57 protein-coding genes and 2 pseudogenes (1 of these 59 running past the window's edge) are annotated in these 55,910 nt (G+C 71.8%); 10 read left to right on the plus strand and 49 right to left on the minus strand.

The features are described 5' to 3' along the window. Window positions 1-307 precede the first annotated feature (307 nt). The 7 genes from ACZ6ZI_RS36690 to ACZ6ZI_RS36720 all read right to left on the minus strand — a co-directional run bounded on the left by ACZ6ZI_RS36690 (window position 308) and on the right by ACZ6ZI_RS36720 (window position 6,100). Window positions 308-1,558: a phosphotransferase gene (locus ACZ6ZI_RS36690; RefSeq protein ID WP_469528630.1), complete on the minus strand. Its 1,251-nt coding sequence runs from the start codon at window positions 1,556-1,558 to the stop codon at window positions 308-310. Then, on the minus strand, window positions 1,555-1,944 hold the full coding sequence (locus ACZ6ZI_RS36695) for a hypothetical protein (RefSeq protein ID WP_469528633.1): 390 nt from the start codon (window positions 1,942-1,944) through the stop codon (window positions 1,555-1,557). Before ACZ6ZI_RS36695 ends, ACZ6ZI_RS36690 begins: the two co-directional genes overlap by 4 nt. After that, complete coding sequence (locus ACZ6ZI_RS36700; RefSeq protein WP_469528634.1) at window positions 1,937-2,404, minus strand: class I SAM-dependent methyltransferase; 468 nt, start codon at window positions 2,402-2,404, stop codon at window positions 1,937-1,939. Before ACZ6ZI_RS36700 ends, ACZ6ZI_RS36695 begins: the two co-directional genes overlap by 8 nt. After that, window positions 2,401-3,720 (minus strand): methyltransferase domain-containing protein, encoded by a 1,320-nt coding sequence (locus ACZ6ZI_RS36705; RefSeq protein WP_469528636.1) that lies wholly within the window; start codon window positions 3,718-3,720, stop codon window positions 2,401-2,403. Before ACZ6ZI_RS36705 ends, ACZ6ZI_RS36700 begins: the two co-directional genes overlap by 4 nt. A 575-nt stretch (window positions 3,721-4,295) precedes the next feature. After that, the gene (locus ACZ6ZI_RS36710) at window positions 4,296-4,469 is read right to left on the minus strand and encodes a hypothetical protein (protein ID WP_469528637.1); all 174 of its coding nucleotides are present in this window, start codon (window positions 4,467-4,469) and stop codon (window positions 4,296-4,298) included. Between the two features lie 358 nt (window positions 4,470-4,827). Next, a complete protein-coding gene (locus tag ACZ6ZI_RS36715) occupies window positions 4,828-5,622 on the minus strand; it encodes a hypothetical protein (RefSeq protein ID WP_469528638.1) in 795 nt (264 codons plus the stop codon). 223 nt (window positions 5,623-5,845) lie between these two features. Beyond that, window positions 5,846-6,100, minus strand: a complete 255-nt coding sequence (locus ACZ6ZI_RS36720; protein WP_469528639.1) for a hypothetical protein — start codon at window positions 6,098-6,100, stop codon at window positions 5,846-5,848. 206 nt (window positions 6,101-6,306) lie between these two features. Here ACZ6ZI_RS36720 and ACZ6ZI_RS36725 point away from each other — a divergent pair, with 206 nt between their 5' ends. Then, entirely contained in the window at window positions 6,307-6,684 is a 378-nt protein-coding gene (locus ACZ6ZI_RS36725; RefSeq protein WP_469528641.1) for a hypothetical protein, read from the plus strand. Between the two features lie 384 nt (window positions 6,685-7,068). Then, window positions 7,069-7,533: a hypothetical protein gene (locus tag ACZ6ZI_RS36730; protein WP_469528644.1), complete on the plus strand. Its 465-nt coding sequence runs from the start codon at window positions 7,069-7,071 to the stop codon at window positions 7,531-7,533. Between the two features lie 332 nt (window positions 7,534-7,865). Here ACZ6ZI_RS36730 and ACZ6ZI_RS36735 read toward each other — a convergent pair whose 3' ends face one another. The 17 genes from ACZ6ZI_RS36735 to ACZ6ZI_RS36815 all read right to left on the minus strand — a co-directional run bounded on the left by ACZ6ZI_RS36735 (window position 7,866) and on the right by ACZ6ZI_RS36815 (window position 25,299). Continuing rightward, on the minus strand, window positions 7,866-8,162 hold the full coding sequence (locus tag ACZ6ZI_RS36735) for a recombinase family protein (protein ID WP_469528646.1): 297 nt from the start codon (window positions 8,160-8,162) through the stop codon (window positions 7,866-7,868). A gap of 137 nt (window positions 8,163-8,299) precedes the next feature. Then, window positions 8,300-9,073 (minus strand): PIG-L deacetylase family protein, encoded by a 774-nt coding sequence (locus ACZ6ZI_RS36740; RefSeq protein WP_469528649.1) that lies wholly within the window; start codon window positions 9,071-9,073, stop codon window positions 8,300-8,302. Further along, window positions 9,018-9,707, minus strand: coding sequence for a P-loop nucleotide/nucleoside kinase family protein (locus tag ACZ6ZI_RS36745; protein ID WP_469528650.1), 690 nt, complete (start codon window positions 9,705-9,707; stop codon window positions 9,018-9,020). Before ACZ6ZI_RS36745 ends, ACZ6ZI_RS36740 begins: the two co-directional genes overlap by 56 nt. Window positions 9,708-9,804: 97 nt before the next feature. Then, on the minus strand, window positions 9,805-10,764 hold the full coding sequence (gene hemC / locus ACZ6ZI_RS36750; protein WP_469528652.1) for a hydroxymethylbilane synthase: 960 nt from the start codon (window positions 10,762-10,764) through the stop codon (window positions 9,805-9,807). Window positions 10,765-10,783: 19 nt separating this feature from the next. Continuing rightward, complete coding sequence (locus ACZ6ZI_RS36755; protein WP_469528654.1) at window positions 10,784-11,332, minus strand: P-loop nucleotide/nucleoside kinase family protein; 549 nt, start codon at window positions 11,330-11,332, stop codon at window positions 10,784-10,786. Then, a complete protein-coding gene (gene fxlM, locus ACZ6ZI_RS36760) occupies window positions 11,329-13,698 on the minus strand; it encodes a methyltransferase, FxLD system (protein ID WP_469528657.1) in 2,370 nt (789 codons plus the stop codon). The genes ACZ6ZI_RS36755 and fxlM overlap by 4 nt, the downstream gene beginning before the upstream one ends. A gap of 133 nt (window positions 13,699-13,831) precedes the next feature. Further along, window positions 13,832-14,116, minus strand: coding sequence for a GNAT family N-acetyltransferase (locus ACZ6ZI_RS36765; RefSeq protein ID WP_469528658.1), 285 nt, complete (start codon window positions 14,114-14,116; stop codon window positions 13,832-13,834). Beyond that, window positions 14,113-15,453 (minus strand): MFS transporter, encoded by a 1,341-nt coding sequence (locus ACZ6ZI_RS36770; RefSeq protein ID WP_469528660.1) that lies wholly within the window; start codon window positions 15,451-15,453, stop codon window positions 14,113-14,115. Before ACZ6ZI_RS36770 ends, ACZ6ZI_RS36765 begins: the two co-directional genes overlap by 4 nt. 37 nt (window positions 15,454-15,490) lie before the next feature. After that, the gene (locus tag ACZ6ZI_RS36775; protein WP_469528661.1) at window positions 15,491-16,342 is read right to left on the minus strand and encodes a 5'-3' exonuclease; all 852 of its coding nucleotides are present in this window, start codon (window positions 16,340-16,342) and stop codon (window positions 15,491-15,493) included. Window positions 16,343-16,443: 101 nt separating this feature from the next. Next, window positions 16,444-18,435, minus strand: coding sequence for an ABC transporter ATP-binding protein (locus ACZ6ZI_RS36780; protein WP_469528663.1), 1,992 nt, complete (start codon window positions 18,433-18,435; stop codon window positions 16,444-16,446). Next, window positions 18,432-19,046: an NUDIX domain-containing protein gene (locus ACZ6ZI_RS36785; RefSeq protein ID WP_469528667.1), complete on the minus strand. Its 615-nt coding sequence runs from the start codon at window positions 19,044-19,046 to the stop codon at window positions 18,432-18,434. Before ACZ6ZI_RS36785 ends, ACZ6ZI_RS36780 begins: the two co-directional genes overlap by 4 nt. A gap of 174 nt (window positions 19,047-19,220) precedes the next feature. Beyond that, entirely contained in the window at window positions 19,221-20,207 is a 987-nt protein-coding gene (locus ACZ6ZI_RS36790) for a S66 peptidase family protein (RefSeq protein WP_469528668.1), read from the minus strand. 270 nt (window positions 20,208-20,477) lie between these two features. Continuing rightward, window positions 20,478-21,293, minus strand: coding sequence for a 7-carboxy-7-deazaguanine synthase QueE (locus tag ACZ6ZI_RS36795; protein WP_469528671.1), 816 nt, complete (start codon window positions 21,291-21,293; stop codon window positions 20,478-20,480). Between the two features lie 149 nt (window positions 21,294-21,442). Then, window positions 21,443-22,078 carry a PIG-L deacetylase family protein gene (locus ACZ6ZI_RS36800; RefSeq protein WP_469528673.1) on the minus strand — a complete coding sequence of 212 codons (636 nt, stop codon included), beginning with the start codon at window positions 22,076-22,078 and terminating at the stop codon, window positions 21,443-21,445. Next, on the minus strand, window positions 22,062-22,703 hold the full coding sequence (locus tag ACZ6ZI_RS36805) for an HAD family hydrolase (RefSeq protein WP_469528675.1): 642 nt from the start codon (window positions 22,701-22,703) through the stop codon (window positions 22,062-22,064). The genes ACZ6ZI_RS36800 and ACZ6ZI_RS36805 overlap by 17 nt, the downstream gene beginning before the upstream one ends. Continuing rightward, window positions 22,700-24,319 carry a PEP/pyruvate-binding domain-containing protein gene (locus ACZ6ZI_RS36810; RefSeq protein ID WP_469528678.1) on the minus strand — a complete coding sequence of 540 codons (1,620 nt, stop codon included), beginning with the start codon at window positions 24,317-24,319 and terminating at the stop codon, window positions 22,700-22,702. The genes ACZ6ZI_RS36805 and ACZ6ZI_RS36810 overlap by 4 nt, the downstream gene beginning before the upstream one ends. Then, a complete protein-coding gene (locus tag ACZ6ZI_RS36815; protein WP_469528680.1) occupies window positions 24,316-25,299 on the minus strand; it encodes a hypothetical protein in 984 nt (327 codons plus the stop codon). Before ACZ6ZI_RS36815 ends, ACZ6ZI_RS36810 begins: the two co-directional genes overlap by 4 nt. Window positions 25,300-25,445: 146 nt before the next feature. Here ACZ6ZI_RS36815 and ACZ6ZI_RS36820 point away from each other — a divergent pair, with 146 nt between their 5' ends. After that, complete coding sequence (locus ACZ6ZI_RS36820; RefSeq protein WP_469528682.1) at window positions 25,446-25,937, plus strand: NUDIX domain-containing protein; 492 nt, start codon at window positions 25,446-25,448, stop codon at window positions 25,935-25,937. A 10-nt stretch (window positions 25,938-25,947) separates the two neighbouring features. Here ACZ6ZI_RS36820 and ACZ6ZI_RS36825 read toward each other — a convergent pair whose 3' ends face one another. From ACZ6ZI_RS36825 to ACZ6ZI_RS36860, 8 genes are all read right to left on the minus strand, one after another. Then, complete coding sequence (locus tag ACZ6ZI_RS36825) at window positions 25,948-26,616, minus strand: 3'-5' exonuclease (protein WP_469528684.1); 669 nt, start codon at window positions 26,614-26,616, stop codon at window positions 25,948-25,950. Next, window positions 26,604-27,695, minus strand: coding sequence for a DegT/DnrJ/EryC1/StrS family aminotransferase (locus ACZ6ZI_RS36830; RefSeq protein WP_469528686.1), 1,092 nt, complete (start codon window positions 27,693-27,695; stop codon window positions 26,604-26,606). The genes ACZ6ZI_RS36825 and ACZ6ZI_RS36830 overlap by 13 nt, the downstream gene beginning before the upstream one ends. After that, window positions 27,688-28,740 (minus strand): radical SAM protein, encoded by a 1,053-nt coding sequence (locus tag ACZ6ZI_RS36835; protein ID WP_469528688.1) that lies wholly within the window; start codon window positions 28,738-28,740, stop codon window positions 27,688-27,690. The genes ACZ6ZI_RS36830 and ACZ6ZI_RS36835 overlap by 8 nt, the downstream gene beginning before the upstream one ends. After that, window positions 28,737-29,396, minus strand: a complete 660-nt coding sequence (locus tag ACZ6ZI_RS36840) for a nucleoside/nucleotide kinase family protein (RefSeq protein WP_469528692.1) — start codon at window positions 29,394-29,396, stop codon at window positions 28,737-28,739. The genes ACZ6ZI_RS36835 and ACZ6ZI_RS36840 overlap by 4 nt, the downstream gene beginning before the upstream one ends. A 5-nt stretch (window positions 29,397-29,401) precedes the next feature. Continuing rightward, window positions 29,402-30,028 carry a GTP cyclohydrolase I gene (gene folE, locus ACZ6ZI_RS36845; RefSeq protein ID WP_469528695.1) on the minus strand — a complete coding sequence of 209 codons (627 nt, stop codon included), beginning with the start codon at window positions 30,026-30,028 and terminating at the stop codon, window positions 29,402-29,404. Between the two features lie 81 nt (window positions 30,029-30,109). Beyond that, window positions 30,110-31,222, minus strand: coding sequence for a glycosyltransferase family 4 protein (locus ACZ6ZI_RS36850; protein WP_469528697.1), 1,113 nt, complete (start codon window positions 31,220-31,222; stop codon window positions 30,110-30,112). Continuing rightward, a complete protein-coding gene (locus tag ACZ6ZI_RS36855; RefSeq protein ID WP_469528700.1) occupies window positions 31,219-31,779 on the minus strand; it encodes a phosphoribosyltransferase in 561 nt (186 codons plus the stop codon). The genes ACZ6ZI_RS36850 and ACZ6ZI_RS36855 overlap by 4 nt, the downstream gene beginning before the upstream one ends. Next, a complete protein-coding gene (locus ACZ6ZI_RS36860; RefSeq protein ID WP_469528702.1) occupies window positions 31,776-32,534 on the minus strand; it encodes a 6-carboxytetrahydropterin synthase in 759 nt (252 codons plus the stop codon). Before ACZ6ZI_RS36860 ends, ACZ6ZI_RS36855 begins: the two co-directional genes overlap by 4 nt. 177 nt (window positions 32,535-32,711) lie before the next feature. On the opposite strand from ACZ6ZI_RS36860, the gene ACZ6ZI_RS36865 reads away from it, so the two are divergent. Continuing rightward, window positions 32,712-34,019, plus strand: a complete 1,308-nt coding sequence (locus ACZ6ZI_RS36865; protein WP_469528704.1) for a helix-turn-helix domain-containing protein — start codon at window positions 32,712-32,714, stop codon at window positions 34,017-34,019. On the opposite strand, the gene ACZ6ZI_RS36870 is transcribed toward ACZ6ZI_RS36865, so the two are convergent. From ACZ6ZI_RS36870 to ACZ6ZI_RS36880, 3 genes are all read right to left on the minus strand, one after another. Next, a complete protein-coding gene (locus ACZ6ZI_RS36870) occupies window positions 33,999-34,637 on the minus strand; it encodes an HAD family hydrolase (RefSeq protein ID WP_469528706.1) in 639 nt (212 codons plus the stop codon). The genes ACZ6ZI_RS36865 and ACZ6ZI_RS36870 overlap by 21 nt on opposite strands. 40 nt (window positions 34,638-34,677) lie before the next feature. Then, a complete protein-coding gene (locus ACZ6ZI_RS36875; RefSeq protein ID WP_469528708.1) occupies window positions 34,678-35,631 on the minus strand; it encodes a methyltransferase domain-containing protein in 954 nt (317 codons plus the stop codon). Between the two features lie 213 nt (window positions 35,632-35,844). Continuing rightward, entirely contained in the window at window positions 35,845-36,189 is a 345-nt protein-coding gene (locus ACZ6ZI_RS36880) for a type I-C CRISPR-associated protein Cas8c/Csd1 (protein WP_469528711.1), read from the minus strand. A gap of 346 nt (window positions 36,190-36,535) precedes the next feature. Here ACZ6ZI_RS36880 and galE point away from each other — a divergent pair, with 346 nt between their 5' ends. Then, window positions 36,536-37,531 carry a UDP-glucose 4-epimerase GalE gene (galE, locus tag ACZ6ZI_RS36885; protein ID WP_469528713.1) on the plus strand — a complete coding sequence of 332 codons (996 nt, stop codon included), beginning with the start codon at window positions 36,536-36,538 and terminating at the stop codon, window positions 37,529-37,531. Between the two features lie 789 nt (window positions 37,532-38,320). On the opposite strand, the pseudogene ACZ6ZI_RS36890 reads toward galE, so the two are convergent. The 4 genes and pseudogenes from ACZ6ZI_RS36890 to ACZ6ZI_RS36905 all read right to left on the minus strand — a co-directional run. Further along, window positions 38,321-38,461: pseudogene (locus tag ACZ6ZI_RS36890) on the minus strand (IS110 family transposase); the annotation flags it as partial. Window positions 38,462-38,906: 445 nt separating this feature from the next. Further along, window positions 38,907-39,335: a hypothetical protein gene (locus tag ACZ6ZI_RS36895; protein WP_469528715.1), complete on the minus strand. Its 429-nt coding sequence runs from the start codon at window positions 39,333-39,335 to the stop codon at window positions 38,907-38,909. 448 nt (window positions 39,336-39,783) lie between these two features. Next, a pseudogene (locus tag ACZ6ZI_RS36900) lies at window positions 39,784-40,121 on the minus strand (transposase); the annotation flags it as partial. A gap of 1,593 nt (window positions 40,122-41,714) precedes the next feature. Then, complete coding sequence (locus tag ACZ6ZI_RS36905) at window positions 41,715-42,014, minus strand: hypothetical protein (protein ID WP_469528718.1); 300 nt, start codon at window positions 42,012-42,014, stop codon at window positions 41,715-41,717. A 1,084-nt stretch (window positions 42,015-43,098) separates the two neighbouring features. Here ACZ6ZI_RS36905 and ACZ6ZI_RS36910 point away from each other — a divergent pair. The 4 genes from ACZ6ZI_RS36910 to ACZ6ZI_RS36925 all read left to right on the plus strand — a co-directional run bounded on the left by ACZ6ZI_RS36910 (window position 43,099) and on the right by ACZ6ZI_RS36925 (window position 46,361). Continuing rightward, window positions 43,099-43,410 carry a hypothetical protein gene (locus tag ACZ6ZI_RS36910; protein ID WP_469528719.1) on the plus strand — a complete coding sequence of 104 codons (312 nt, stop codon included), beginning with the start codon at window positions 43,099-43,101 and terminating at the stop codon, window positions 43,408-43,410. Window positions 43,411-43,779: 369 nt separating this feature from the next. Then, window positions 43,780-45,023, plus strand: a protein-coding gene (locus tag ACZ6ZI_RS36915) for an IS3 family transposase (RefSeq protein WP_469528721.1) whose coding sequence is annotated in 2 segments (ribosomal slippage) — window positions 43,780-44,107 and window positions 44,107-45,023 — 1,245 coding nt in all. Because the reading frame shifts where the segments join, the coding sequence is not laid out codon by codon here. A gap of 233 nt (window positions 45,024-45,256) precedes the next feature. Continuing rightward, window positions 45,257-45,778 carry a CchlQ gene (locus ACZ6ZI_RS36920; protein WP_469528722.1) on the plus strand — a complete coding sequence of 174 codons (522 nt, stop codon included), beginning with the start codon at window positions 45,257-45,259 and terminating at the stop codon, window positions 45,776-45,778. 103 nt (window positions 45,779-45,881) lie between these two features. Then, complete coding sequence (locus ACZ6ZI_RS36925; protein ID WP_469528723.1) at window positions 45,882-46,361, plus strand: hypothetical protein; 480 nt, start codon at window positions 45,882-45,884, stop codon at window positions 46,359-46,361. Window positions 46,362-46,427: 66 nt separating this feature from the next. Here the strand turns inward: ACZ6ZI_RS36925 and ACZ6ZI_RS36930 are convergent, their stop codons facing one another. Next, a complete protein-coding gene (locus ACZ6ZI_RS36930) occupies window positions 46,428-46,643 on the minus strand; it encodes a DUF6207 family protein (protein ID WP_469528726.1) in 216 nt (71 codons plus the stop codon). A gap of 511 nt (window positions 46,644-47,154) precedes the next feature. On the opposite strand from ACZ6ZI_RS36930, the gene ACZ6ZI_RS36935 reads away from it, so the two are divergent. After that, window positions 47,155-47,580, plus strand: a complete 426-nt coding sequence (locus ACZ6ZI_RS36935) for a hypothetical protein (RefSeq protein WP_469528728.1) — start codon at window positions 47,155-47,157, stop codon at window positions 47,578-47,580. Between the two features lie 285 nt (window positions 47,581-47,865). On the opposite strand, the gene ACZ6ZI_RS36940 is transcribed toward ACZ6ZI_RS36935, so the two are convergent. From ACZ6ZI_RS36940 to sigK, 9 genes are all read right to left on the minus strand, one after another. Next, window positions 47,866-48,603, minus strand: coding sequence for an alpha/beta fold hydrolase (locus tag ACZ6ZI_RS36940; protein ID WP_469528729.1), 738 nt, complete (start codon window positions 48,601-48,603; stop codon window positions 47,866-47,868). Next, window positions 48,600-49,418 carry a DUF1295 domain-containing protein gene (locus ACZ6ZI_RS36945; RefSeq protein ID WP_469528731.1) on the minus strand — a complete coding sequence of 273 codons (819 nt, stop codon included), beginning with the start codon at window positions 49,416-49,418 and terminating at the stop codon, window positions 48,600-48,602. Before ACZ6ZI_RS36945 ends, ACZ6ZI_RS36940 begins: the two co-directional genes overlap by 4 nt. After that, the gene (locus ACZ6ZI_RS36950; protein ID WP_469528733.1) at window positions 49,415-50,701 is read right to left on the minus strand and encodes a class I SAM-dependent methyltransferase; all 1,287 of its coding nucleotides are present in this window, start codon (window positions 50,699-50,701) and stop codon (window positions 49,415-49,417) included. The genes ACZ6ZI_RS36945 and ACZ6ZI_RS36950 overlap by 4 nt, the downstream gene beginning before the upstream one ends. Next, window positions 50,698-51,927, minus strand: coding sequence for a class I SAM-dependent methyltransferase (locus ACZ6ZI_RS36955; RefSeq protein WP_469528734.1), 1,230 nt, complete (start codon window positions 51,925-51,927; stop codon window positions 50,698-50,700). The genes ACZ6ZI_RS36950 and ACZ6ZI_RS36955 overlap by 4 nt, the downstream gene beginning before the upstream one ends. Window positions 51,928-52,052: 125 nt before the next feature. Further along, window positions 52,053-52,769: a DUF1365 domain-containing protein gene (locus ACZ6ZI_RS36960; RefSeq protein ID WP_469528818.1), complete on the minus strand. Its 717-nt coding sequence runs from the start codon at window positions 52,767-52,769 to the stop codon at window positions 52,053-52,055. Between the two features lie 71 nt (window positions 52,770-52,840). Next, complete coding sequence (locus tag ACZ6ZI_RS36965) at window positions 52,841-54,100, minus strand: NAD(P)/FAD-dependent oxidoreductase (RefSeq protein ID WP_469528736.1); 1,260 nt, start codon at window positions 54,098-54,100, stop codon at window positions 52,841-52,843. Between the two features lie 129 nt (window positions 54,101-54,229). Continuing rightward, on the minus strand, window positions 54,230-54,712 hold the full coding sequence (locus tag ACZ6ZI_RS36970) for a peroxiredoxin (protein ID WP_469528737.1): 483 nt from the start codon (window positions 54,710-54,712) through the stop codon (window positions 54,230-54,232). Window positions 54,713-54,776: 64 nt separating this feature from the next. Next, on the minus strand, window positions 54,777-55,532 hold the full coding sequence (locus ACZ6ZI_RS36975; protein ID WP_469528740.1) for an anti-sigma factor: 756 nt from the start codon (window positions 55,530-55,532) through the stop codon (window positions 54,777-54,779). Then, window positions 55,529-55,910, minus strand: the 3' portion of a protein-coding gene (gene sigK, locus ACZ6ZI_RS36980; protein WP_469528742.1) for an ECF RNA polymerase sigma factor SigK. Its footprint extends 212 nt past the window's final position; the window shows 382 of its 594 coding nt (coding positions 213-594); its start codon lies beyond the right edge, outside the window; it ends in the stop codon at window positions 55,529-55,531. Before sigK ends, ACZ6ZI_RS36975 begins: the two co-directional genes overlap by 4 nt.

Raw genomic sequence — 55,910 nt, forward strand, 5'->3', positions numbered from 1 at the left:
CAGCCCACATCCAGGGCACGGCCCCCGCCGTCGGGCACCGGGGCGTGCTCGGCAAGGAGTTGCTGTTCGCGCTCACCGAGCCGGCGCCACCCCTTTCCCTCGCCGTAGTGCGTCTCCCACTCCTCGCGGGCTGTGTACGTCAACGTGCTGCTCCTCATGGTGGGCGGGATGCGGGTCAGGGGTGCTGTTCGGCGCGGAGCCGGGTCAGGGTGCGCAGGCCGCGCTCCACCAGCTCGGGATCACCGTGGGCGGTGCCGTAGGAGATGCCGGAGACGGCATCGAGGACGGACAGGACCGTGAGCTGGGCCTATTTCTTGGGGGTGAAGGGGCGGCCGTAGCCGTCCATCAGGGCCTGGAGGAGGTCGGGCCTGCCGTGCCAGGCGTCGGAGAGCCGTACGAAATCCCGCACGGCCGGGCCGTCCTCCGACCGCTCGAAGTCGATGACGTAGAGCGTGTCGGCACTCTCGTCCCAGCGCAGGTTGCGGAGCTGGAAGTCACCGTGTGTGGGCACCGTCTGCAAGGAGGCCAGGCCGGCGACCCTGTCGGCGGTGGCGCGGATGAACTTCTCGTCGCCGGGCGCGAGGTGGGGCAGGGCCCCGGGCAGGTGCCGCTCCAGCTTCCCCACCGGCAGGGCGTCCGCGGCGGGCCGGGGTGGGGCTCTGTGATGGATGGCCGCCGCGAGCTGCCCGATGCGGTGGAAGATGAGGCGCTGCTGCTCGGGCGGGTGTACGGCGCCGTGCAGGGTTCGGCCGCCCACCGTGGTGAGTACGACGGCCCGCAGCGCGGGGTCGGCGGCCACCAGCCGGGGCGCGGCCGCCCCCAGGGCGGGGACCCAGCTGCGGAGGGCGTCGACTTCACGATGGTGGAAGCGGGCCCCGTTCTGGTGGATCTTGACGTACCACTCTCCGCCCTCGGCGCCGTCCGCCCGCCATACCCGGCTCTCCTCCCGCGCCCAGGACACGTCCGTCCACGCGGTGATCCGCCCGACCGCCTGCTCGGCGAACGCGCGCACCGTCGCCGGGGCCGCGCCGCGCGCGGCGGGTTCGGGGATCAGGACCAGCCGGTCGGCGGACGGGCTGTAGGCGATCGGATCGTCGGGCTCCTGGAAGTGCACGGCCATCCGCACGCCGGCCCGGTAGGCATCCAGCCCGGCCCGGCAGTACGCCACCATCGGCTCCGGCAGCGCGTCGAACGAGAACCAGCCCATGGCGTCGCACACCAGGGGCTCCCTGACCTCCGGTGTGCCCTCCCATCGGTCCACCTCGAAGAACACTCCGATCCGGGCGCCGCCGGCGGGGGCTCGGTGGTGCACGGCGACGGCCGCCCGGACATCGGCCGGGTCGATGACGACACCGGATTCCTCCCGGGCCTCGCGCACCAGGGCAGTGACCAAGTCCTCCCACGGGCCGTCCAGGTGCCCGGAGACGAGATGCCAGCAGCCGGCCGCGTACACGTCACCGGCCCGACGGGACAGCAGCACCTCCGGCCCCGCCGCGCCCTCGCGCACGGCGATCAGGTGGACGTCGAGCGGCTCGGTGTGCCGCTGGGTGCCGCTCACACAGCGCCGCCGGGGCGGCGCGCGAGCAGCACGGTGAACACCGCGTCCTCCTCCAGGACACTGCCAGCGGCGTGGTCCTGGAGCAGTCGGAGAGCCGCGTCCTCGAAGTCGTGATGGCGGCCGGCGAAGAGGGCAGGGCGGGCGAAGCTGGTGGTGCGCAGGTAACCCAGGACGTCCTCGGGCGCCCAGGCGCGGGAGAGGGGGAAGCGGTGCTCGGTCACCTCGCTGAACGCCGAGTCGGCCAGGTCGTCCTCGTAGGAGCGGCCCGGCCCGGGGTAGGTGCCGCCGGTGCCCGCGCGCCGGTCTTCACCGAGGTATTTCTGGATCAGCTCCCGAAGGGCGGCCGTCCAGGCGGCCTCATGGGTCCAGAGGCTGCCGTCACCCATGATGACCACGGCGGCGTGCGGCGCGGCCACCCGGTCGGCCATGGAGAGGACTTCCGGGCGGGACGGGGTGGAAGGACCGGCAGCAGGTAATCAGGGTGGGCGCCCGGTCGGGCGCGGCGGGGACGAAGGTGTGGGCGGCGCCGGTGAAGACGTCGACCGTGCACGCTCCGCGGACCGGTTCGAGTGCGGCGCGGGCCGCCTCCAGCATCGCCCCGTTCAGGTCGACGAGGTCGATGTGCACCAGTCGGTGCTGGACGGGGAGCAGCGCGCGGGGCACCTGGCCGGTGCCGGTTCCCAGGTCCAGGAGGACGGGGGCGGGCACACCGTGCTGGGTGGCGGCCAGGAGGTGGACCGCGGCGTCCGGAAGGCCGGGACGGTAGCGGGCGTAGTCGGCGGCCTCGGGCCCGAACAGGGCCTCGTCCGAAACCGCCGCAGAGGCAGGTTGGTCGGGGCGGGTCATCGTGCGTCTCCCTTCTCGCAAGGGGAAAGCTGCCAGGTCAGGGCGCCGCTCGGGCTGGTGGCCCGCTGGCTGCCGTCGGCGTCGAAGTGGAGCCGGAAGATGTCCGGTGCACCGGCCGCCCGCCACCGGCCAGCGACCTCCTGAACCTCTGCCCAGATGTCCCGGGGCCCTGAGGTCGTCACGTCCCAGCGGCGGTGGCCAACAGCCCGTACGCGCATCCATGACCGGCACTCGGGCGCGCCGATCGTCAGGCTCTCGGCACCGAAGTCGCGCACCAGCCCCGGGTAGAAGTGGTCCAAGGCCAGCCACAGGCCACGCGCTGTGTCGGGCGGCGGCGCGATCCGGCTGCGCTGTGTCCACCCGTCGGCCCGGGTGATTGCTGCGCGGAACGCGGCGGACAGGAACAGCCGCCCGAAGCCGGCACCGGCACGGTGACCGAACTCGACCGCGCGCAGCTCCGCCTCCACCGTCCCGTCCTGTCGCCTTTCGATCACGGCCAAGCCCGGCCACGACGGAGACGACGTCCCGAGCGTCATCAAGGCGAGCCCGCCCGGGGCCAGCTGCTCCACCAGGGCCTGCGGCACGTGCCGGACGGCGAAGGAGACGAAGATCCGGTCGTAGGGGCCGGAGGCAGCCCACCCGTTGGTGCCGTCCGCGGTCACCGTGGTCGGCCGGTAGCCGAGAGCGGACAGCCGTTCTCGGGCAGCCGCGGTGACGTGCGGATCGATGTCGAGGGTGACGACGCCGGCGTCGCCACACACGAAGCACTCCACTGCCACGGTCACCCCGGCGCCGGTCCCCACATCCAGCACGCGCTGGCCGGGCCGCAGGTCCAGTTGCTGCAGCAGGCCGGCGGTCAGGCTCATCGTGCTCGACATCGCGGTCATCACGCCCCCGCGGCGCGGCTCGGGTACGCGGCCGAGGATCGGCTCGCCGTCGTGCTGGATCGCGACGCTGTCCCCGCTGTGCAGCCGCTCCATCAACTCGGCCCGGTCGGCCGGACAGGAGAAGTCCAGCAGATCCCAGCACGGCGGCATCTCCTCCGGGCCGCTGCGCCGCACGTACGCCTGGGGCATCAGGATCTGGCGCGGCAGCGCGAGCAGGGCCTCACGGACCGGTCCGGGGCCGAGGTCCCCGCTCCGCTCGAGCTGGGCCACCATCGCCGCCCGGGCCGTCGCAGCCTGGGAGGTGTCGGCGGCGGACTGTGCCGGAAGGAGGCGCGGGGCGGGCGTAGTGGGGTCGGGCAGCACGGTGCAGTCCACGGGATGGGGTGATGCGGCAGCGGAAGTCGCCGTCGAGTTCGGCACCTTGTTCACGGTGAATCGCCTCCTGGGGTGCGGTCGTGCCGCGCGTCGTCCGTGCTCGCGGGAGTGGGCCTGGACGGAGGGCTGCGGGCGGCGACGGCGGAGCGGCTGCGGGTGGGTCCGGCATCTGCCGGAGGGTGCGGATCGGGGAGTCGGTCTGGTCGCTGCCTGATTCGACTTGCGTCAACGTGTTCCCCCTCGTGGACGTGGTGGTGGCGTCGTCGTGCTCAACGACGCCGCACGATTTCGAGCACCTGTTCCTTTCGGACGTGCTATGCGCCCTGTGATTCAGCGGATTTCCGAGGTTGCGCAGTGCATCGACCCTTGCCGCGCAAGGGCAGGCGACTCGGGGGCAGTTGGCCGAAACGCCGACGTTCGGCGCCGCGTCGGTTGGCTGACGGAGGCAGTGAGGGCGAGCCTGAACGACCGGGCCCGGAGCCGGGCCGGACCGATCCCGTACCGGTTTAGGAGGTGGCGGGTGGGGAAGTCGTCGATGTCCGCGCTCCCGGCGCGGGGGTGGAGGCCGGCGGGGCAGGTGAGGGCCGGACCGCCCGGCCCGTGGGTTGGCCCGGCCGGGCACAGGCGTGTCAGCGAGTGAGGACCTTGAACGGGCTCGGGGTGAAGCGGCGTCCGTTGACCTGGAGGGTGAGGGTGTAGTCGCCGGTTCGGATGGGCGTGGTCGCGGTGGTGCGCAGGGTGTGGGCCTTGGCCAGGTTCAGCGTCTGGCCGGCGCTGGCCTTGACGTCCTTGAGGAAGTACACCTTCTGCCGCTGAGTACCGGTCAGAGTGGGGGAGGAACGCCTCGGAGGTGGTGTCGACGGACAGCAAGATCATCACCGGCGCATCGTACGCACGTCCGAAACTCGCGCGACAGGCAGCCGGAGCCGAACGTCGCTCAAGGCTGGCGGCGCGGGGCCTCGTCCAGATGTTTCCGCGACCTGATGGTGAACCGGCGTGGCGGCATGCGCCGGAGTGGATCCGCCAGGCCGAGCAGGATACTCCCGCACCGGTCCACTCGTTCGCGGGGATCCTCCGCCAGGACCTCGACGCCGTCACCGCCGGCCTCACCCTCGAATGGAACTCCGGATTCTCACCCGGGGATGAGTCCAGGGCCCTCGGTCAGCCCGTCCCGGGGCGTTCCTTCGGATCACGGGCGAGGTGATCGAAGTACTCGTCGATCAGGCCGATCAGGCCGGCCACGGCGTGCTGCTCGGTCTCGGGCGACCAGGGTTCCTCGGGTCGGCCGTCGGGAAAGATCACCTTCTCGGCCAAGACCCAATACACCAGGTTCGAGCCGTATTCCAACCTGGCTGCGAGCCACTGCCTGAATCCGTCCAGCAGGGCATTGTCGGAGGCGGTGGCATAGCCGTTGAGGAACCCGACCACCGCTCCGAAGGTGACATAGCCGACGAACATCTGCGGGCGCCTCTTGAAGTTGGCCCAGATGTCCTGGTGCGACCGCACCGCCTTGCCCCGGCCGCGTCCCCAGGCAGCGGGCACGTGCGACAGGTCGGTGCCAGCCCCCCAAGTGGAGTACGAGACTGCCTCCGGCCCCACGCCGAGAGCCGCAAGAAGACCGCCCACGCGCGCGGCCGGATCGACAGGCCCACCCTTCCGTGTCCACAAGTGGGTTCCCGGAGCGTCCCCTTCGTGGTGCGTGACGACGAAATCTGTCCCCTCCAGCACGAAGAACGCCGCCCGCACACCGCCGTGCCCGTCCCACGACGTCTCCAGGGTCAGCCTCAGCCGCCGCGCCACCGCCTCCAGGTCCACTGAGAGCAGGGCCAGCGAGCTCAGCGGCCAGGTCACGCTCTGGAACATGGATGCCTGCCGCACCGGATTGCGTCCAGCCTGAAGCTCCGTGGCGGGCTCCCAGTCATCCTCTGCATCCGGTATCTCGATCATCTTGGTCACGACGCACAGTCAACCAGCACACATCTCGATCAGCCGGACGCCGACGGATCCGCAGGTCCTCGTCCATGACGTGCATCTGGTGGTGGTCCCCGAAGAGTTCAAGGTCTGTTGCCACCGGGTAATCATCGCTCCTGCCCAATGAGGGCAGCACGTGTCGCCCTTGCCGGCAGCTGCCTTCCGACGTTGAAACGACAGGCGAGGTGCGTGTACTCGAGACGTCCGCTCAGGGCAGGCTGACGAGGGGCCAGAGGTTCGGGGTGTCACGTCGGATCGCCGCCCGTATGTGGACCATGGCGAGGATCGCGCTCATGTCCGTCTTGCCCACGGTGTAGCGGGCATGGTCCTTGCAGAACCAGAGGGCGCTCTCCGGGCGCCCTTCACGGTCTCGTGGTGGCGCGATCGGCCGGAACCACACCAGCGTGAACGACTCGTAGTCGTGGCTGGACGCGAGGCAGACCTTGCAGTATGGAGGCATCACGACGGGTAGTTCCATTCCACTGAACGGATCATGATCCAAGATCCTACGCCTCGGCCACCGACCGCCTGCTCGCACTACCGGATCCCCGCTGCTACGTGCTCCATCGACCAGCGCCGCGTCCTGCGGAGGGTTTGCGTGAGCCGGCGGACGGCACCCGTGCGGACCCCGCGCCATCGCTCACCGGTACGCCGCCAGCCACTCGTACGATGAATCCACTCAACACCGAAGAACGGAACCACATGTTCGCCTTCGACGTATCGATCTACATTCCGAACCCGGAACAGGCACAGGACCCCGAGAACAGCAGGATCTTTCACCACGAGAAGACGCTCGCCGCCTGGACCACCCAGACCACGGGCGTCAGCATAGGTTGGTTGTTTGAGCTGAAGCGGCAGGGCAAAGCCAACCAGATCCTCAGCTCCGGCTACCCCGCCCGCTTCACCGCCCACGCCAGGGACGTCCTGCCGCTCCTCGCGGACGGAAGCCTCTTCGACAAGGGGTCGACCCCTTCCCTCAAGTCCGAGCTGATCGCAGCCTGCCCCGACGACGAGCTCCTCTTCATCGACGCCTGGGACCAGTCCTGAACAAGGCGCCGGCTGACCATCGCCGGACGCGCCCGGCCTCTCGACGACCTCACTCTGAACTCCTGACGGCCTGGCTGGACCACCGGCGTCGCCGGTGGCCGAGCACCGCGAACCTCCACCTGCTGATCAACAACCAGACCGCCAACACGACCGGCCGGGCCAGCAACCACTGGATCAGTGCTCCGATGCGAGGGCAGGACGCCACCTTGGAGCGGCTTCGCGTCGACCGGCAGCTCGAAGAGGCCCTGACCCACGGTCCCGACCCACTGCATCTCGCGGAGGTCTTCGGCCTCTACGAGAAGACCGCGATGCGCTACGCGGACTCGGCCCGACGCCTCCTGGAAACCAGTGCCGAGTCGTTGAGCACTGTGACAGCATCAGTCGATGATCAATGCTGAGGACCTGGTCGGCAGACGCCTGCTGAAGGTGACGACGTCCTGGCACCACTACGAGGAGACCGAGCCCTCTCTCCTGCACATGTGGCTGCATATGGACGGCCTCGGCCCCGTCCGGTTCCACACGCCAGGCGATGAATTGTCCATGGAGATCGACCAGCCTCATGGCCCCTACGACATGGACGAATACGGCCATACCACGGTCGAGGACGACCTGCCCGACTTCCCCATGACCCGGTTCGTCGGCCAGCACATCCTCTCCACCCGAGAGATCCGCTACCGGCACGACAACCTCGACTTTTCCGTCGGCATCGCCCTGCAGTTCGCGAACGGGAGCATCCGTGTCCTCAACCTCGCGGACGAACTCGTCCTGGCCCATGACCAGCACCTGGGTCCGGTCGAGGCCCATCTCCATGAGCAGATGACGCCCGCAGATCCGGATGCCTCAGCATGAGTTCGAGGCGAACCCACGGATCGATCCTCACAGAGCACACCATTCGACCCCGGGTTCCCGCTGAAGCCCCTTCAGTTTCCCTGAACCCGCTGGGCTCCCCGGGTGCGAGTAGTCGGCGTACAGGAAATCCCGGTGAGAACGATCAAGGTCACGAGCTGAGCGCTGCGGTGTCCGGGCGGGGCCGGGGAACGTCGCTGGCCTGGAGGGCGGCGAAGTCGGTGTGGGCCTGTTCGACGGCCTCCGGGTACGCCTCCCGCTTGGCGTGGTCGGCGAGCGCCGGTAGATGCTGACGACGGAGGGGCTCTGTCCCTTGCGCTTGCCGGTGGGGATGATCAGGTCGGGTTGGATCTGCTCGACGGACTCGCCGCCTGTGCGGCGCCGGAGCACGGTGTGGAGCATGTCGTCGGTGATGGCCGGGGCCGGCCGCCGTACTTGCCCTTGCGGGCCGCGGTATCGAGCCCTTCCAGCGTCGACTCCCGGACGTTCTCCCGCTCGGTCTCCGCCATCGCGTCGAAGAACGCGAACAGCAGCTTCCCCGGCCCGGTCGGGTCGTGGATGCCGGGCAGCGGTCCGGCGAGCATCTCCAGGATGAGGCCGTGGGTGGTGATGTGGTCAGCGAGGCCCCGCACTGCCGGGTCATCTTCACCGCGTACGAGATGAAGCCGCTCGGCCGCGATGCCGCCGAGCTCACCGCGCCACATGAGCTGGCCTCGAGCAGTCACGGTGGCGTGACGGAGTCCGGCGCGCTGTGGGCGGGCCCCGGGGTTTAGACGGTCAGGGCTTCGAGCCTGTCGGGGCGCGGCAGGTACCCGGCATCGAGCCGCGTGAAGTACTCCGTAGCCATGACCGCGTCCCGCTCCGGCGCTGGAAGCCGGGCCAGGAGACCTGGGAGGGACCTGGCCCGTTCCGTCTCGCTGCGGTGAGCCATGATCGCTGCGGTCTTCCGGTGAAGCCAGGGGCGGACGTCGACGGCCACGTGCGCCTTGTCGTCCGGCACCGTCCGGAGGCGTTTTCCGACCGGGGCCAGCAGCGCGTCCAAGGCCCCGCTCTCGGAGCGGGGGTAGGTGGCGCCGTAGACGGCGCCGGGCTTCCAGGGGCGGCCCGCTGTCGGGTGGACCCCTTCGATGCCGGCGGCCAGTGCGGCTTCGATCACGGCCTCGTGGGTCCGTACATGGTCGGGGTGCCCGGACCCGAACGCGTCGTGGGTCACGATCACCTGCGGCTGCATCGCACGGATGTGGGCGACAAGGTGCTCCACCACTTCATCCAGCGGGACGTCGCAGAGGCGGGCCTGGCCGGGAGCGGACTCGGGCACGCGCAGGTCGGCGTATCCGAGCATGCGGGGCTTGCCCGCGCCGAGCAGGTGAAGGGCGTCCGCGAGTTCGGCGGCTCGTCCGGTGTCCGGGGCCCAGGTGGCGGTGATGACTGCGGTGCGTGCCCCCGCGGCGGCGTGCTGGGCGAGGACTCCGCCGACCGCGAGCGCTTCATCGTCTGGGTGTGCGAATACGGCCAGCAAGGACGGCAGGGAGGAGCGTGCCACGGGGTGAACCCTTCGTTCGGGAGTCATGAGCGGAGGGGCTGCGCCCGGCCGGGCTGCGAGCCGGGTGACCTGAGCAGCATGGTGATCGCGGGGCCTGGACGTACGCGGTGATCTCGGCGAGGGTGGGTCGGTATCCGTCGGACGTGTCCACGCGCAGGACGGGTGCGTCGAGGGTGATTTCGGCGAAGGCCTGCGGGTCGTAGGCGCCGGTGGCGATGTCGGTGAGCAGTTGTTCGTTGGCGTGCGCCGAACGGTGCGGGTCCAGGGCGGCGCGTTCCCTGATCCGGTCCGTGAGGGTGTGGGTGGGGGCGTGGCAGCGGATGACCCGCAGGTCGGCGATGTCGGCCAAGGGCCGCAGGCCGGGTCGCCAGAGCGGGTCCTGGTAGGCGGCCTCGGCGACGATGGTGACCTGGGCGCGGAGCAGTACGCCGAGGGTGGCGAAGAACGTGTCCATGGCGGGGATGTTGAGGTCTTCGGTGCCCTTCGGCGCCGGTCCGAGGGTGACCGCCATGCCCTGCTTGATTTCGTCGCGCAGGATGGCGGGGCACCCCAGTTCGGCCGCAAGCGCCCGGGCGAGGGTGGACTTCCCGGACCCGGGAGGGCCGCTGACGATGATGAGACGTGGTTTCCGCACGGGGTGAGCTCCGCAGGTCGGTGACGCTCCTGGCCGGTTGCCGAGGGACGCCGAGCTGAAGGGCGGGGCGGGGGCCGCGGCCCGAGGGGCTGCCCGCCTACTTGGGGGTGACAGCGAGGAGCCGGGCAGCATCGGCGTTCAGGAGAGCGCGAGCGGTCTTCCGGCCGGTCTCGGCGGCGTCTTCAGCGGGGCCTGAGGCTTCGGCGCGCACGCTCGGGCCGCCGGACGGGTCGAGGACGGCGGCCCGTACGGTCACGCGGCCGGTGTCGTCGAGGGTGGCGTGGGCGGAAGCCGCGGTGAGGCAGCCCCCGGCCAGTTCGGCGAGGACGGCCCGCTCCGCGTCGAGGAGGATCCGGGTGGCGGGGTGGGTGAGCGGCGCGAGGAGTCCGCCGGTGACGGTGTCGTCGGCGCGGTGCTCGACGACGATGATCCCGGCGCCGGCGGCGGGCAGCCACACGGTGGGGTCGAGGATCTCGCCGGCCCGGTCGGCGAAGCCGAGGCGCCGTAGACCTGCGAGCGCCGCGATCATCACGTCGGCGCCGAGGCGGCCGTGGTCGAGGCGGTCCAGGCGGCTGTCGGCGTTGCCGCGGATGGGAACGGGGACGAGATGGGGGTAGAAGGAGGCGAGGAGGGCGGCCCGGCGGGGAGCGCTGGTGCCGACCCGGGTGCCGGGGGGCAGCTCGGCGAGGGTGACGGGCCGGTGGCCGACGGGCAGGACGAGGACGTCGCGAACGTCCTCGCGAGGGAGGACTGCGGCGACGGCCATCCCGGGGGCCCGGTCGTGGGGGCCGGGCAGGTCCTTGGCGCAGGCGATGGTGGCGTCGACGCGGCCGTCGAGGAGCTGGGTGTCCGCGCGCCGCGTGAAAGCCCCCTTGCCTCCGATCTCGGACAGGGGACCGCAGTGCGCGTCGCCCTCCGAGGTGATCTTGGAGATGTCGAGGGTGAGCTGCGGATACATGGCGCGGAACGCCTGGGCGAAGCGGCCGGTCTGCTCCATGGCCATGGGGCTGGGCCGGGTCCCGAGCCGGACGACGGCCTGGGGAGTGAGCGTGGTCATGGGATGGGTCTCCGGGTTCTCAGGTGCGGGCGAGGTGGGCGAGAGCGGCTTCGAGGGCCTGGCCGGGGGTGAGGTTGCCGGTGTCGATCACGTGCGCGGTGTGCAGCCAGGCGGCGAAGGCCTGCTCGTAGTCGGTGATGCGGCGCCGCCGGTGTGCGCGGACGGCCTCGCTGAGCGTCTCGTCGTGCGGGTACTCCCGGGAGGCCTCGATGCGGGCCCGCAGGGGTGCGGGATCCGCGTGGAGCACCAGGTGGTGGACGGGGGTGCCGAGAGCGGCGAGGGGCTCCAGCATTTCCTTCGCGTAGGCCTGGTCGAGGACGGTCATGGGCACGATGACCGGGCCGTCGGCCAGCTGGTGGACCTCGGTGACGAGCTGGACGGTCAGGCGGCGCCAGGCCAGGTAGTCCTGGTAGTCCCGCGCCGCGTGGGGGTGGCCGCGCATGCTGGAGCGCAGGAGGCCGCCGACGTCCTCCGGGTCCGCGACCACCGACCCGGGCAGCGCTTCGTGAAGTCCCGCGGCCAGGGTCGATTTGCCGGCCCCGAACGGCCCGTTGATCCAGGTGATCACTGCGCTGTGTCTCCGTTCCCTCCCGTGTGCTGTGCAACGCGCGGGCCGGTGTGCCGGTCACGTCCCGACCAGGTGACCGCGATGCGCCCCAGCGCCTTGTTGACGACGTCGCCGGCGGGCAGGCCGGGGCTGGGGATGTCCGCGGGCCAGATCGTCAGCAGGGAGTGGGCGCGGTCGCGCAGTTCCCGGTCCCAGGTACGGACGGCGTCGGCGAGGACGTCGGCGGCGGTCTTGCCGTCGGGCCCGAATCCCTGGATCCGGAACTCCCAGGTGGGCGTGGAGTCGTGCTCGTCGGAGGTGAGGCGCTCGATCACCACGACGGCCATCGAACCGCCGGACACCATGGCCATGGCGTCCGTGTGCTTCGGCAGCCGGAGGCGGCCGGGCTGCTCACGGTCGCCCGTCAGGCGGCAGAATCCGGGCACGGCGGTGGCCAGCCACAGCTGGAGGTGCTCGAAGGACTCGTTGGTGACGACGGTCACCCCTGTCCGTACTTCGGCTCCCGCCGTCGTCAGGGCCCGGTCGAGGCCGTCGAGGGGAGCGGGAGTGGTGTCCTCCCAGCGGATCCCGTAACCGCTGGCGCCGATCGGGTCCGGTGTCTCGTCCCATCGGCCGCCGCCCTGCATCGGGACGAATCCGCAGACGCTGACCCAGGTCGAGGCCAGGTGGCCCGGCTCCTTGCGCAGGCTGAGGGCCCGGGTGAACCCGCCGATCCGCAGGGGCACCACCAGGTGCCGCCCGTCGGCCAACTGCCGGTGCCAGGCCGACGGGATGTCGTTCGCGCCGACGGTGACAAGGATCGCGTCGAAGCCACCCGCCGGCACGAGGGCCTCCGGGGCTCCGCGGGTTCCGTCGCCGAGGACGGCCCGGACCCGGTCCGCGTATCCGGTCTCTTGCAGGAACCGGACCGTGCGGGCATGCACGTAGGGGTCGATCTCCACGCAGACCACCGACCCGGCCGGGCCCACCAGCTCGGCGGTCAGGCACGCGTTGTAGCCGCCGCCCCCGATCTCCAGGACCCGGTCGCCCTCCCGTAGACCGGCTTCGCGGAGCATGACGGCCTGCATCTCGGGCTGGGACACCGAGCTCATCGACCGCCCGGTGTCCTCGTCGAAGACGGTCGCCACGGCCTCGTTGGCGTAGGCCCGCTGGAGGGGCTGCTCGGGCAGGAAGGCCTGCCGAGGCACCGTGGCGAACGCCCGCCGGAGGCCGGGGCTGTCGGTCCACCCTGCCTCCGTGAGGTCTCGGACCAGCTTCTCGCGGAGGCGGACCGCCGCGGCCGGCTCGCCGAAGGTCAGCGCGACCGATCCGGCCGGCCGGGGGGTGTGGTGGGCGGCGGGCACGTCGGGCAACAGGCCAGGCCAGACGAAGTTCACGGCCTGGGCGCTGGCCGTGAACAGCGGCTGCGGCAGGTGCCGCAGGTCGGACAGGGTGTGCCACTCCCAGCGGGACAGGTCGGCCTCCCGCACCTCCGGTTCTCCGGTGAAAGCGGTAATCCGGGCGATCTCGGTGACCCGCGTGAACCCGCCGCTCGTGGCGTCGCACAGGGTGCCCAGGAGCAGCACGTCCTCCGTGCGGGCGACCAGACCGGACTCCTCCGCCAGCTCCCGCACGGCCGTCGCCTCGAACGGTTCGCCCGGCTCGACCTTCCCGGCGGGCAGCTCCCACATGGAGCGCGCATTGTTCCAGCCGAGGAGGACCCGCCCACAAGAGTTGGTGACGACGACGGCGACGCCCGCCATGGCGGCCGGTGTCGGCTTCCGCTTCTCCGCGTAGGCGACGGCCGCCGACTTCGGGCCGCGCAGCAGCACGAACGTGGACCCTGCGACCTCGATGCGTTCGGCGTGGTCCCAGAAGTCGCACAGCCGCCCGATCTCGGCATCGTCCAGGCAGATGTCACGGAGCTCGGGCGGGTGCCGGTCGGCGTGCGGGGTGATCACGCACAGGACGCCGTCCTCCTCCAACAGGGCCGCGAGTTCGGCGACCGTACGGGTGCGGTCGGGCAGATGGGCCAGAACCCGGCGCATCGTGATGACCCGGTACCCGCCGTCTGCGGTGAGGGCGCAAAGGTCCGCGTCGGTGACGTCGAGCTGGTGGTAGGCGATCTCGTCCGGGCCGGCGGCTTCGGCCCGGTCGAGGGCGGAGCGGGCCCAGTCCACCGCGTCGACCCGGTAGCCGGCACCGGCGAGGGCGCGGGCGACCTCGCCGGTCCCGCACGCCACGTCCAGTGCCCGGGCGCCCCGGGCGTCCTCCGGCACGGCCAGCCGCTCGGTCAGCAGGGCCGACTCGGCGTCGGTCAGCGGGCGGAAGTCCCTGCCGGCCTCGTAGTGGTTGTGCCAGTCCTGCGCGGTGTGGGTGCTGCTCATGCGGTGCGTTCTCCCTCTGCGGCGGGTGACTCGGGCAGGTCGGTGGGGTGTGGGGAGGCGGGCCCGTGGGGGGTGGTGCCGGCCGGTCGGGCCCCGGTGCTGCTCGCGGCGGCCTCCGGCGGCCGCTGCCCGTTCACGGGCCGTGCCCTTCGGGCGGGGAGGGGAAGCGGGTCATGCGCATCAGCGCCGGGTCGGCGGCGAATCCGAGCTGCTCGTACAGCGGGGCGGATCCGTCGCTGGCGTACAGCTCGTAGAGGGTGACGCCGTCCTCTCCCAGGTGTTCGAGGAGCGCGGCCAGTGAGGCCCTGGCGTAGCCGCGGCGGCGATGGGCGGGGGCGGTGGCGACCGCGTGGATGCGTACGGCCAGGCCCTTGGGGTACTTCGGGGCGGGCAGGACGGCGTGGACCAGGCCGTTCATGGGCGTGGCGTTGGTTGATCGGCGTCGGCGGGCGGCTGCCGCCGGCCGACGGGAGCAGACTCGTTGTCGGCACGTTCGGCGGCGGCGTCGGGCATGCGGCGCAGGGACCGCACGGGTGAGCAGGCCAGGACGAGGAGCGGGAGGGCGAGGAGAACAGCGCCGACGGCCAGCGCGGGCCGTACGCCGGTCCAGGTCCCCAGGATCCCGGCCAGCAGCGCGCCCGCGGGGCGTGCGGCGGAGGTCAGGCAGGTGGACACGGCCTGCATCCGGGCCTGTATGGCGGACGCGGTGATGATCTGCCGGATCGAGCGCTGTGTCGTGCCCGCCGCACCTGCGCAGGCGAGCTGGACGACCAGGGCCGCGGCGATCGCCACCTGCCAGGCGAGGCCGGGGGATGCGAGGAGCAGGGGAATCTGGGTGCAGGGGGTCAGGGCGAGGGCGCCGAGCATCATCGGGCCAGGCCCGTTGCGCCTGCTGAGCGCGGGGGCGGCCAGCGCCCCGGCCGCAGCGCCCAGGGCGCCGACACCAAGGACCGTCCCGAAGGCGGTCGGGGACATCGCCAGGTCCCGCAGCAGGCAGAGCGCCCACAAGGTGTTCAAGAGCGCCAAGGCGAAGGAGGTCGTCGAGTTGACCGCGGTGAGCACAGCAAGCCGGTGGTCGCGAGCCACGTGCCGAAGCCCTTCGCCGATCTCGCGCCGCAGCGGCGGCGAAGCCTCGCAGGTGCGGTGGGGCTCGTGGACCTTGATTCGGGCGGTGCACCAGATGCTGACGAGGTAGGACAGGACGTCGCCCAGGAGAGCGCGGGCCGGGCCGAGCAGCGCGGTCAGGGCCGCACCCAGGTTGCTCCCGCCGGTGGCCGCGACGGCGAACAGGGCCCCCACCCGGGAGTTGCTGCGCTGGATCAGGGATCGGTCGACCAGGCTCGGCAGCAGGCTGATGGCTGCGGCGTCGTGGAGGACGCCGGCGGCGCCGTGGACGGCGGCGACGATCATCAGGTGCGTCAGGGTCAAGGTGTGCAGGGCGGCGGCCGCCGGCAGAGTCGCCAGCGCGCAGGCGCTGGCCAGGTCCCCGATGATCATGAGTGGGCGCTTCGGGTACCGGTCGGCGAGGGCGCCTGCGTGCAGGGCGAGCAGTGCCGGCGGGAGCTGGCCGATGAGCGCCAGCAGGGCGACTTGCCCGGTGGTCGCGTCCAGGACGAGCACGGCCAGCACGGGGAGGGCCATCGAGGAGATCGAGCTGCCGGCGACGCTGGCGGTCTGCCCGGTCAGGTACCGGCGGACGTCGTGGTGCTGCCACAGCGAGACGGCCGCCGCGGACTCGGCGGGAGCCGCCGTCATCGCGACCCCCCCGGCACGCGCGCGTTGAGGGGAAGGCTCACCACAGGCCGGCCGCCTTCATCAGGTCGGCCGGGGCCGGAAGGTTGCTGGTGGCCCTGCCGGTGAGCGGGGCGCGGCAGGTGAGGGAGGTATTCAGGAGGTGCAGGGACCGCCAGCGCAGGGCATCGTCCCAGCATGCGCGCGTGCGGACCAGAGGCTTGGCCAGTCGGCCCGGCGCGGTGAGGGGGAGATCCTCGAGCCGGCGGCCTCCCGCCAGGAGCCGGGCCGCAAGGACCGCTCCGACCCCGGGCACGCCGGGCAGGTTGTCCGCCTGGTCCCCGGTCAGAGCCCTGAAGTCCGGCCACTGGGCCGGTGTCACGCCATAGCGCTCCACGACGGTGTCCGCGGTCACGAACTGCCGCCCCGCAGGCGCCTGCGGGTTGAGGATCCGCACGCCAGGCTCGGTGAGGAGGCTGTAGAGGTCCCGATCCCCGGAGAGCACCACCACGGGCCGCCCTTCTGCGGCGGCCCGTCCTGCGAGAGAGGCCAGGACGTCGTCGCCTTCGACGCCGGGTACCTCCACCCACGGTACTGGGGCCAGGTCCAGCATTCGCTTGAGCGGGGCCAGCGCCTGGATGGGGCTGTGATCGGCGGCCGCCCGGTTCGCCTTGTACCCGGCGTCGGTCCCGGCCCGCGCGGCCGTGCCGTCCTCGGCGTCGAAGACCACGATCACCTCGTGGCCGGCGCACAGCTCACGGTGGTGCTTGCGCAGCAGGGCGACGAACCCGAAGGCGCCGGTGACGTCTGTGCCGTCGAGCGCTTCGAACCGCTTGGGGAACCCGAAGTGCGCGCGATACAGCTGATGGTGGCCGTCGACAAGGAGCAGCGGCGCCTGCGCGGTCGTGGACATCGTGGTGCCTCCAGGGATCCTAAGGGCCTGCCGCCGCCGTGCCCGTGCTCCCCGACCGGGGCAGCCCGCCAGGCCATCGGTCACCGCGTGGCTCGTGGTCGTCATGCGGGCTCCTGTGCCGCGTCGGCCGGACGCGGGCGGGGGACGGCCTCGTTGAACGCGGCTGCCTGTAGCTGGTAGGCGTCCCGGAACTCGCCGGTGCCGCTGCTTCCCATCAGCTCGTCGAAGGTGCCCGACTCGGCGACCTGGCCGTCCTTCATGACGTGGATGACGTCAGCGTGACGTACGGAGTGCAGCCGGTGGGTGATCAGCACCACGGTCTGCCCGGCCTCGGCCAGGGCGCGGATCTGGTCGAAGACCTTCTGTTCGGCGACCGCGTCGAGGGCGCTCGTCGGCTCGTCGACTACCAGGATCTTGGCGCGTTTGTACCAGGCGCGGCTGATTCCGATCATCTGCCACTCCCCACCGGAGGCTTCCTGGCCGCCTTTGAACTGGCGGCCGAGGAGCGTTCCGTTCCCGCGCGGGAGGCGGGAGATGAACCGGTCGGCACCCGAGAAGGCGGCGGCTTCGTTGACGGCGTCATCGAGGATGGGAGTGGTGGGCCTGCCGATGCCGATGTTGACGCGTACGGTGAACGGCCACCGGAAGAAGGACTGGGACATCAGGGCGATGCGGGCGAAGATCTGCTGCCGGTCGGCCTTCGCCGCGTCCACGCCGTCCCACCAGACCGTGCCGCCGCCCGCGTCGGGCAGATACAGGCCCGCGAGGAGCTTGACCAGCGTGGACTTGCCGGAGCCGTTCGCCCCGACCAGGGCGATGACCTTGCCCATGGGGAAGGACAGCGACACCTCCCGCAGCGTGGGCTCCGGCGTCGCGCTGTCGCTGCCCGGGTAGGTGAACGAGACCTTCTCGAAGCGGACTTCCCGTACCTCGGCCGGCAGGTCCTCGCCGCCCTCCGGGACCGCCCGTGCCCGGGCCTCCACGCACAGGCGCTCGAAGTCGGCGACGAACAGTGACTCCTGGTGCAGGTCGGCCATCTGTACGACGAGGCCGTCCAGGCTCGAGGATCCGGTCCGGATAGCCAGGACCGCGGTCCCGGCGACCGCGAGGTCCATCCGACCGCTCCACAGGAACAGTCCCAGGGCCCCATAGGTCAGGAGCGTCGCGATGCCGGAGGCCCCGTCGGCGATCAGCCCGATCCGGGCGGCGTTGCGGGCCAGCCGGGTCTGCTCGCGCTCGCTGGTCTCGGCCATCTCCCGGAAGTGGGTCAATAGAAAGCCGCCGACCTCGTGGACGCGGACCTCGGCGGCTGCCTCGCGCTGGGTGAGGAGCTGACCCAGGAGGAGTCCGGCGCGGGCGTGCTGGACGAAGGTGTGGAAGGAAACGTAGCGCTGCTTGGAGATCGTCAGCGACCGCCAGGCGGACGGCACCGTCATCAAGGCCAGGAGCGGCAGGAGCCCGATGTCCAGGACGGTCAGGACTCCGCCCGCGGCGATGAGGGAGATCAGCGAGTTGAGGGTGTTGGTGCAGTAGCGGATCATGCGGCGGGCGGAGTCGGCGCCGTAGCGGGCGGCGTCCAGGAGACGGTGGAACTCGTCGTCCTCGACCGCGGAGAGCTCGACCTTGTGGACGAGGCCGAGGTACTGCTCGGTGGCAACGCGCTGGACCTTCGGTTCCAGCTCACCTGTGGCGGCCGTGGACGCGGACCGCAGGAGCGAGCCCAGCAGCGCGATCACCGCGACCACGGCGAGTGCCGGCAGGGCTCGGGCCAGGCGCTCGTTGGTCACCCCGCCCGAGAGGAGGTGGCCCAGCACGCTGTTGACGGCGACCAGGCCGACCGCCTGGGTGATGCCGCGCCCGAGTTCGGCTCCGAGCATGATCCGCAGCGCGCGGGCGTCCGCGAGGCGGGCGAGCCGCAGCCCGGTAGCGATCATGCCGGGTAACGCCTTGGCCATGGTCCGTAGCCCGAGCTTCAGCCAGAGCCCCTCATGGCGATCCCACCCGACGTCGTAGGCCAGTTCACCGCCGAACAGCAGCCTCTCCGACTCGGACACGGGCGGCTTGCCGGCATACCCGCGGGTCTTCCTGATCACTTCGTCCCCCTCGTGTTCGGCTGTGCTGCGGTGCTGCTGACGCCGTGGGGCGGCGCCGTGCCTGTGTCGACGGACGCCGGATCTTGGGTGGCCCCCTCTCCGGGTGGCACGTCCTCGGTGCCGATGGGCATGGCGACGGCGGCGTAAAGGCTCCCGCTGACGTACTGGTTGAGGACGGCGTGGGTCAGCGCCCGGCAGTCGGCCGGAGGTCCGCCCGGGTCCGCCCATACCACCTCGCTGTACTGCCGGGGTGCGATGTTGCGGGGCTCGCCGGACCAGCGCTGGGTGGCGAAGACGACGCACAGCCGGCCTGCGCCCTGCTCGCTGCGGTAGTGCAGGAGGCCGCTGAGCTCGATGTCGCGCGCCTCCACCCGGATGCCCAGCGTCTGGGAGGCTCCGCGGCAGGCCGCTTCATCGATCCACTCCGCCGGCTCCAGCCGGCCACTGACGAGGGCCAGCTGGCCTTTGTCGGGTTGGTGGGCCCTGCGGACCAGGGCGACCTTGCCGTCCTGGCGCAGTGCGAGCAGCGCGACCTTCGTCAGAGGCCGGTATCCCGGCCCGGCCTGTTCGATTCGGGCGGCCGCCGCGGGGGCGTGGTGTGGCGTCGGCACTGGGCCTCCCTGGATTCGGTGTGGAGTCGAGCGATGGTCGAACAACCTCATCCGCCCGGGTGCCGTAACGGATTCGACAGGGCGAAGTTTTCGAAGAAATGTCCGAAGATGGCTGCGGGGCGTCTCCTGCGGGGGTGAGCGCGGTTGAACTCACACGTTGGGGTGGAGTCGAGCTCACGGCACCCGATCAGGGTCTTGCGCAACGGATGTTCGATCGGGTGAGTGCCGGGTGGCGGTCCACGGGGAGGTGATGGCGAGCGGATGCTCGGCACCCGAATCCATGCGGATGCACGCGCCGACGGGGAGGGTGACCTTGAGAGAGGTGTGTCCGTACGGGAGGCCGTGGGCCAGGGGCCATTCGTAGCCCTGGCACAGCTCGTCGACCATGTCGGTGACGGTGATCCCCGCGCTCGGCTCGCACGCCATGTTCTCTCCGACGATCAGGCCGGCGATGCGGTCGAGGACTCCGCAGTCACGCAGGTGGGTAAGGGCCTGGTCGAGGAGGTCTGTGGGCTTGAACGCGTCTTCGATGGCCAGGATCGCGCCGTCCCACCGCGGCTCCCACGGGGTCCCGAGCAGGCACCGAAGCGAGGACAGGCAGCCCGCGATCAGTGGGCCTTCGGCGACGCCGCCACGGGTCCAGGCCACGGGTGCCTCGAACAGGGCGGCGGTGGTGTCGCCGGCGAGCATCGCAGTGAAGTGAGCGAGCGTCTGGGCCGGCACGTCCGGGTCGGCGAAGTCCCACATCACCGAGGGCCCGTGGAGAGTGACAAGCCCGGTGCGCGAGGTGATCGCGTTCAGGATGAGGCTGGGGTCGCTCACACCGACGATCAGCTTCGGGTGGGCGGCGATCAGGGGGAGATCGAGATGGGGCAGCAGTCGGTTGGAGTTCCGTCCGCCGCCCGCGCAGACCACGGCGGTGATCGACGGGTCGGCGATCATCTCGTGGAAGTCGTCGAGGATCTCCTCGCTGGTCCCGGCGCGGTATCCCGACCGGCCGGCGGCATGGGGGCCGACCGCAACGTCGAAGCCCATGCTGGTGAGCGTTCGCACTCCGCGGGCGAACACGTCGGGGAGGCAAGCGGGTTCGGGGGCCGAGAGGGTGACGATGCCGATCTTGTGGCCCTTGGAGACGGGTGCCGCGAGTCTGGGTGTCCTCATGAGTGGTGCTCCGTTCGCTGGTTGCTTGGAAGCGGCGGGTCGGTGGGGGCGACTGTCAGAAATCGCTTGCGGTCTTCGCGTCCCGGATCCGCCCGGGGTCCGAGCATCGAGGTCCGGCGCGTTCTCGCAGAGGGTTACAGGGCTGCGGTGGTGCGGAGCCGATACTGCGGCTCCGGTGCGGACGGACCCAGCCGACCGCGTGGACCACTTGGCCCTCCTTCGACGGCTGTTGCGTTCGACAGGCAGAGCGAGACCCGGCGGGCACTACACCTACCGGTCGGGGTCGTCGCCCCACAAGAAGACGTGCGTTCGGAACGACACTCCGTAGCCGCGCTTCAGTGCCGCGTCGACCACTTTCTGGGCGGTCGCGGTGTTCGACCGGGCGTCCGAGCCTTCCGGCATCACCATGACCCGCTGCGAGGGCAAAGCCACGGCCTCGACGATCTGGTCGACCTCGGCCAGGTCCGTTGTGGAGTCCTGGGTGACGACGAACTTGAACCAGGCCCTGCCCGTGTTCCGTAGCGCGGTGAGCGCCTTCGGCTTGTGCCGCTTCCCCAGCGGGTTGCCGCTGTTGGCCAGTTTGGGCGACACGTTGTACTGCGTGACGTGTGTGTCGAACTCTGCGAGGGGCGCGATGGTGCCGGCCGTTTCGATGTGGATCTCGTTGCCCCAGCTGCGCAGCTGCTCCAGTAGGGGCACGAGTGCCCGCTGCTGCATCATCGGCTCGCCACCGGAGATCACGATGATGGTCGGCCGCCTCTCGACGTCCCAGAGTGCCTGCAGACGGCTGAGGACCTCGGCGGGCCCCATCTCCTTCTCGCCGTACGCGGGCTCGCTGCGTTCGTACTGCTGTCCGCTGCGGGTCTTGGCCGCCTTGGCGGCCGTCACTGCCCAGGTGTAGGCGGTGTCGCACCAGGTGCACTCCAGGTTGCAGTCCCAGAGCCGCACGAACAGGCAGTGCCTCCCGGCGGCACTGCCCTCCCCCTGGACGGTGGGTCCGAATACCTGGCTGATCCTCATCTTCGGGCGCGTCTCGTTCTGGCGGGTGAGGGTGGGGAGCTGGCTCGCGGCGGGCCATGTGGACACGGAAGTGGATTCCTTCTGGGAGTGGGCGGGGGCAGGGCGGTTGCCGGCGCGCCCGGGGCCTGGACGGTGCCCGTGGCGCCTGTGTGTGCGGATGTTCCCCGCTCCGCGGGCCGGGCGGTTGACCGGCGGATCGGGGGCGCGTGCGACGGTCACAGGTGGGCGGTTCCGGGCAGGCGGCCGAGGACGGGCAGGGCGGTGAACGCCTCGGCGTGCAGGGCGCCGCTGCGCCTGCCCCAGATCCGGGCGAGGTCTTCGGCCATCGGGCCGAAGTGGTCGTCGACCGGCTGGGATGTGTGGCGGCGCAGGGCCTGCATCTTGGTGTCAAAGGTGTCGGTGACGTCGACCATCACCGTGGGGGCGAGCGGTCCGGCGAGGGTGAGGGAGTTGTAGGTGTCGCAGCTGTAGAGGCGCCGGGGGCGGCCGGTCGCGATCTTCGCCTCGGGCAGGGCTTCGAGGACGGCTTCGGCGATGTGCCGGTGGTCGGCGTGGGCGTCGAGGACGGGGTGGGTGATGACCACGTGCGGCTTCAGCTCGATGAGCAGGGCCTGGATCGCGGCGGGGGTGAGCTCGGCGAGCTGGTGGAGAGTGGCTCCCAGCACGGCCGCTCCGGCCTTGGCCTCGGCGTCGCGGACAGGGTCGTGGAGGGGGACGGCGATGTGGACGGGGGCGTGCTGGGCGTGGAGGGCGAGGGTGCCACCGGCCCACAGCTCGGCATCGTCGGGGTGCGCGAACACGGCGAGTACGGACTGCGGCCCGGCCGGGTGGTCGTCAGGATTGCGCGGCACGGGAGGCTCCAGAGGAGTTGGGAGTGCGGGCCGGGACGAGTCGGCCGTCGAGGATGGTGAGGGTGCGCATGCCGGCCGCCAGCGCGGCGGTGACGCCGTCGGCGGCGTCGTCGACGGCAAGGCACTGGCTGGGGTCGACGCCCAGGCGCCGGGCGGCTTCCAGGTAGGCGTCCGGCTCGGGCTTGCCGCGGGGCACGTCGTCGAGGGTGACGGCAACCGGCAGCAGGTCCTGCAGTCCGAGCTGGTGGATACCGTGGCGGACGAGCACCGCGGCGGCGCTGGAGGCGACGGCCAACGGAACGCCGTGTCGGTGAGCCGTGTGGAGGAGAGCGAGGGTGCAGGGGATCGGGTCGGGTGGCGGTCCGGCGAGCAGGGCCGCCCGGCTGCGCGCGACCACCTCATCGACGGGTGGACAGGGAAGGTCGGCGTCGGCGGCGAGCTGGGAGATCAGCTCGCGTACGGGCAGGCCGGCCAGTTCCCGGTAGCGGCCGGCGGGAACACTGACGCCGTGCGGCGCCAGTGCGCCCTGAAGGGCGGTGTGGCGGGCGGCGGTGTTGTCGGCGACGGTGCCATCCCAGTCCACTATCAGCGCCGCCGCGCCGCGAAGGAGTTCAGCGGGGTTCACAGGGTCAGCGTCCGGCGGTGGAGGATCTGTCCGTCGGGGCCGAGGACGGCGATCTCGGTGGGCGGGGGAGGGGCGTCCTTCGGCCACCACAGCGTGCCCAGCCCCGGCAGGCGGATCGGGCTGCATCCGGGCGGGATCGGGGCCGGTGCGCAGGCGTCGCCGGGCACGAGCACGCCGACGGGGTGCGGGCCGGTGCCGCCGGCCCTGGCCGCGTCGGGGGTGGGGGTGTGCTCGTCGTGCCAGACAAGGGTGGCGGCGCGGCCGTCGTCGGGTACCGGGTGTTGAAGGGTGCGGACCAGCACCGCGGTCGCGGTGAGCGGCCGGGGGCTGGTGCGTTGGGCTGGGACGGCCGGGGCGGGGCGGACGGTGCCGGCGTCTGCGTCGACTTCGACGAGGGTGCCGGGAGTGATGGCCCGGCGTGCGTCGGTGACGTTGGTGACGCAGGGGATGCCGAGCTCGCGGGTGATGATCGCGGTGTGGGAGAGCTCGCCGCCGGTGGTGGCCACGACGGCGGCGGGTCCCGTCAGGAGCGCCGGGACGGCTTCGGGGCCCAGTGCGTCGCAGACCAGCACCTGGCCGGTGATGCCGGCGTCGCCGACGGCGTGGACGGCTGGGCCGGTACCGGTGCCGGGGGAGGCCGCGATCCCCCTCAGCACCCGTTCGTCGCCGGCCGTCGTCCCGGAGGCGGCGTGGTCGGTGAGCGGGGTGGTGAGCGGGCGTGCCTGCACGAGGTGGAGCCTGGCGTCGGTGTCGATGGCCCACTCGACGTCGATGCGGTGGAGGCCGAGGGCCGCGGCGGCCCGGGCGGCCGCCGCGAGGAGCTGGTCGCGTGCTTCGGCGGTGAGCACGGGCCGGTCGGCCAGGGCGGTGGGGGTGTGCAGGTGCAGTACGCCGGCCGCGGATGTCTGGATCTTGGCGCGGCTCTGGATGCCCGTTCCGAGGTCCACCCACTCGCCCGGCGGCATCCCGGACTCGGCGAGTGTGGCGGGCAGTTGGATGGTCTCCTGGCAGGCGGGCCGGACGGTGTCCTCGGGGCCGGGGCCGGGGCCGGGGCCGGGGCCGGGGCCGGGGCCACCGGTGTGGATCTCGCCGGTCACCCGGCCGCCCACGAGCGGCTCGGCCAGGCCGCGCACTGCCTCGATCCGCCAGCGGGTGCACTGGGCGGCGGTGACTTCGGCGGCCAGGACGCCGGAGCAGGCCGGGCGCAAGACGGCCTGGACGAGGACGGCCATGCGCACCGCGCCGGTGACACCCATGGCCTGCCCGTACGCGGTGACGGTCGGGTGGTGGGCGGAGGCGCGGACGGCACGGACGGCGTCCAGCAGCGCGGCGGGCTCGGCCGGGGCGATGCGGGAGGTGAACAGGCCGGCGAAGGAGGCGCCCGGTCCGTCCTCGGCGGTCGCGGAGGAGCGGGCGATCAGCCCGTACGGTGCCGGGATGCGGGCGAGGATCTCCTCGACGGCGGCGGTGAGCTGTTCGTCCGGGTGGCCTGCGGGGATGACGACGCCCGCGGGGATGGGCAGGGCGGCGGCGGCCAGGCGGGCGAGGGCGGTGGCCTTGGCTCCGGCGGTGGCGGTGTCGAGGTCCTCGCCGAGCGTGGGCAGGGGTGTGGTCATCGGTCGGCTCCCGGGGCCAGCAGGTCGGCGGTGGTGACGGTGGCGGGGTCGGCGCCGTGGCGTTCGCACCAGCGGCGGACGGCGGCGAGGTAGCGGTGCCGTTGGACCTTGCGGGTCTCCTCGCTGCCGGCCGCCCAGCGGCAGACGATGGTCATCGCCTCCAAGCGCGCGGTGGCGTCCGGGTCGCCCGCGGCGGTGAGGTGGGCGGCGAGCACCCAGGCATCGCGCAGGTGGACGGCTCGGCTGCGCGAGGCGTCGATGAGATGGCGCTGGCCGGTGGTGTCGGTGGCGGCGGTAGCGGTGAGCAAGTGGGCGGCGCGGGCGTGGTCTTCGAGGGGCATCGCGGCGGCGGCCGGGGAGCCGTCTCCGTACAGGGTTCCGGCCCGCGCGGCGAGGTCGTCGGCCGCGGCAGCCAGGGTGCTGCCTTCGGCGAGCGCGGCGGCGCCATCCAGAAGCACCAGGTGGGCGTCCAGCAGGTGACCGGTGTCGTCGGGGGTGTTCAGGGCGAGGCGGCAGGCCCGCCCGTCGGCGTCATCGCCGAGCAGGCCGGCGAGCAGGCGCTGCCAATCGTCATCGGGCAGGAGCCAGTTCACGATGTGAGCGCTCATCACCCCGAGGAACGCCTCGGTTGCCGCAGCGAGTTGCGGCCCGGCCGCCGCACCGGCCTTGAGCTGGTGCTCCAGCGCGAGCAGGGTGGCGTCGGCGAGGCGGTGGCGCTGTGCGGCGGCGGCGGTCATCTTCGTTGCGTAGGCGGGATCGGCGAGGAGCTGGTGCCAGCGCCCGGTGAGGTCGAGGTGATCGGATTCCGGGATGTCGACGATCCCGGGCCGCCGCAGCCGCCCGTACGGGCGGTGGTCGTCCATGAACACGCGTGGCCACCGTGTGAGGGACAGGGTGTACAGGTCGAGCTCTAGCGGGGTGCTGCCGGGCCTGGTGTGCTCGTAGTCGCAGGTGAGCTGGCCGTTCCAGACGGGCTCCACGGTGTCTCCCTTGGCGGGTCCGGCGGCGCGGTGGCCGGATCGGTGACGTTTGGTCATATGGGTGGTGCGTGGTGTGAAAGGCTCGGCCCCTGCCGCCCGGGGGCCGGTGCGGCGCCGTAGGTGGCCGAGTGCCGAGGAGCAGCGAAGTGATCAAGGAATCGACGGCGAGTGCGTTCGTCTTCCGCGTCGGCGGGGACGGGCAGTGCAGGACGGCGCTGGTGTGGCACCCGCGGCTGGAGCTGTGGCTTCCGGCCGGCGGGCACGTCGAGGTGGACGAGGGGGCGGCCGAGGCCGCGTTGCGTGAGATCGAGGAGGAGACGGGGCTGCGGGCCGAGCTGCTGCCCGGTCCGTCGCTTCCGCTGCCCTCCGGCTTCCCGCACGGTGCGCCGGTCGCACCGTGGTGGGTGGTGGAGATGGACGCCTGCGCCGACAACCACACCCGCGAGCCGCACCGGCACATCGATCACGTCTACGTCGCCCGGGTGGCCGACGGCGCAGTACCCGGTGGGGTGCACGAGGTGCGGTGGTTCACCGAGCGGGAGGCGGCTGAGGTCGAGGGCCTGTCCGAGGACTCGCGCCTCCAGGTGAAGCAGCTCTTCGCGATGATCGCTGATGGGTCGCTGCGCCTGGCGGCGTGAGACCGGGCGGTCAGAACAAGGCGCTCTGCTCCGCGTCCGGGACGGCCGGGGCCAGGCGCTTGGGCTGGAGACCTGCGGCCATGTCCAGTTCCAGCAGGGTGCGCCACCGGCCCATCGCGCACCCTTCACCCAGCAGAAGCTGAAGGATGCGGGCGGTGACCTGGACGTCCGGCATCGCCCGGTGCCGGTCCGCGGGCCTGGGGATGCGGTAGTGGGCGAGCAGGTTGTCCAGCCGGTAGGAGCCCAGATGCGGCAGGACGGCCTTGGCCAGGCCGATCGTGTCGAGCAGCGGTGTTGCGGCCAGGACAGGGCAGTGCTGCCCCTGGTGGGCGATCAGGCCCGCTTCGGTGTGCGCGTGGTGGGCCACCAGCCGGTACGGCGGCGCGCTCAGGCGGGCGTCCAGGCGGGCCATCACCTCCGCGGCCGAGGGAGCGGTGGCGAGGAGGGCGGCGGTGAGGCCGGTCTGGGTGGTGTCCATCGTGGTGACGGGGACGTCGGCGGGCGGGCGGATCAGCGACTCGAACCGGCCTGCCTCAACCAGCCGGCCGCCGTCGGCGCGCAGCGCGAGGGCGGCGACCTCGATCGGCTCGGCGGGCCGCCCGACGGGGGTGAGCGCCTCGAAGTCGATCACCACGAAGGTCGTGGTGGTGAAGCGAGCGTCGCGCATCAGCTCTTCCACGCGGCGGCCTCCTGCCGGATTGTCAGCGCCCACTGCTCGATGGCCTGTTCGGTGTCGTGCTCGGTGAACGGGACGGCCAGCAGGGTGTCCACCGTAGCGCGGGCGTGGGGAAGATCGCCGGTGGCGTAGCCGGAACAGGCCGGGTGCAGGTGGGCTGCGGTGAGGCGGTGGGTGCCGACGCTGTTGGGTACGCCGAGGCCGGCGAGGTGGGTGGCGAAGGCGCGCGGCTCGGGCAGCGTCAGGCGCCACAGGGCGCTGTAGCCGTTGGGGATCTCGCCGTCGGCCGGGGCGATGGGCTCAAGGCCCGCGGCGGCGCCGACCGTGCGGTGAAGGTCGGCTGCCTGCTGGCGGCGCTGCGCCAGCGCGTCGGGGAAGCGCTGGAGGTTGCGGCGGGCGAGGGCGGCGAGCGGCTCGGCGAGGCGGTGGTTGACGCCGAGGCGGCTGCCGGCCGGTGCCCCGGGAGCGGGGCTCTGCCAGTGGGTGCGGTAGGCGGCGGCCCGGTCGGCCAGCACATCGTCGTCGGTGAGCAGGTATCCGCCCTCCCCGCACGAGATGATCTTGCCGTCCTTGAGGGAGAAGCAGCCGATGTCGCCGACGGTGCCGGCCGCCCGTCCCCGGGTGGTGGTGCCCTGGGCCTGGCAGGCGTCCTCGATCAGTCGCAGGCCGGTGGTGCGGGCGTAGGCGGCCAGGTCGTGGATGTTGTCGGTGCGCCCGGCCAGGTGGACGGCGATGACGGCCTTGGTGGCCGGGCCGCTCCTCGCGGTGAGGTCAGCCAGGTCCAGGCCCCGGCCTTCGGCGGCGGCGTCGACGAACACCGGGCGTGCCCCGGCGGCGACGACGGCGGCGATGGTCATGACGACGGTGACGGCCGGCACCAGAACCTCGTCGCCGGGTCCGATGCCGCAGGCGGCCAGCGCGGTGGTGATCGCCGCGGTGCCGGAGGAGACCGCGACGGCACGGCGGCTGGCGAACGCGGCCGCGAGCTCGCCCTCCAGTGCCCGGGCCTCCTGGTAGCCGGCCGGGGCGGGCATGCGGGCGAGGGCCGCCGCCATCGCCTCGTACGCGGTGGTCTCAGGCACGGTCAGCCTCCGGTCGGGTCGGTGCGAGCACGGAAAAGCCGGTGAGCGGCCACATGTTGACGCAGTCCGCGGAGAACAGGGAGCAGTCGGCGCCGCAGCCGCTCGGGGCCGGGAACAGCTCCCGGGCGGCGGTGTCCTTGATGGTGCGGCGGCGCTGTGGCGGCGTGGCGGCGATCTTCAGACCGGAGGGGCAGTCCCAGACCGTGCCGTCCGGCTGGATGAAGTAGAGGGTGTCGCCGCCGAAGCAGCCGGGGACCAGCTGGGTGGGCCTGGTGACGGCGGAGGCGACCTGACCGGCGTAGGCGCGCTCGGGCAGCACCAACGGCAGGTCCGCTGCGTACAGCTCGTCGAAGTGGCGCCGCAGCTCGGGCACCTGCTCGGGGGTGAGGGACAGCGTCCGGGCCAGCTTGTGGCCGGGGTCGAGGGCGATCGGCTGCGGGACGGCGTAGTCGCAGCCCAGCATCGCCGCGAGTTCGGGCACGGCGAGGATGTCGGGCAGGTTCTGGCGGGTGATGACGCTGTAGATGCCGACCTTGGGCCGGGGCGCCGAGCCGCGGGCCTGAAGCAGTGCGCTGATCCCCGAGACGACGGCCTCCCAGCCGTCGCCGTCGCGGCGCGGCGGCCTCCACCGGTCGTTGTGGACCGGGTCGGCGGAGTCGAGCGACACCGACACCGCGTCGACTCCGAGCTCGATGAGCGGATCGCGCAGGTCCGCCCGGTTCAGAGCGACGCCGCTGGTACACACCACCACCTCCGCTCCGCCCGCCTTGACGATCTCGATCAGTTTGATGATCGGCCTCCACAGCAACGGCTCCCCACCGGCCAGGAACACCCGCCCGACGGGCGAGTCGGCCAGCGTGGCCGCGAAGGCCAGGACCTGGTCGGTGGTCAGGTCGTTCGGCGAGAGATGGGAGAGCACTCCGAGCTGGGTCGGCATCTGCACCCTGTGCTCGGCGGTGGTCCCGAAGTAGCAGTAGAGGCAGCCGTGGGACGCGCAGAACGAGCGCAGGCCCCACAGCAGGCTGATGGTCTTTCCCGCCTTCACGCTGCCACCCCGTCCGGCGCCGTGGCTGCCGCGTCGCGGCACAGCCCGGTGATGAGAGCGACCGCGCTCTCCTCGTCGAGGACCCGCCGGTCCAGCACCACATAGGTGTCCGACACGGCGGCCAGCAGGTGGTAGAGCCGCCTGGCACGGGACATCAGGGCCCACTCGTCGGGGCTTGCCGCCTGGCCGATGCGCCGTTCGAACCGGGCCCGGCACGCGTCGGGGTCGTCGGTGATCAGCACGGTGGCCGCGGGAGCGGGCCGCCACATCCGGATCATCTGCTCGATGGCCATCGCCCGCTCAAGCGCCCAGGCGTCGGTGGCGCCGGCTGTCTCGGCGAGAACAGCGGCCTGGTAGACGGCCACCGACGCCGGGCCGCGGTCCTCCAGCAGCACCTGGCCGGGGCCGGCGGGGGCGAGGGCCTCGTGACGGTGGACCTGGAGCGCAGCCAGCAGCAGCGTCTCGGTGCCCGGGTGGCCGGTGCGCAGGAACCGGTCGCCCCCGCTGTGCAGCGCGGCGATGACCTGGCCGGGCAGGCCGGCCGGCGCGGAGTCGGGCAGTTCTACCAGGGGCAGGCACACCGGGCCCAGGGCGGCCGAGGCCAGAGCGCCCAGGTGGCTCTTGCCGACCCCGTTGACGCCTTCGAGGGTGACCACGGCACTCATCGCACACCGCCGGCCAGCTGGGCGACGCGGCGCAGCCGCTCCACCGCGGCCACATCGTCGGCCAGCGACCCCGTGAGGTACTCGGTGGCGGTGCGTGCACCGTGGGCGCGCACCCCGCGCGCCACCATGCACGAGTGGTCGCCGACCATCCACACCGCGACCTGCTTGCTACCGGTCAGACGGGCGACGTCCTCGGCGATCTCAGCGCCGAGCCGCTCCTGCAACTGGAGCTTGTGGGCGTGCCGGTGGGCGATCCGCACCAGCTTCGACAGGCCCAGCACCCGGTCGGCCGGGGCATAGGCCACGACGGCCTCAACGGTGAACGGCAGCAAATGGTGCTCGCACAGGGAAGCCGTGCGGATGCCTCCGACAGCGACGCACCCCTCGCCCTCGGCGTGGTAGTCGAAGGTGGTGTCGGTGGTGCCCGCCTCGTAGGAGAGGAACTCGGCGAGGAACCGGGCGACGCGGGCCGGGGTGTCGGCGAGGCCGGGCCGGGCGGGGTCCTGGCCGAGCGCGACGAGCAGGTCGCGGACCAGGTGCTCGACGGCGACGCCGTCGATCGGGGCGCCGGCGGCGGCGGGGTGGGTGGGCGCGGCAGCGGGGATGGTCAGGGCGGTGTTCACGAAGGTCCTCCACTTGTCCGTGGGAAGGGTGACGGGGACGCACGGGTCGCCCGTGCGACGAAGCGCGGTACGCGGCGGGGCTCAGAGCCCGAGGGCGTCCAGGAGCTGGCGGGCGGACCGCTCGGGCGTGAAGCGGGCAACCCGTCCGGGCGCGGCCGCGCTGGCCCGCTCGTACTGCCCGGCGTCATCCAGCAGGTCGGCCACGGCCGACCACAGGGCCCCCGGTCCGGCTTCCAGCGGTGCGTAGCGTCCGGCCTCGCCGGCCAGCAGCGGCACGTTGCCCAGGTCGACGCCGACCACGGGGGTTCCCACCGAGAGTGCCTCGGCGGCGGTGAAGCAGAACGTCTCCGGCACCTGGGTGGCGATGACGGTTGCGGCGCCACCGGCGAAGAACGCCGGGACCTCAGCCCAGCCGAGCGCCGGCAGGATGCTCACCAGACCGGGGCGCCGGGCTTCGGCTTCCCGGCAGGCGGCCAGCGTCCGGGCCTGCCCGCCTGCCTGGAGCTCGAACCCGGCCTCAGCCAGGACCAGCTCCACGGGTCGCTCCCAGTCCGGGGGCAGAGCACTAAGCAGCTCGGCCAGGCCCTTGGCCGAGTCCGCGCGCGAAACGAGCCGCACCGGACCGCTTTCGCGCAGCGTGGCCCGCTCCTGGGCCGTGGGGGGTGTGATCAGGGTGTGCAGGGCGTTGGACACCGGCCGCCAGCGGCTGGTGTCCAGCCCGGCCGCCGCACCGCAGTCGGCGAGGTAGTCGCTGGCCGGGCAGACGATGTCGGCGCCCGCGAGGGCGTCCTTCCAGCGCTGCTCCACGCCGGGGCGGATCTTGTGGACCATCAGCGCGGTGGTGACCCCGGCCGGGGCAGGGTGCAGGTAGCCCAGACCCCACAGGGTGTCCGCCCAGCAGACCGCGTCCACGCCGTGCCCGGCCAGGACGGAGCGGACCTCCGCCACCACCGGCGCGGGGTCGCCGAGGGCGGCCAGCACGTCGGCGTTCGTCGCCGGATGGGGCAGGCGGATGCTGGACAGCCGGACCAGGCCCGGCTCCAGGGCATCCAGCCGGCCGGCCGGGCCCGCCGCCAGCACCAGTGGGGTGTGCCCGAGCTCGCGCAGCCCCTTGGCCAAGGAGCCGATCGACCGGTCGATACCCGAGGGCTGATCGGGCCGGTAGGACAGCAGCACCAGCGCGACCGTGCTCATGACGATCCCTCCGCCCGATCGGCAGCGGACGCCTCCCAGGGGAAGACGACCCACCCGCGGACACTCTCTCCGATCCAGGTCACCGTCTCCTCGGGCGGCTTGCTCCCGGTCCAGTTCGCCTCGTTGACCACCAGCACGGCGCTGCGCACCCGGGCGGCGCCAGCCTGCTCCACGATCCGCACCGCGCTGGCCAACACGTGGCCCGTGCCGGCGACGTCGTCCACCACCAGGACGTCCAAGCCGTCGATTGCGCCCAGCGAGGCGGGGTTGCGGACAACGGGTTCGCACGTCTTGGCCGCATGGGTGCTGTCGTCGATGGTGTGGGTCACCTCCAGCACCCGCACGTCACGCACACCAAGCTGGTGGGCGAGGAGCAGGGCCGGGGCCATGCCGCCGCGGACGACGGCGACCACGGTCTGCGGCGCCCCGGCGGCGCGGGCAGCATCCGCGATCCGGGCGGCTTGCCCCTGTACGTCGGTCCAGTCCAGGTGCCTGATCCGGCCGGCCTGCGCTCCGCCTTCGTTCGCGCAGGCGGCCGCGGTGGGCCGGGTGCTCACGCGGACTCCAGCGTGAACTGCGCCCAGGTGCCCGCCGTCTCGGACAGGCGCACCGTCAGAGGGCGCCCGCTCGGGGCCGTCAGCTTGTGCTCGGCGAGCCACGCGGTCAGCACCGCCGCCAGGTGCTCACTGGTCGGGTTGAGGTCAAGCACCGTGTTGAGGGCCTGCCCGTGGAAGCGCGAGAGCACGAACTCGCGCAGCTTCTCGGGCACCGGGAGGAGTGTGTCCCTGCGGTCCGGGTCCGGGAGGGTCAGCAGGTAGGCGTGGCCGTGGTGGCGCCCGCACTTGTGGCCGTCGGGCAGGTCACCCAGCCAGTGCCGGGCCCGGAAGTGGACGGCCTGGTCATCGGCGGGGGCGGTAAGGCGGCCGGTATAGACCCGGACGTCGGCGAGCAGGCGGCGTACGTCGTGAGGCATGTTCTGCTGCGCCCACGTCCGGATGTGGGCGGCGATGCCGGCGTCGGTGGGATCGGCCAGGACCGTGTTCAGGTCGTGGTGGTCCAGGACCGCGTCGATGTGCTGCTGGAGGCCGGCCAGGTCACCGAAGTCGACGACGAAGCCGGGCTTGGTCAGTTCACGGACCGTCAGGACGACCTCGACGGTGATCAGGTCGCTGCTGTCCGTGCCGTCGACCGTGCGGGCGATGTCGCAGGCCGCCCGCTTGCCGATGGCGTAGATGCCGCCCACCGGAAGGTCCGGGAGCCGCCCGGGCAGCAGGGAGCCAGCCGCCGGGCCGGCTCCGAAGGGGGAGTTCATCGTGCACCTCTGGGGATCTGGGGGTAGGGCAGGGCGACGGACCGCGCTACCGGGGCCCGGCTCTGACAAGGGAGGGGAAGTGGCGATCTGTGCTGAACCGAGCACACACCGCCAGAGCCCCGGGAACAATGGCGGACGCCGATCCATGAGCGATCCCAAATCCCGAGGAGCGTCGCGATGTCCGAGCAACTGCGGAACGATCTGCGCCAGGCACGCCGGGAATCCGGGATGTCCTGGGAGCAGTTCGCCCAGGCGACGCGGTTCACCCCGGCGTACCTGCGCAACGTGGAGAACGGGAACAGATCGGTGACCATCGACGTGGCCGCGGCCTACGATCGGGCGCTGCGAACGGACGGCCGGTTCGCAAGGGAACTGGCCAACGGCGCCAGCGCCCCGGTCGCCGTTCCGTGGGGTCGGGACGGAGCGACGCTGGCGGTCCTCACCGACCTCATGGACGGGAGGAGAGGACGAGTGGACCGCCGGGGTTTCGTCAAAGTCGGAGCCGCGCTGTCGGTGTCAGCAAGCAGTTGGGCCAACGCCCTTCTCACCCGCCCCAGCGTCGGCGTCGAGGGCGAGAACAGTGCCGGGGGCACGGCCCTGCTGGCCAACGTGGCCGGCCGACTCGAACTCCTGCGCCGGATGGACGACGAGCTCGGCAGCAAGGAGGTCCGCGAGCAGGCCCTCGGGGAGCTGTCGCTCACCGTGACCCTCCTCAAGGCCGGCCGCTACCAGGGAACCGCCGCAAACCGCCTGCTCCGTCTCGCCGGCGAAGCAGCACGCCAGGTCGCCTGGTGCACCTTCGACCAAGGCCACCGCCCCGGCGAAGCCCAGGGGTACTTCGACGCGTCCCTGCGCGCCTCCGCGGAAGCAGGAGACACCACCGGCGGCGCCTACACGATCTCCTTCGCGGCCGTCCAGCTCTACTCCACCGGCCAGGCCAACCGCGCAGTGGCTCTCCTGGAGACCGCCCGCTCACAGTTGGGGCGGCACAGCACCCCCCGCATGCAGGCCATGCTCGCCGCCCGCACCGCCCGCGCGCTGTCGAAGACCGGGGCCAAGGCAGCGACCGGCCGCCAGCTCCACCTGGCACACGCCATGCTGGACAAAGACCCACAAGGCGACGAACCCGAATTCCTGTACTGGGTGACCACTTCGGAGGTGGAGATGATCGCCGGCTCGTCCGCGCTCGACCTCGGTGACCCGGCCGAGGCCCTGCGCCGCTTCGAGGCCGGCATGCGGGCACACCCCAGCGTCGACGAGGAGTTCCCGCGCAGCCACGCCATCTACCTGGCCCGCGCGGCCGAGGCCCACCTCGCTCTTGCCGACCTCGATGCGGCCGTCGCCACCGCCTGGCAGGCGGCCGCCTGCCTCGGCTCCGTCGACTCCGCCCGTTCCTCGTCCCAGCTGAAGGGGCTGCGGGCCAAACTCGCGCCGCATGCCGCCTACCGGCCCGTCGCGGACTTCCTACAGGCCGCCGCCGGGTAGGCGCAGCAGCTCGCGCAGGCGCCTGGCCACCACGTCCTCGTCCAGCCCCAGCAGCGGTGTGAAGCCGAGTGCGGCAGCGCCCTCCAGGTTCGTCTCGCTGTCGTCGACGAACAGGCACTCCTGCGCACTCACGCCGAGCCGGTCCACGACGATCCGGAAGATCGCCGGATCCGGCTTGCGGACACCGACGTCCGCGGAGAGCACCACCGCATCGAACGCACCGTTGAGGTCGAACCCGGCGTACGGGTCGAACGGCTGGCGGCCAAGTGAGTTCGACAGCACCGCCGTCTTGATACCGGCTGCACGCGCCTGACGGGCGACGTTGAGCACCGGGTAGGCGGGGAACGCGTCGTGGAGGTAGCGCGCCATCAAGTCGGCGGGCTCGACGCCGATCAAGGCTCCGAAGCCGGAGTTCCACTCCTCCTGGCTGATCTGGCCGAGCTCCAGCCGGCGGAACAGCTCCTGCCCCTCGGGGGAGGCCCACCCTCGAAGGAACGTACCGCGGACGATCTTCTCCCGGTCTTCGAATGCCTGGATCACCTCGACCATGTTGAAAGTCAAGACACCGAAGAAGTCGAATACCACCGCGCTGAACGGGGTCACCGGAGATGTCGTCATCCCGGAAGACTAGGCCGCCCAGCAGGTTTCGGGAACAAGCTCACCTTCTGGCTCGGTGTTCGGCGGGCGATCGAGGCACGCCGGAGGAGGCGGCTTCGCCGCGTTCCTCGTCGAAGTCGGAGCGGAGACGTTCGGCTTGGTCGGCGGCGCCGGGGCGGTGCTCTGGTTCGCAGCCCGAGCTGTCAGGGCCTGCGCGCGGGCCAGACAGCGGGCCATCGACTCGAAGCCGGGGCCCGGTTCGAGCGTCCGCAGGCAGTGCTCGTGGAGGAGCCCGTCGAGGACGCGGTCGGTGTCGTGCCGCCCGCGGTGTCGTGCGGCTGGGCGATCCACCAGGCGTGACCGGCTGCCGGCTGCCGAGGAACCCCTCCGTGATGGCGAGGAGCCCGGCCACCACATTCACACGCGGGTCGGCATCGGCGCCGGGCCGGGCGGCAGCCTGGTCGGCGACGACGGCGGTGTCCGCCTCAATCACCGCCTCCGCGGCCTCTAGCAGCGGCACCTCGCCCCACCGGCCGGAGTGCGGCCGGTAGGGCACAAGCACGACGTCGCGCAGCGCACCGGCCCAGGCCCCCATGAGGCCCGCTACGACCCCGCTCTCGGCCGGGACGCCGACGCGGACCGTCAGCTCCAGGAACGGAGCGGTCGCGTCGTACGGGCGGGCCCACCACACGGCGTCGTCGAGATCCGCAGCGAGCGCGGGCAGGTGGTCGACCCAGAGGTCGCGACGGCCGTGCGTGGGACCGTGCAGGAAGGCGTCCACGCACACGATGCCGTGGGCGCAGCCGTCGAGGAGGCCGGTGTTCTCCAACACCGCGACGCGGAAGACGGCGCGGCTGGCGGCCGGGCCGAGGAAGTGGGCACGCCGGGCGCTGGCCTGGGCGGCGGCGGGTGAGAGGTCAAAGCTGTCCAGACGGACGGCGAGGGCGCGGGCCAGCCACAGGCCGATGCCGCCGCCACCGCATCCGGCGTCCACGAGGAGCTGGCCGGGACGCATCCGAAGCCGCGCCGCAGGAGCCCGAGCAGGGGCCAGTCGCAGGACCTCGAGGCCGCGACCTCTCAGCTTTACGAGAACAGGGCCGACGAACAGTGGAGCGGGCATTCCCACCCGCTCCACTGCCGCATCACGTCCGCGTCGATCCCGCAGTAGAGCGCCACCGACACCCCGGCCCGTCCCGGCAAGGCTCCATCACGAAGCTGACGACCTCGGTCACAAGGGCAGCCCGGCCACTCGCTGGTGTGCTTGTCCGAGGACATACTGGGCCCGCTGAGCCGAGTCGAGGTGTTCCGGGAACGCATCGAGCTTCGCTACCAGGTCCGAGAGGTGCGCCTCGATGTGGTCAACCCTCCGCGGGGCATTCTTGCGCATGCCGGCCAGTGCCTTGGAGACCAGCCCGGTCCGCAGACGCGGGAGGACGTACACCGGATGGCTGGCCGCCAGGTTGAGGTCGGTCAGGGACAGCTCCTTGCCGACCTGTTCGGCGATGAGCTCGTAGGTGGCGACGATGCGTCCGCAGATGTATCCCGGAGTGTCGCGGGAGTCGCTCAGTGGCACGGGATCTCCTGATCACGTCGATACGGGCCGATGCCCGCTCCGTCGCGGGGCACCGGGATGCCGCTCTCGCAGTTACGATCCTCACCACGGCAGCCGGGCCGTGCTCTCGACCGCGCCGAAGCCGCGCGGTGTGCCACATGCCGGACTGTACCGCGCACACCGACATGTCCGGACCGGTTCCTCGGTGTCGAAAGCCCGGCGTGCCTCACGTGGGCTGTTCGGCAGAGGCGGCTGATGCCGGCACAGCGAAGGGCTCCGGCGGTACCGTCCGGAGCCCTTCGCAACTCCGATAGCCTTGCCCGGTCGTCGCCTACTGGGGCTGGAACGAGGCCGGGAGAGAAACACCGTGGTGAAGGTCCTTATCGCCGGGGGAGCCGGTTACATCGGCAGCACGGTCGCCTCGGCCTGCCTGGACGCGGGCATCACCCCCGTGATCCTGGACAACCTCATCCGGGGCCGCCGCGAGTTCACCGAGGGCCGCACCTTCTACGAGGGCGACATCGCGGACGGCGCGCTGGTCGACCGGATCCTCTCGGAGCACCCGGACATCACCGCCGTGGTGCACTGCGCGGCGCTGATCGTGGTGCCGGAGTCCGTCGCGGACCCGATCGGCTACTACGAGGCGAACGTGGCCAAGAGCCTGGCCTTCGTCAGCCACCTGCACCGCAACGGCTGCGACCGCATCATCTTCAGCAGCTCGGCCTCCATCTACCAGGCCGAGGACGGCTCGCCCGTCAACGAGGACTCGCCGCTGGCGCCGCAAAGCCCCTACGCCCGGACGAAGGCGCACTGCGAGGAAATGTTCGCCGACATCGCCGCCGGCGGTGGCCCGCGCATCGTGTCGCTTCGGTACTTCAACCCCGTCGGGGCCGACCCCCAGCTGCGGACCGGGCTCCAGCTCAAGCGGCCCAGCCACGCCCTGGGTGTGCTGATTCAGGCGCACCAGGAGGGCCGTCCGTTCCCGATCACGGGGACGAACTATCCGACGCGCGACGGCTCGGGCATCCGGGACTACGTGCACGTCTGGGACCTCGCCGCGGCCCACATCGCCGCGATCCAGCGCTTCGACTCCATCCTCACTGAGATGCGCTCGATCGCGATCAACCTGGGCACCGGCTCCGGCACTACCGTCCGGGAGCTGTGCGAGGCGTTCAACAACGTCGTCCCCACACCCCTGTCCACCATCGACACCGATCCGCGGCCCGGTGACGTGGCCGGCGGCTACACCAAGAGCGACCGGGCGGCCGAGCTGCTGGGGTGGACGCCGAAGCTGTCCCTGGAGGACGGCATCCGCTCCGCCCTGGAGTGGATCCCGGTGCGCGACGAGCGGCTGAAGGACTGACTCGTCCCTTCCATCGCCGAGGGCTACCTGGAGGACTACCGCATCGCGGTGGTCGGCGTCCGCGACAGCGAGGCGCGTCGTTCGGGTGGGCGGGCGACCGGTGTCGGGACAGGCCAGGGGGTTCAAGGGCCGGGCGTGGCGCCCGGCGACGTTTTCCGGTGCTGGGTTCCGCGAAACCGTACGGGAGTCAGTCCCATGCCCCGCGTACGCAGGTGCGGGCCGAAGTCGTTGCTCAGCACCAGAGTCGGAGCGCCGAGCCGGTTCAGCTCGGCGGCACACAGTCCCCCCGACCGACGGCAGCTCGGCACCGGCTGGGACACCACCTCACAGAAGGCCGACCGACACTCGGACGGGCCGACCATCGTTTTCCGGACATGACCGCCCACAAGACAGCCACCACACTCGCCCTCACCGCAACAACGCTCTGCACTGGGGTCGCGGCTGCGGCCCCGGCAGCCGCCGGAGGAATCGCAGACATTCTCTCCCCCGCACTCGGCACCAGTTGCACCAACCACCAAACCCGCCCCCGCCCCGCCGGCTCCACCAGTACGGGAAGCGGCAAGGCGAGAGGCCTACTCGCACAACTCCCCCTCACCGGCGCCCTCAACCAATGCGGAGGAGCAGACCTGCCCGGCCTGCAGTACCCTGCATTTTCTTCGTTCGAAGACGCACACGGATACGGCCATATGTTTTGACGGCATTCAGCCGCAGGATCACTGAGCGATTTCAGCGTGGCCGCTGATTCCCAATGATGTTGTCAAGCGGCGGTAGTGACCTACTATGGTCGGGTTATATCGCTGTCGCGCCTGCGCGAGCCGCAGCGGTCTCGAAGAGCTTGTGGTCGCGCAAAAGAGCCCAGAGCACGTTCAGCCGGCGATGGGCGAGGGCCAGGACGGCTTGCTCGTGGGACTTTCCCTCCGCGCGTTTGCGCTGGGGACGCCCCTCACCCGGCAGAGGCACAGGTGCCCGCCAACCGGCGGACACGATGTCGGTGTGGATCCCTACGGTCGCACCATGTCCGATCACCTGCCGCTCAGCGGTGCCCCGGTCGCCCTTCACCAGCAGGCGGCGTACGCCCCGGGCGCGCAGGGATTACTTCCGGTCGGTTTGATGGGGATCAGTGGTCGTCGGGGACGAGCGCGAGGGCGGCGAGCTCCTGGTGGGCGCCTTGAAGGGGACGGCGATCGTGCGGTGTTGACGGCGTACGACGCAAAGAGGGCTGCTGTTTGAAGTAGCGGCAGAAGGAGAGGTGTCGAGCGCGTGGATCCGGAGCGACGTGCGGGTCGAGACGTTGCGCCCTCTCCGAGATCCGCCGGGCGGCTCAGGGCCTGACAGGGGTGCTGATCACAGGTGTCCGGTGTTCGGGGCGACGTCCTCAGCGCTGTGAGGCGCATCCTGTGCACGTGGCGATGTGGGCTGCGTGCAGGGAACGCAGCAGGGCGAGGTCTGCCTGGATGGTGCGGTCGAGGTAGGAGGCGATGGCTCTGAGGGACATTCGGCTTCCGTCTCGGAGCACGATTCCGGGGGCGCCGCTGCGGGCCGGGCCGAGTCCTTGGCCGTAGGTGTTGATCTCGCGGATCCCGCACCACGGCACGGTTCGCCAGCGGCCGACGGGGCGCTCGGTGATGCCCCTGGAGTCGATCCGCAGCCCCACGAAGAAGCCACAGAAGGCGAGCCAAGAACCGAATCCCAGAAACGTCAGATACATCGCGACGCTGACCGGATCCGAGAGGGTGGGCAGCGTGGCCGCGCTGATGAAGACGGATGCTCCGCCCGCCGAGATCAGCGTCAGGCGCTGCCCCATGCGGCAGAGGGTCTGAGCGGGTATCGGTTGTTGCGATACAGGCGTCATGCCTACCGACCCTACGCCGCGGGTCCCGCGATGGTTGAGGCTTTCGCACCGCCGTGTCGACGCCGGTATGCCGGTGCGCGTGGCAGTGACGGTGGGCGCGACGCCGGCTGCCACAGGCCTGCCCGGCCGACTCGGGTGTCGGCGGCTGAGGCGTAGCCGAGGACGGCGCGGCTTGTCGAGGGGATGGTCGGCCGCGACAGTGTCCGGGAGTGTGGCGGCACGGAATGGATGTCGAAGCCCGCTTTGGCGCTCTTGGGGTCTTTGTGCCGCGGCGACGTTCTCGCCCACACCGTCCCGGCGTTCGAACGGTTCCTTGTCTTTGTCCCTGGCAGGAGGCAGGTGTTGGGCTCTTCAGCGAGCAACAGGTGTTGCCCGGTGTGGGGCCGCACTGAATGCGTGCGTGGATGAGTGCGGCGAGTATCGCGGCCCAGCAGGTGCTGTGTGCCTTCACCTCGTCCAGGGCGGTTGCGTATGGGTGTGCCACAGATACTGGCAGTCACTGACCCGCAACGCCGCCGGCAGGGCACGGCGGATGGCTTCCGCGTGAGTCGTCGATCCGTCACGGCACGCCACCTCGACATCCGGATGGGCACGAAGCCACGTTTCCAGCGTGCCGGCCGTACGGTCGGGCCGGACATCGATCCGTTCATGGGTATCGGCGTCGAGTACCACGGTCGCATGGCGTTGCCGGCGAAGCAGAGCGAAGTCGTCCGTAACGATCACTCGCCGGTACCCGCCCCGGCCGGCGAGGGGATGCCCAGTGCAAGCCTGCGACGCCGAAGAGCCTGCCCGCCCTGTCTACGCACCCGATTACCCCCCGCAGATCACTTCACCGTGGCGGCGTCGCGTTTTGGGTGGGGGTTTCGTATCACTGGTTCGGGTGCGGTTGAGGGGAACCGGGCTTGTTCGGTTGTTGGTTGGGCTAGGTTGAACGGTGGGCTCGCTGTGGCGGGTTGCCCTTGTTCATGAAGCGGCCCCCGGTGGTGGTGGAACACCATCCGAGGGCCTACATCACTCAAGGTCTAGAGAGGACCCTGGGATGTTGAGGCATGTTATCGCGCCCGCGCGGCTTTTTTCGCAGGTACCGAACGAGATCATTCGTCATCCGCGTCTGTCGGCCGAGGCTGTGCGCCTGTTGGTGTGGCAGTTGTCCCTGCCGCCGGGACGGGACGAGTGTCTGTCGCGGACGGCCGAGCGGGCCGGTATCAAACGTTGTGGCTTCGCGCGAGCCAAGCGCGAGCTGCGGGCGGAGGGGTTCTTGCACGAGTGGCGTGTTCAGGGGCCCGGAGGTCGGTGGGCGACCACGCAGCTCCTGTCGAACACCCCCCTCACGGAGGAGGACGCGAGAGGCGTTCGTGACAACCGGGCCCGACCGACGGCCCTCTCCCCGACGGTCGGCGGACCGCGGCGTCGGGTGGTCGGCGGTCCTACCGAAGACTCGATGGAGAACACTGACCACCAACCACCCGTCCTCCAAACCTTCCCGGCGGCGGAGGAGGAGCCGAGTGGGACCCGCACCGGGCACTCTCACGAGCTACGGCCGGACCCACGAGCACGCGACTGTGACCGTGATGAGCACCCGTCACCGGCCGCCCGCCTCGACTCGGTTCTGCGAGAACGGGCCCGCGGCGTCCTCGACCGGCTGGCGAGGACCGAGCCACGACTGCCCCTGACAACGCGGGACATGGCCCTCCTCGCACCCCTGGCCGCCCAGTGCCTCGAAGGAGGAACCACGGAGGAAACCCTCTTGACCTCCCTCGGCACGGGACTGCCCGCCCCGATCCACCGCCCCACGGCTCTGCTCCACAACCGTCTCACCCGCCTGCTCACCGGCATCGGCCAGGACCTACCGGCCGGCGGCGTGACCACGACGAAGCCATTCGCCCCGGGAGGCACGCCAGGCCGGCCCTCCGGTCGGCGAGTGGCGAACATGCGCGAGTGCGCGGGCCGGCACATCCAACCGCGCCTGTTCCTTCCCGAAGACCCCGACACCGATCTGTGCGACCACTGCCGCGACAGCCCCAGTACGCCGCACGACGCCGTACCTCTGCCGGGACGCGCGGCTTTCAACGCCAGCCGCGCCCTGCTCAACGGCACACCACGGGCTGTTCGGAGGTGAGTCGGGGTCGCGGAATCCGGGCCCCGTCGCTCGGTGGTCCCGGCTGTTCGCCTCGGGGCCTCCCGCCGGTCGAACCGGGGGAACAGGGCGCTCGACGACCTGATCGACCCACCCACCGCGGGCGTTCGCCGGATCGAGCCCCTACTCCGCTGACGAGGCCGCCGGAGCCGGTTGTCTGGGTTCGCGGTGACGGTTGCGAGGCACTCTCTGGATCAGCGCAGGCGATCCACTGGCTGGAGGTCCGTGCAGATCTCGCGCATCTCGCCGGTGACGCGGCGGGCAGCTGCGGGTTGTGGATGGCGGCGGTCGACGCCCGCCTGGCCCGCCTGCAGGCACCTGACGACTTGGAGGTCGAAGCCGCCGTGGACCGGGCCCACCACCAGTGGCAGGAGGTGAGGGACGCGGCGAGCGCCCGGGCGCTGGGACCGCGCCTTGTTGCCCTGCGCCGTCGGGTACCCGGGCGACTGCCCGGCGCGAGGGAAGCCGTGCAGCGCCGCCTCGAGCTGCTGCACACCCTGCCGCGAGCCCTGACCCCTGGGTCTTGAACACCCCGGGTCGGGGCCGGCCGGCAGGGCCGCCCCCGGGTGGGGCGGTCCTGCCCGCGGCGCGGTGTCGCGAGAGGCGATGGCGGTGCCGTAGCCGCCGGCTACGGCACCGCCATCGCCTCGCTGGGTGGTGCGTGTCGACGGTGCGGTGAACTTCACACGGTGACCGACCAGTTCACCGGGTTTCGCGGGTGGATCACCAGTCGACGATGCGAGGTCTCCGATCGGTGACGACCGCCCGCGCGGGGTGATGGTGAGTTCGTCCCTTCCGGCCCTGGTGAGTTCACCACCGGCCCCGGTGAGTTCACCGGTGAGGGAATGGGTGAGGACTCGGTCCTTCCTCACCGGCTCCTCGATGTGGTGGTGAGGAGGTGCGCCCGCTGGTCGATGCGAGTGGAGATGTCACCGAGGCCCGGTGAGTTCGCGTTGCCTTCGGGGGGAGGTATTGGCGTTGTCGGGTGTTCGGAGTCGGGATGGAGGCCGTGGTCGTGACGCGAGGGGGGAAGCGTGGGGGGAAGCCTCGGGGGAAACGCGGGGGGAAGCGTGCGGGGAAGCGGAGGGGGAACCGTGTTTTCGGGTGATCTTGCATCGGTGCAGGTCAAGGCTTCGGTGGTGAGTGGTGACTGGTCAGACATTCATGTGGGGAGGGGGAGGCAGTTGTGGGGAGGGGGGTGGAGGTAGTTGTGAGGTGGTGGGGTGGATGGTCGGGTTGTCGAGAGTGATGGGGTGTCTGGCCGGGTTGGGGTGGGTGGGGTGGAGGGGGAGTGTCGTCGGTGGTTGGTGGGGAGGCGGTTCTCGTCACGGTTGGGCGGAAGCGGCGGCGCTGCTCGGGAGTGAGGCGGTCCAGGTCGGCGGTGAAGCGGGGCAGGGCTTTGTCCGTGGGCACGGGGAACTCCTCCAGGAAGCACGAAGCCCCCGGCCGGTCTTGGGTTCTCGTGGTTGTCGCAACACCCCAGCCCAGGGGATGCGATGGAGTTCGAGAACCGGGGGCCCGGCGGCCGGGGCGCAGTATTCGCATGGTCCGTTTCAGGTCTCGTAGCAGTCGCGCATCGTGTCCCAGAACGCCGGACACCGCGTGTGGGAAGGCGCCCGCGGCACCATCGGCGGCACGTACCCGTTCTGGCAGCGCCACCGCTACACCCGCTCCACCACCTTCCCACGGCTGCACGTCGTTCTGGCGGGCAAGGCCGAACACCTCCTCGAGACCCGCCTCCAGGCGCTCACCGCCGCGGTGCAGGGCATCACCATCGCGGTGTGGGCCAACACCCTTCCCCGGCTCCAGCGCGGCGAGCCCTGGTACGAGATCGGCGTCGACGACCCGCACCGGCGCCGTGATCGGTACCGTGAACCGGTCGGCCGCTGACCGGCGCTGGGCAAGCCCAAGGGGAGCCTGGGCAAGCCACCCCCGTGCACCGGCTGGCCCAGCTGGGCCGGGGCTCGTCGGCAGGGCGGCATCGGGCACGGCCACCGCCGGCCTCACGACCAGGACGCGGCTGACCGATGACGCCTGACCGATGACCGGTCACCGCGCAGACCGGGAGTTGCATGACCGGTCACCGTGCTGACGGGCCGGTCGTGACCGATCGGAGGAGACGGATCGGTCACGACCGGCCCGTAGACCGGTCACGGGTTCTGCTGGGCAAGCCCTCGGCACAGGGGGCTGGGGCCTGTCCCCGAGTGGTGGACACCTCTGAGTCCGGCCCTGGCAGGGGCCGGGTAGGAGGCATCTTTTATGGTGATGAAGGTCTACTCGCCCGAGTTCAAGGCGGATACTGTCGCGCTGTACCTGTCGGATCCGAGTCACACCTTCGAGGGCATCGGCAAGGATCTGGGGATCAGCCGGGAGACGCTGCGTACCTGGGTGCGGGCCGAACGGGCCCGGCGCGGCCGGGACAGTACGACGAGCACGGAGACGACGCAGGTGGATGCCCCGACGACGGCCGAGGAGCTGCAAGCCGAGAACGAGGCCCTGCGCCGGGAGCTGGCGGCGGCCCGGAAAGAAATGCAGAAGCTCGCCACCGAGCGGGACATTCTCCGCAAGGCGACGAAGTTCTTCGCACAAGAGATGACCTGGTGATCAACCGCTTCCAGTTCGTCGAGGACCACCACCGCGCCTTCGGCGTGAAGCGGTTGTGCCAGGTGCTGGAGGTCGCCCGCTCCAGCTTCTACAAGTGGCGGGCCGGCCGTGGGGCCCGGGCCGCGCGTGAGCGGGCCGACGTGGCACTGGCTGAGCGGATCAGGGCCGTGCACGACGAGTGGGACGGCACCTACGGCCGCCCGAGGATCACCGCCGAGCCGCGCGAGGACGGCGAGCGTGTGAACCACAAGCGTGTCGGGCGGGTGATGCGGAAGTTTGGTATCGCCGGGCTGCGGCTGCGGCTGCGGCTGCGCAAGCGCCAGGTCACCACGGTGCCCGAGCCGTCCGCCACACCGGTGCCGGACCTGTTCGGGCGCGACTTCACCGCAAGCGCGCCGAACACGAAGTATGTCGGCGACATCACGTACCTGCCGGTGGGCGACGGTGAGTTCCTGTATCTGGCGACGGTGATCGAGTGCTTCTCGCGCCGACTGGTGGGCTGGTCGATCGCCGACCATATGCGTACCTCGCTGGTCACCGACGCGCTCCGGGCAGCCGCCCATGTCCGCGGCAGCCTGGCCGGCGCCGTCTTCCACAGCGATCACGGAGCCCAGTACACCTCCCGTGAATTCACCGATGTCTGCGCCGAGTTGGGCGTGCGGCAATCCATGGGCGCGGTCGGCACGAGCGCGGACAACGCACTCGCCGAGTCGTTCAACGCCACCCTCAAACGCGAGACGCTCCAGGGCGCCCGCCGCTTCGACGGGGCACGCGCCTGTCGCCTGGCGGTCTTCCGCCGGACCACGCGCTACAACACCCGCCGGCGGCACTCGGCGAACGGACAGCAGGCACCGATCGCCTACGAACAGCAGTCAGCTACCCTGACACTCGCCGCATAACGACACGAACAGGTGTCCACTCCGCGGGGACAAGGCCCGCTTGCCCAGCGTCCGGATCAAGTCAGTGGCGGAGCTGGCCCGGCCGAACATCTGAGCCGAGGCGTACTCGGTCGGCCCGGCCGTGGGGCATGATCTGTTGGACGGGACGGCGCGAGGGGCGCGCCCTTCCGGCGCACCGACTGGGGGGACACGTTGTGGGGTGGGGGACGCCGGTCGCCACACTGGGCGGCGGTTTGATTGCGATAGCGGGCACGGTTCTGGCCGACCGTCTACGCACCCGTCAGGAACACCGCCGCGGCCTTCAGGCGCGACGCCGGGACGTCTACACGGAGTTCATCGCGGCGGCGGGCGCGGCCCATACCGAACTGCGCCGTCTCGCGCAGAGCGGCGCCGAGGCGACCGACCTGGAGGAGGCAAGCCGCCTGGCGTTGACGGATGCCCGCATCTACGAGGTGCGCGAGCGCCTCTTCCTCGACGCCAGCGCCCGGATCGCGGGAACGGGCCAGACCATGTTCGAACGCCTCCGCGCCCTCCGTAGGGCGGTCGCCGCGGGCGCCGGCATCTCGACCCCCGCATTCCACGACATCTACCACCCCTACCTGGACGCCGTCTGGGCCTACCGTGAGGCCGTCCGCAACGAGCTGGAGGGCCATGCCCTCACCCCGACGGACTTCGGCTGGTCCGCATGGGACGGCCGCGAGCGTTGCCCACACTGCGGGGAGCGCGGGACGGACACGGCGCCCGATCATCGCTGACCCCGCCCCAGGACGGGACGCCTCCCAAGGTCGTGGCCGCACCGTCTGGGACGCGGTGGCCTGGAGCCGGTCGCGGCCGCCGTGACGGCCGTACACCGGAGCCATGACACGAAACAAGCAGTCCTACGCCGGGCTCGTGCCGAGCTTCCCGGGAGACATGTGGCACGCCCTGGCCTCCCTGGCCGGGGCCCACGGCGAGCCCGTCGGCCGACTCGTACCCTTCGACCGCCCCGACGCGAGCCTCTCCCTCACCCAGCCCGAGGACATCGGCTTCACCGCGCGCTTGGAACTGTCCGGCGGGGAGACGCTGGCCCAGCTCCACAAACTGATCACGACGATCACCCGCAACATCACCCACGAACTCGGCACGGCCACGCCCGGGACCGCGCTGGAGATCATGGTCGGCAAGCGCCACCAGCTCGACCTCCACGCCGGTCACGTCGACGGCCTGACCCGGCTCCTGCGCGACGCCGTCGACAACATCAACGCGCACGGCTCCACCGGCGGCGACGGATCATGCCGCCACTGCCACGGCACCGGGCGGGCGTACCCCGTGTGGGGGGTCAAGGACGAAGAAGCCTGAGCATCCGGGCAAGCCTGAGGCGACCCTGGGCAAGCCCCTCCGTGCGGGGGCTTGCCCAGGCTTCGCTCACGGGCCGTGCCGTCCCGGGCGCAGGACGTCGGCGTAGATCCGGGCCCGAACGCCCGCCTCGCCGGGATCCCTGCGCACCGGGACGATGCCCGATGTGGCCCAGCGCTCTTCCAGCGCGGCCATGACGGCCCGGACGGTGTCCTCGCCCCCGCCGGTGATGTCCAGGACCACCAGGCCGGGCTCCGCGATGTGCTGCTCGTCGATCGGCTTCATGAGTCCTGCGACGGCGCTGGGACCGGACCGGTTCGCAGGCGGCCCCGGGTCCACTCGCACGAGGAACCCGGGCCGCCTGTGTCGCATGGTCGGCAAGCGTGTCGGGGTGCGGCCCCCGTCGCGGCCCTGGTGGCCAGGGCCGCACCCCGTACGTCCGAACGTACTCCGGAGGTCGAAGCCGCCCGTACGGCTTTTCGCTGCCGGTAGGAAGCGGCGGGAAGAGGCTGGGCGAGGCACTGGCACGGAAGCTTGGGAGCCCTCCCTCTGACCCTTCGCGGGGGTTGCACCGGAGGGCGGCTGCAGAGGTGTCTGGAGGGGTGCACTAGGCGGGGGACCGCAGGTGTGACCGGGAGTGGGACCCCCCGAATCCGGTGATCTTGCATTCGTGCAGGTCAGATGCTGTGGGCAAGCCCCCTTCGGAAGACGACACCTCTTTGTCCGCGATAGCCGGACGAAGAAGTCTGTCCAGTGTCCCGGGGGCTGGCGGCGCCGCAGGGGTACATGTACCGGTATGGCTCGTGAACGGATCCGGTGGCCCCTCGTCGCCCTCACCGAAGGCGAGTTCGGCGGGACGCTGCGCCGGTTGACCGCGTCGGGTGCCTCCGGGTGGGCGGTGCAGGGCGGGGTACGGTTCGCGGACCGGGTGGAGACGGGTGCGGGCGGCCTCTGCGTCACCCTCGTCTGGCCGGCAGGCCTGCGGGGGACGATGTCTTCGCACCCGACGGGCGGCGTCACCCGTCACGCCCTGCCCTTCACCGTGCCTGGCGAGGTCTGCGTCTGTCGCCGCCGGGAGTGCGGCGGTCTGGTGGCGGTCGGCTGGTGTGTGGAGCACGGGGACGCGGTGGCGCCGGCGCTGGAGTGGCATCCGGGGGGTGGTTTGCGCTGTACGGAGTTGGAGGAGGGCCGGCTGCTGGCAGAGGTGGGGGAGCGGGGTTGACCCGGCCGGGGTGGTCGCGGCCTGGCCGGGTGCGGTGGCGGGTTGGGCGTCGTGGATGGGGGGCGTAGGGCACGGAGCGTCCCGGTTAGGGTGCGGGTAGCCCGTACCGATATGGCGTGTAGGGGTGAGGCCCGGTGCCCGGAGGATTCTCGGGGGCAGTACCACCGGGCCGCCTCAGCTCCGTGGGCGGTGTCGGCGACGAGTGTCCGGCCGTGGCCCCGAAGACCGTTCGTGCTCCCCTCCGCTTCCGCGCCCCCGTTCTGGTGGGGTTGGCGGTTTGGGCGGTCAGTTCTGGGCCCCGCGGCGGGGCGTGGTGATGTCGGCGGCGTCGACCGGTGTGGGGTTCCATGCGGTCTCCTCGGACTGGCCTGGTGTCGTCAGATCGAGCACGTTGGCCGCGCAGTCTGCGGTGAGGCGGTGCCACAGGCCGGCGTCGCGGATCATGGCGTGGCGGCCGTGGGCCATGCGGATGCCGCGAACACGGGTTCCGGCTGTGTGGGCGCGGCGGAGGTAGTTCCAGGTGTCCGTGGCGGAGGTGATGGGGTCGGCCTGGTCGTGGAGTGCCATGACGGTGCGGCCCGCGAGGTGTTCGACGGGTTCGCCGGGTGGGCACCAGGGCGCCAGGGCGACCACGCCCCGAACGTCTGGATCGGCAGCGGCACGCAGCGCCGCCCTGGCACCCATGGAGTGTCCGACCAGCACGACGGGAAGCGGCCCGGCGACATCGCGCAGTTCGTTCAATGCGCGTCTGGCGTCCTGGAGGGGGTCGGCGCGGTGGCCGTTCCAGCCGCGCAGCCGGTAGCGGACGGAGGCGACCAGGATGTCCGCGAAGCGTGGGTCCTGGTTCATTGTGCTGGCGAAGGGTCGCATCCTCAGGCCGGGGAGGTTGATCAGGGAGGGCTGTGTGAGGGAGTCGGCGCGTCCGCCGTGCAGGAGGAGCACCGCGCCGGACGCGGGCAGGAACGGCGGCTGCGGCAGCTCCAGAGCACGTTCCCGCGGCCTGCTGAGGCCGTGGCTGTTCACCGGCGGCTCTTGGCGGACGCCTTCGGGGGAAGTGGTAGGAAACCGCTGGTGCGCGCGGCGTACTCGGCGTAGCCGGGACGGTCTGCCATGTGTTTCTCCAGGAGGCGCTTGCCGCTGCCCGCGGTGAGCAGCAGGGTCATCAGAACCGGGGAGACCAGGACGGCGATGGCGGGCTGCAAGGCGGTGCAGGCGAGCAGGTAGATGCCCCACCAGACGAGGCTGTCACCGAAGTAGTTGGGGTGACGGGTCCAGGACCACAGGCCGCGGTCCATGATGCGGCCCCGGTGGGCGGGGTCCGCCTTGAAGCGCGCCAGCTGGTGGTCGCCGACGGCCTCGAAGAAGAGCCCGAGCGCCCACACGGCGAGCCCGCACCAGGCGAGCGGGCCAAGCGGCGCGGAGCTGTACGAGGCCGCCTGGACGGGCAGGGAGATCACCCAGACCAGGGCCGCCTGGCCGAGGTAGACGGTGCGCAGCGCGTACAGGGTGCGGTTGCCCGGGGCCTTGTCGAGGAGGGCGGTGTAGCGGGGGTCCTCGCCGTGGCCGCGGGAGCGCCGGGCGATGTGCGCCGAGAGCCGCAGCCCCCACAGCAGCGTCGCCGCGGCGACGAGCAGGCGCCGGCCGTCGTCCCCGTGCCCGGCGGAGAGCAGCCAGGTGACGACGGCGACGGCGCCGAAGGCGAGGCCCCAGGCGATGTCAACGATGCGGTGGAGGCCGCAGCGCAGGGCGACGGCGAAGGTGGCGAGCAGGACCGCCCCGGCCGTGGCCGCGCAGACGGCGAGGTTGACGGCGAGGGCGCCCCAGTCGGTTCCGGTCACGAAAGGCCCAGCGGCGCGTACCAGGCGGCGGGGGTGGCCGGCAGGGCCGCGGTCCCTGCGCGGGTGGGCCGCACGGCGAGGATCTGGTCGACGCCCATGCGGCGCTCGGAGAAGGCCAGGGAGGCTCCGGCGAGGTAGAGGCGCCACACCCGGCCGGTGGTCTCCCCCACCAGGTCGGTGATCTCGCTCCAGCGGTGTTCGAGGGTGGCGCGCCAGGCGTCGATGGTGGTGGCGTAGTGCTCGCGGAGGGCTTCGGTGGAGCGGACCTCCAGTCCGGCGTCCTCCAGCAGGTCCACGGTCCGGCCGACGGGCCGCATGTGCATGTCGGGGGCGATGTAGGTCTCGATGAAGGCGCCGCCGCCCGGAGCGTGGGCGCCGCGGGACATCTGCTGGATCAGCAGCCTGCCCTCGGGGCGCAGTACGTCGTGCAGTTTCGCGGCGAAGGCGGGGTACTCGGCGTCGCCGACGTGTTCGCCCATCTCCACGGCGGCGGCCGCGTCGTAGCCCCCGCCGTCGATGTGCCGCCAGTGCCGGAGCCGGACGTCCACCAGGTCGTCGACGCCTTCGCGGACGGCGCGCTCGGCGACGAAGTCGCACTGTGCGCGGGAGAGGGTGACGGCGGTGACGCGCACCTTGTGTTCGCGGGCCGCGTGCACGGAGAGCGAGCCCCAGCCGCAGCCGACGTCGAGGAGCCGGTCGCCGGCGCGCAGTCCGAGCTTGCGGCAGATGAGTTCGAGCTTGTCGCGCTGGGCGTCGGCGAGGGTGTAGCCGGGGTCGTCGGGGCGGGTCCAGTAGGCGCAGGAGTAGGCCATCGATTCGTCCAGCAGGAGCGCGTAGAAGGCGTTGGACAGGTCGTAGTGGTGGCTGATCGCGGCCCGGTCGCGGGAGGCGCTGTGCAGCGGGCCGGTCAGGCGGGCCCGCCCGTCGGGCCGGCGCGGGGGCGGCCCGGCCGCGCCCAGCCGGACGGCGAGGGCGGCGGCCGCGGCCAGGCCGGCGGGCCGGGGGCGCGCCGCGGGCCGGTCGCGGACGGTCCGGCCCGCGCGCGACAGGGCGTCGGCGAGGTCGCCGTCGATGTCGATCTCTCCGGTGATGTAGGCCTCGGCGAGGCCGAGTTCGCCCGGCTGCCAGAGCACGCGGCGCAGCGCGGCGGGCGTCCGGAGCACGACCACGGGTGCGTCCGCGGGGCCGGCCTGGCTGCCGTCCCAGGCGCGGACCCGGACCGGCAGCGGGCCCGGCAGGACGTGGCCGACGAGGTCGGCGAGTCGGTCGGCGGCGGGCTTCACGGGCGGGTCCCTTCGGTGAGGAGCAGCTGGCGCACGTCGAGGTAGCGGGAGCGGAACCCGGCCTCGGAGTAGGCGAGGTAGAACTCCCACATGCGCTGGAAAACGGCGTCGAAGCCGAGGGCGCCGACGTGGTCGCGGCGGGCGGTGAACCGCTCCCGCCACAGGCGGAGGGTCTCGGCGTAGTGCTCGCCGTAGCCGTGGTCGGCGACGGTGGTCAGCCCGGCGGCGGCGGAGTGCTCGGCGATGGCCCGGCGGGAGGGGATCAGGCCGCCGGGGAAGACGTATTTGCTGATCCAGGTGTGGGTGGCGGCCGTGTGCAGCATGCGGGGGTGATCCATGGTGATGGCCTGGAGGGCGATCCTGCCGCCGGGGGCGAGGGCGCGGCGCAGCGTCGCGAAGTAGGAGGTCCAGTACTCGGAGCCGACGGCCTCGATCATCTCGACGCTGACCACGGCGTCGTGGCGGCCCTCGGCGTCGCGGTAGTCGCGCAGCTGGACCTCGACGCGGTCGGCGAGTCCGGCGGCGGCGATGCGTTCGCGGGCCAGGGCGGCCTGCTCGGCGGAGAGGGTCAGGGTGGTGACCCGGGCGCCGCGGGCGGCGGCCCGCAGGGCGAGTTCGCCCCAGCCGGTGCCGATCTCGAGCAGCCGGGTGCCGTCGCCGACGCCGGCGAGGTCCAGCAGCCGGTCGATCTTGCGGTGCTGGGCGGGGACCAGGTCCTCAAAGCGGGCGGGAAGTTCGGCGAACACCGCGGAGGAGTAGGTGAGGGTGGGGTCGAGGAACGCGGAGAACAGGTCGTTCGACAGGTCGTAGTGGCGCTGGATGTTGTCGCGGGCCCCGGCCCGGGTGTTGCGGTCCGCGGCCGGGCGGCGCGAGACCCACAGGCCGCGCAGGCGGCGCAGCGGGGCGGGGACGAGCTCGTCGACGTGTTCGGCGAGGACGGTGAGGACACCGGCCAGGTCGTCGCTGTCCCATTCGCCCGCCATGTAGGACTCGCCGAAGCCGATCAGGCCGTGGCGGCCGATGCGCCGGTGGAAGGCGGCGGGGTCGTGCACGGTCAACGTGGGGCCCGTACCGGGGTGCGCGCCGCCGCCGGGGGGCGTGGTCAGGCCGAGGCGGTCTAGGGCGCCGCCGACGAGATGGCCGGCGACGGCGGTCCTGGCGGCTGCGGCGGACGGCAGCCGGGCCACGTCGGGCCAGCGCTGCGCGTCGACGTCGGTGCGGCGCACCGCGGGCGCGGCAGGGCCGGTGTGGTCCGGTGCAGACGTCGGCCGGCGGGGCTCGCTCTGCTGGGGGATCACGACCGGGCGGCCGGACGCCCGAGTTCGTCCGGGGGACGTGGTGGCGGGCTGGGTCACGACGGCATGCCTTCCTGCGGGGTGGTGCGGGGATGGGGGTGTACGGGCAGGCCGCGCAGCAGCAGGTGGATGCCGTGGCGGCGGATGCCGGCCCAGACGGCGGCGGTCGACCAGGGTCGGCGGGCGGCGGCGGACAGCAGGGCGGGCACGGTGGCGGGCCGGCGGCGGCCCCGGACCACGGCGGTGAAGGCGCGGCCCTCCTCGTTCTCCAGGTGCACGGCCAGGTGCAGCCGTTCGCCGGGCAGCGGCAGCCGCATCCGGTAGCGGCCCTCGACGGCGAAGAACGGCGAGACGTAGAACTCCTTGTCCACCTCCGCCTCGTCGGATCCGTCCGGGCGCAGCAGGTAGCAGTGGCGCTGCCCGTAGGTGTTGTGGACCTCGGCCACGACACACACCAGAGCGCCGGAGCGGTCGTGGCACCAGTACACGCTGAGCGGGTTGAAAACGAACCCGAACACCCTGGCGTGCGCCAGCATCGTCACGCGGCCCCCGCACAGGTCGATGCCATGGCCGGCCAGGTAGGCGTCCAATTGGGCCCGTATGGATTCCCCGCTGCCGGTGAAGTGGTCGCGGCCCTCGAAGCGGGCGAGCGGGCGCATCGGCCGGGGCAGCACCGGCAGCCGGTCCAGGTCCACGAACCACAGGTAGGTCCGGTGCCGGAAGGCGTGGCGGATCGGCGTGGTACGGGAGTGCGTGATCACGCACTCGTACAGGGCCGCGGCGGTCGCCCCAACCCCTCCCGGGGTGGCCGGCCCGGTCCGTGCGGCGGTGTGTGCAGGCCAGGTCACCAGCGCACTCCCAGGGACCGGGCGGCCTGAACACCGGAGCGGCACCCGTCCTCGTGGAAGCCCCACCCGTGCCAGGCACCCGCGTACGCGGTGACCCCGTCGTTCAGGCGGGGCAGCTGCTTCTGCGCCGCGACGGAGGCGGGGGTGTACACCGGGTGCTCGTAGACCATCCGCTCCACCACGCGGTCGGCGGCGATGCGATCCTCCCCGCCCAGGGTGACGAGGTAGTCGGTACCGTCGGGCAGGCGCTGCAGGCGCCGCATGTCGTAGCTGACGCGGACCGGCTCGGAGGAGGGGTCACAGCTGTTCATGCGGTAGTTCCAGCAGGCGCGGGCGCGCGGTGAGCGTGGCAGGACGGCGGTGTCGGTGTGCAGCACGGTGGGGTTGCGGGAGTAGGTGAAGGCGCCCAGGAGGCGCCGTTCCTCCTCGGTGGGGTCGGCGAGGAGGCGCAGCGCCTGGTCGGGGTGGGTGGCGATGACAACGGAGTCGAAGTCTTCGGTGCTGCCGTCCCCGGCGGTGACCTGCGCGCCGCCTGCCGTGCGCCGGACAGCGGTGACGGGGCTGGAGGTGTGGATGCGGTGGATGTGTTTGGCGGCGGCGGTGACGTAGGCGGCGGAGCCGCCGGTGACGGTCTTCCACTGCGGGGATCCGGTGACCGACAGCAGGCCGTGGTGGTGGAGGAAGGTGAAGAGGTAGAGAGCCGGGTAGGACAGGGCCGTCCGGGCGGGGCAGGACCATACGGCCGCGACCAGCGGGAGGGCGAAGTGGCTGACGAAGTAGGGGGAGAAGCCGCCCTGGCGCAGGAAGTCCCCGAACGTCAGAGTCGCCTGCGTGGTGCGGGCCAGCAGGCGCCGGGCGCCGCGGTGGAAGACAGGTACCTCGGCCAGCAGCCGCAGGTAGTCTCCGCGAAACGCACGGCGGGAGGCGAACAGGCCGGTCGGGCCGCGGGCGCCCGCGTACTCCAGGCCGCAGCCGTCGCACCGCACCGACATGCTCATCTCGGCGTCCTGCGTGCCGACGCCCAGCTCCTTGAACAGCCGCAGCAGGGTGGGGTAGGTGCGCTCGTTGTGGACGATGAACCCCGAGTCGACCGCCGCCATGCGTCCGCCGGTCACCGGCAGCTCGCGGGTGTGGGCGTGACCGCCGAGTCGCCCGTCCGCCTCGTAGAGGGTTACCTCGTAGGAGGCCGCCAGGATGTAGGCGGCGGTCAATCCCGCCACCCCGCCTCCCACGACGGCCGCTTTCCGTGCTTCCACCACAACCGCTCCTGCTACTCGACACGCCGCCAGGCTGCTGCGTTTCACCCGTACTTCGCAGCGGCCCGGCGGCCGGATTGGTGGAGATCCGCGGGCGGCGGGGGCCGGCTGGTTGCGGGCGGGTGGTGTTCAGGAGGCGAGTCGGGCGAGCTGTGCGGTCAAGGCGGTGGCGGGCGGGTAGGTGGCGCCTACGGCGGTGACGTGCTTCCAGTGCAGGCGGCCGGTGGCGGTGAGGATGAACACCGCCCGGCGTACTCCGATCAAGGGTGCGGTGATCCCGAAGGACTTCGCCACCGTGCGGCCCTGGTCGGATAGCAGCGGCATGCGCAGGCTCCGGCTGCGTGCGAACTGTTCGTGGCGGTCGATGCCCTGGGGGCTGATCCCCCACACCACGGCTCCGGCCGACTGGAGGTGGTTCAGGCCGTCGGAGTAGGAGCACAGCTGTGCGGTGCACACGGGTGTGTCGTCGCCGGGGTAGAAGGCGAGGACGAGGGGCGTGCCGCGTTGTTCGCACAGGGTGTAGTCGCGGCGGTGGAAGGTGTCGCCGTCCAGGTGCCCGCCGGGCAGGCGGAAGTCGCCGACGGTATCGCCGATCTTCGGGGTGTGGGTCATGGTGGACCTCGAATCGGTACGTCGGTGCGGGCACCCCGCCTGCGGTTGCGGTGCGCGCCCCGGATCAGGCGGGGAGGGTCATCAGGAGGAGGGGGTCGGTGGTGGGCTGGGGGGAGCCTCCGGCGGGTTCGAGGGTGAGGCCGACGGCGCCTGCGTCGGCGGGGTTGCCGGTGAGGATGACGGTGCCGTCGTGGTCGAGGAGTCCGGCCGGGCGCATGGTGCCGTCGTGGTCGAGCCACAGCTGGTAGGTCTTGCCCGCCCCGGGCGCGGGCAGGTTCGCGGCGGAGAAGACGGCCCTGTTCTGCCGGTCGGAGGCGACCACGGTGGTCAGCGCACCGTTGGTGGCTTTGCCGTGGACGGTGCGGGCATCGGGGGCGGCCAAGACGGCCCCGACCGCGTCGAGTTCCTGCCGGGCCTGTCGGGCCTGCTGCTCAAGCTCCTGCCCGTGCTGCGCCTGCCATACGGCGATGCCGCCGAGGGCGGCCGCTGCCACGCTGGCGGCCAGCGCCAGCGCCAGCGGCACGGCCCGCCGGCGAACCATGCCGTCGGCAGCGGGAGCCGCGGCGGGTGCGGGCACGCGCGGCGGGAGCTGGCGTACCCCGTCGATGGCGGCCAGGACCTGCGCCTTGACGGCGGCCGGCGGTGGCTGGGAAGCGGCTGCGGCCAGGCGTGCGGCGGTCGCCTCGAACTCGGCGGCTTCCTGCCGGCAGGCCTCACAGGTCTGAAGGTGGGAGTCGAAGGCCTGGCGTTCGCCGTCCTCGAGCGCGCCCAGCGCGTAGGCGGCGGCGAGGGTGTGAGCGTCGGTGGCGTGGTGTTTCACGTGGTCACCCCCATGCAGTCGCGGAGCCGGATGAGCCCGTCGCGCATGCGTGTCTTGATGGTGGGAAGAGGAGTGCGCAGGGCTTCGGCGACTTCACGGTAGGTCAGTCCCCGGTAGTAGGCCAGAGTGACGGCCTGGCGCTGGAGTTCGGTCAGGCCGCGCATGCAGCGCCGTACCTGCTCGGCTTCCAGGCGGGTCTCGACCTGTTCGGAGACCTCGTCGAAGGCCGTGGTGTGCTCGCGGGCAGCCTGCGCCTGCTCGCGGTCGGCCGCCGCCTGGGCGGAGCGCACCCGGTCCACGGCCCGCCGGTGGGCGATCGTCGCCGCCCACGTCCTGACACTGCCGGCTTCGGGCCGGTAGCGGGCGGCCTGTCGCCAC

Source organism: Streptomyces sp. NPDC103540 (assembly GCF_055584445.1).

Coding starts and splice junctions, on each gene's coding strand:
- ACZ6ZI_RS36810 (WP_469528678.1), bottom strand. CDS start 24,319: ATGACCACACCCCTGCCCACGCTCGGCGAGGACCTCGACACCGCCACC.
- ACZ6ZI_RS36870 (WP_469528706.1), bottom strand. CDS start 34,637: ATGACGACATCTCCGGTGACCCCGTTCAGCGCGGTGGTATTCGACTTC.
- ACZ6ZI_RS36925 (WP_469528723.1), top strand. CDS start 45,882: ATGACACGAAACAAGCAGTCCTACGCCGGGCTCGTGCCGAGCTTCCCG.
- ACZ6ZI_RS36765 (WP_469528658.1), bottom strand. CDS start 14,116: ATGAACGGCCTGGTCCACGCCGTCCTGCCCGCCCCGAAGTACCCCAAG.
- ACZ6ZI_RS36930 (WP_469528726.1), bottom strand. CDS start 46,643: ATGAAGCCGATCGACGAGCAGCACATCGCGGAGCCCGGCCTGGTGGTC.
- ACZ6ZI_RS36970 (WP_469528737.1), bottom strand. CDS start 54,712: ATGACCCACACCCCGAAGATCGGCGATACCGTCGGCGACTTCCGCCTG.
- ACZ6ZI_RS36895 (WP_469528715.1), bottom strand. CDS start 39,335: ATGGGGCAGCGCCTGACGCTGATCTCGGCGGGCGGAGCATCCGTCTTC.
- ACZ6ZI_RS36790 (WP_469528668.1), bottom strand. CDS start 20,207: ATGAGGACACCCAGACTCGCGGCACCCGTCTCCAAGGGCCACAAGATC.
- ACZ6ZI_RS36700 (WP_469528634.1), bottom strand. CDS start 2,404: ATGACCCGCCCCGACCAACCTGCCTCTGCGGCGGTTTCGGACGAGGCC.
- ACZ6ZI_RS36725 (WP_469528641.1), top strand. CDS start 6,307: ATGAATCCACTCAACACCGAAGAACGGAACCACATGTTCGCCTTCGAC.
- fxlM (WP_469528657.1), bottom strand. CDS start 13,698: ATGAGCAGCACCCACACCGCGCAGGACTGGCACAACCACTACGAGGCC.
- hemC (WP_469528652.1), bottom strand. CDS start 10,764: ATGACCACGCTCACTCCCCAGGCCGTCGTCCGGCTCGGGACCCGGCCC.
- ACZ6ZI_RS36730 (WP_469528644.1), top strand. CDS start 7,069: ATGATCAATGCTGAGGACCTGGTCGGCAGACGCCTGCTGAAGGTGACG.
- ACZ6ZI_RS36770 (WP_469528660.1), bottom strand. CDS start 15,453: ATGACGGCGGCTCCCGCCGAGTCCGCGGCGGCCGTCTCGCTGTGGCAG.
- ACZ6ZI_RS36875 (WP_469528708.1), bottom strand. CDS start 35,631: ATGCGTCCCGGCCAGCTCCTCGTGGACGCCGGATGCGGTGGCGGCGGC.
- ACZ6ZI_RS36865 (WP_469528704.1), top strand. CDS start 32,712: ATGTCCGAGCAACTGCGGAACGATCTGCGCCAGGCACGCCGGGAATCC.
- ACZ6ZI_RS36860 (WP_469528702.1), bottom strand. CDS start 32,534: ATGAACTCCCCCTTCGGAGCCGGCCCGGCGGCTGGCTCCCTGCTGCCC.
- ACZ6ZI_RS36775 (WP_469528661.1), bottom strand. CDS start 16,342: ATGTCCACGACCGCGCAGGCGCCGCTGCTCCTTGTCGACGGCCACCAT.
- ACZ6ZI_RS36850 (WP_469528697.1), bottom strand. CDS start 31,222: ATGAGCACGGTCGCGCTGGTGCTGCTGTCCTACCGGCCCGATCAGCCC.
- ACZ6ZI_RS36935 (WP_469528728.1), top strand. CDS start 47,155: ATGGCTCGTGAACGGATCCGGTGGCCCCTCGTCGCCCTCACCGAAGGC.
- ACZ6ZI_RS36695 (WP_469528633.1), bottom strand. CDS start 1,944: ATGGGTGACGGCAGCCTCTGGACCCATGAGGCCGCCTGGACGGCCGCC.